This is a genomic window from Paenibacillus sp. Y280, from assembly GCF_056786335.1.
On the sequence record NZ_JBXCIW010000008.1, the window covers coordinates 57,543 to 115,213 of the forward strand.

Annotated in this window: 50 protein-coding genes, 1 pseudogene and 1 other annotated feature (1 of these 52 only partly in view); of the genes and pseudogenes, 15 read left to right on the forward strand and 36 right to left on the reverse strand. The window is 47.5% G+C overall.

What is annotated here, in order from left to right:
• The 5 genes from AC1TPC_RS12765 to AC1TPC_RS12785 all read right to left on the reverse strand — a co-directional run.
• Positions 1 to 1,448, reverse strand: partial view of a type 2 periplasmic-binding domain-containing protein gene (locus AC1TPC_RS12765; RefSeq protein ID WP_482067229.1) — the 5' portion only. 253 nt of this gene lie to the left of the window's left edge; the window shows 1,448 of its 1,701 coding nt (coding positions 1-1,448); its start codon is at positions 1,446 to 1,448; the stop codon falls past the left edge of the window.
• Positions 1,449 to 1,585: 137 nt separating this feature from the next.
• Complete coding sequence (locus AC1TPC_RS12770; RefSeq protein WP_482067394.1) at positions 1,586 to 3,316, reverse strand: sensor histidine kinase; 1,731 nt, start codon at positions 3,314 to 3,316, stop codon at positions 1,586 to 1,588.
• Between the two features lie 94 nt (positions 3,317 to 3,410).
• Complete coding sequence (locus tag AC1TPC_RS12775) at positions 3,411 to 4,991, reverse strand: response regulator (protein WP_482067395.1); 1,581 nt, start codon at positions 4,989 to 4,991, stop codon at positions 3,411 to 3,413.
• 23 nt (positions 4,992 to 5,014) lie between these two features.
• Positions 5,015 to 5,809, reverse strand: a complete 795-nt coding sequence (locus AC1TPC_RS12780; RefSeq protein ID WP_482067230.1) for a Nif3-like dinuclear metal center hexameric protein — start codon at positions 5,807 to 5,809, stop codon at positions 5,015 to 5,017.
• Between the two features lie 201 nt (positions 5,810 to 6,010).
• A complete protein-coding gene (locus tag AC1TPC_RS12785) occupies positions 6,011 to 7,984 on the reverse strand; it encodes a glycoside hydrolase family 127 protein (protein ID WP_482067231.1) in 1,974 nt (657 codons plus the stop codon).
• Between the two features lie 166 nt (positions 7,985 to 8,150).
• On the opposite strand from AC1TPC_RS12785, the gene AC1TPC_RS12790 reads away from it, so the two are divergent.
• Both AC1TPC_RS12790 and AC1TPC_RS12795 read left to right on the forward strand, forming a co-directional pair.
• The gene (locus AC1TPC_RS12790; RefSeq protein ID WP_482067232.1) at positions 8,151 to 9,026 is read left to right on the forward strand and encodes a helix-turn-helix domain-containing protein; all 876 of its coding nucleotides are present in this window, start codon (positions 8,151 to 8,153) and stop codon (positions 9,024 to 9,026) included.
• A gap of 96 nt (positions 9,027 to 9,122) precedes the next feature.
• On the forward strand, positions 9,123 to 9,914 hold the full coding sequence (locus AC1TPC_RS12795) for a copper amine oxidase N-terminal domain-containing protein (protein ID WP_482067233.1): 792 nt from the start codon (positions 9,123 to 9,125) through the stop codon (positions 9,912 to 9,914).
• A gap of 132 nt (positions 9,915 to 10,046) precedes the next feature.
• Here the strand turns inward: AC1TPC_RS12795 and AC1TPC_RS12800 are convergent, their stop codons facing one another.
• The 3 genes and pseudogenes from AC1TPC_RS12800 to AC1TPC_RS12810 form a co-directional block, all read right to left on the reverse strand.
• The gene (locus AC1TPC_RS12800) at positions 10,047 to 11,069 is read right to left on the reverse strand and encodes a dienelactone hydrolase family protein (RefSeq protein ID WP_482067234.1); all 1,023 of its coding nucleotides are present in this window, start codon (positions 11,067 to 11,069) and stop codon (positions 10,047 to 10,049) included.
• 123 nt (positions 11,070 to 11,192) lie between these two features.
• Positions 11,193 to 11,390 (reverse strand): annotated as a pseudogene (locus AC1TPC_RS12805) (transposase); the annotation flags it as partial.
• Positions 11,315 to 11,917, reverse strand: a complete 603-nt coding sequence (locus tag AC1TPC_RS12810) for a hypothetical protein (RefSeq protein ID WP_482067235.1) — start codon at positions 11,915 to 11,917, stop codon at positions 11,315 to 11,317. The gene AC1TPC_RS12810 and the pseudogene AC1TPC_RS12805, both read right to left, overlap by 76 nt.
• Before the next feature lie 256 nt (positions 11,918 to 12,173).
• On the opposite strand from AC1TPC_RS12810, the gene AC1TPC_RS12815 reads away from it, so the two are divergent.
• The 3 genes from AC1TPC_RS12815 (at position 12,174) to AC1TPC_RS12825 (ending at position 14,300) form a co-directional block, all read left to right on the forward strand.
• Positions 12,174 to 12,293 carry a hypothetical protein gene (locus AC1TPC_RS12815; RefSeq protein ID WP_482067396.1) on the forward strand — a complete coding sequence of 40 codons (120 nt, stop codon included), beginning with the start codon at positions 12,174 to 12,176 and terminating at the stop codon, positions 12,291 to 12,293.
• 163 nt (positions 12,294 to 12,456) lie between these two features.
• A complete protein-coding gene (locus AC1TPC_RS12820; protein WP_482067236.1) occupies positions 12,457 to 13,668 on the forward strand; it encodes an aspartate aminotransferase family protein in 1,212 nt (403 codons plus the stop codon).
• A 389-nt stretch (positions 13,669 to 14,057) separates the two neighbouring features.
• Positions 14,058 to 14,300, forward strand: coding sequence for a hypothetical protein (locus AC1TPC_RS12825; RefSeq protein ID WP_482067237.1), 243 nt, complete (start codon positions 14,058 to 14,060; stop codon positions 14,298 to 14,300).
• A gap of 26 nt (positions 14,301 to 14,326) precedes the next feature.
• Here the strand turns inward: AC1TPC_RS12825 and uxaC are convergent, their stop codons facing one another.
• Positions 14,327 to 15,733 (reverse strand): glucuronate isomerase, encoded by a 1,407-nt coding sequence (uxaC, locus tag AC1TPC_RS12830; protein ID WP_482067238.1) that lies wholly within the window; start codon positions 15,731 to 15,733, stop codon positions 14,327 to 14,329.
• A gap of 19 nt (positions 15,734 to 15,752) precedes the next feature.
• Entirely contained in the window at positions 15,753 to 17,048 is a 1,296-nt protein-coding gene (locus AC1TPC_RS12835; RefSeq protein ID WP_482067397.1) for a Gfo/Idh/MocA family protein, read from the reverse strand.
• 127 nt (positions 17,049 to 17,175) lie between these two features.
• Here AC1TPC_RS12835 and AC1TPC_RS12840 point away from each other — a divergent pair, with 127 nt between their 5' ends.
• The 4 genes from AC1TPC_RS12840 to AC1TPC_RS12855 all read left to right on the forward strand — a co-directional run bounded on the left by AC1TPC_RS12840 (position 17,176) and on the right by AC1TPC_RS12855 (position 21,285).
• Positions 17,176 to 18,030, forward strand: coding sequence for a helix-turn-helix domain-containing protein (locus tag AC1TPC_RS12840; protein WP_482067239.1), 855 nt, complete (start codon positions 17,176 to 17,178; stop codon positions 18,028 to 18,030).
• 149 nt (positions 18,031 to 18,179) lie between these two features.
• Entirely contained in the window at positions 18,180 to 19,184 is a 1,005-nt protein-coding gene (locus tag AC1TPC_RS12845) for a Gfo/Idh/MocA family protein (protein ID WP_482067240.1), read from the forward strand.
• Positions 19,185 to 19,224: 40 nt separating this feature from the next.
• On the forward strand, positions 19,225 to 20,172 hold the full coding sequence (locus tag AC1TPC_RS12850) for an AraC family transcriptional regulator (protein WP_482067241.1): 948 nt from the start codon (positions 19,225 to 19,227) through the stop codon (positions 20,170 to 20,172).
• 33 nt (positions 20,173 to 20,205) lie between these two features.
• A complete protein-coding gene (locus AC1TPC_RS12855; RefSeq protein WP_482067242.1) occupies positions 20,206 to 21,285 on the forward strand; it encodes a Gfo/Idh/MocA family protein in 1,080 nt (359 codons plus the stop codon).
• A 200-nt stretch (positions 21,286 to 21,485) separates the two neighbouring features.
• On the opposite strand, the gene AC1TPC_RS12860 is transcribed toward AC1TPC_RS12855, so the two are convergent.
• From AC1TPC_RS12860 to AC1TPC_RS12875, 4 genes are all read right to left on the reverse strand, one after another.
• Positions 21,486 to 22,181 carry an SDR family oxidoreductase gene (locus tag AC1TPC_RS12860; protein ID WP_482067243.1) on the reverse strand — a complete coding sequence of 232 codons (696 nt, stop codon included), beginning with the start codon at positions 22,179 to 22,181 and terminating at the stop codon, positions 21,486 to 21,488.
• 195 nt (positions 22,182 to 22,376) lie between these two features.
• Positions 22,377 to 23,426: a LacI family DNA-binding transcriptional regulator gene (locus AC1TPC_RS12865; RefSeq protein ID WP_482067244.1), complete on the reverse strand. Its 1,050-nt coding sequence runs from the start codon at positions 23,424 to 23,426 to the stop codon at positions 22,377 to 22,379.
• A 161-nt stretch (positions 23,427 to 23,587) separates the two neighbouring features.
• Complete coding sequence (locus AC1TPC_RS12870) at positions 23,588 to 24,661, reverse strand: Gfo/Idh/MocA family protein (RefSeq protein WP_482067245.1); 1,074 nt, start codon at positions 24,659 to 24,661, stop codon at positions 23,588 to 23,590.
• A gap of 5 nt (positions 24,662 to 24,666) precedes the next feature.
• A complete protein-coding gene (locus AC1TPC_RS12875; protein WP_482067246.1) occupies positions 24,667 to 25,794 on the reverse strand; it encodes a Gfo/Idh/MocA family protein in 1,128 nt (375 codons plus the stop codon).
• Positions 25,795 to 25,968: 174 nt separating this feature from the next.
• Here AC1TPC_RS12875 and AC1TPC_RS12880 point away from each other — a divergent pair, with 174 nt between their 5' ends.
• From AC1TPC_RS12880 to AC1TPC_RS12890, 3 genes are all read left to right on the forward strand, one after another.
• Positions 25,969 to 26,826, forward strand: coding sequence for a helix-turn-helix transcriptional regulator (locus AC1TPC_RS12880; protein WP_482067247.1), 858 nt, complete (start codon positions 25,969 to 25,971; stop codon positions 26,824 to 26,826).
• A 97-nt stretch (positions 26,827 to 26,923) separates the two neighbouring features.
• Positions 26,924 to 27,346 carry a MarR family winged helix-turn-helix transcriptional regulator gene (locus tag AC1TPC_RS12885; protein ID WP_482067248.1) on the forward strand — a complete coding sequence of 141 codons (423 nt, stop codon included), beginning with the start codon at positions 26,924 to 26,926 and terminating at the stop codon, positions 27,344 to 27,346.
• A 55-nt stretch (positions 27,347 to 27,401) separates the two neighbouring features.
• Positions 27,402 to 28,625: an MFS transporter gene (locus AC1TPC_RS12890; protein WP_482067249.1), complete on the forward strand. Its 1,224-nt coding sequence runs from the start codon at positions 27,402 to 27,404 to the stop codon at positions 28,623 to 28,625.
• Here the strand turns inward: AC1TPC_RS12890 and AC1TPC_RS12895 are convergent.
• The 15 genes from AC1TPC_RS12895 to ilvB form a co-directional block, all read right to left on the reverse strand.
• Positions 28,617 to 30,458, reverse strand: a complete 1,842-nt coding sequence (locus tag AC1TPC_RS12895; protein ID WP_482067250.1) for a PAS domain-containing protein — start codon at positions 30,456 to 30,458, stop codon at positions 28,617 to 28,619. The genes AC1TPC_RS12890 and AC1TPC_RS12895 overlap by 9 nt on opposite strands.
• A gap of 237 nt (positions 30,459 to 30,695) precedes the next feature.
• A complete protein-coding gene (gene odhB, locus AC1TPC_RS12900) occupies positions 30,696 to 31,910 on the reverse strand; it encodes a 2-oxoglutarate dehydrogenase complex dihydrolipoyllysine-residue succinyltransferase (protein WP_482067251.1) in 1,215 nt (404 codons plus the stop codon).
• A gap of 6 nt (positions 31,911 to 31,916) precedes the next feature.
• Positions 31,917 to 34,832: a 2-oxoglutarate dehydrogenase E1 component gene (locus AC1TPC_RS12905; RefSeq protein ID WP_482067252.1), complete on the reverse strand. Its 2,916-nt coding sequence runs from the start codon at positions 34,830 to 34,832 to the stop codon at positions 31,917 to 31,919.
• Positions 34,833 to 35,152: 320 nt separating this feature from the next.
• Positions 35,153 to 36,115 carry an acetylxylan esterase gene (locus AC1TPC_RS12910; RefSeq protein WP_482067253.1) on the reverse strand — a complete coding sequence of 321 codons (963 nt, stop codon included), beginning with the start codon at positions 36,113 to 36,115 and terminating at the stop codon, positions 35,153 to 35,155.
• Positions 36,116 to 36,265: 150 nt separating this feature from the next.
• On the reverse strand, positions 36,266 to 37,780 hold the full coding sequence (locus AC1TPC_RS12915) for a leucyl aminopeptidase (RefSeq protein ID WP_482067254.1): 1,515 nt from the start codon (positions 37,778 to 37,780) through the stop codon (positions 36,266 to 36,268).
• A gap of 225 nt (positions 37,781 to 38,005) precedes the next feature.
• On the reverse strand, positions 38,006 to 39,379 hold the full coding sequence (locus AC1TPC_RS12920) for an ATP-binding protein (RefSeq protein WP_482067255.1): 1,374 nt from the start codon (positions 39,377 to 39,379) through the stop codon (positions 38,006 to 38,008).
• Between the two features lie 198 nt (positions 39,380 to 39,577).
• Entirely contained in the window at positions 39,578 to 40,963 is a 1,386-nt protein-coding gene (locus AC1TPC_RS12925; protein ID WP_482067256.1) for an anti-sigma factor domain-containing protein, read from the reverse strand.
• A complete protein-coding gene (sigI, locus tag AC1TPC_RS12930; RefSeq protein ID WP_482067257.1) occupies positions 40,960 to 41,775 on the reverse strand; it encodes an RNA polymerase sigma factor SigI in 816 nt (271 codons plus the stop codon). Before sigI ends, AC1TPC_RS12925 begins: the two co-directional genes overlap by 4 nt.
• A gap of 132 nt (positions 41,776 to 41,907) precedes the next feature.
• Positions 41,908 to 42,324 carry a hypothetical protein gene (locus tag AC1TPC_RS12935; protein ID WP_482067258.1) on the reverse strand — a complete coding sequence of 139 codons (417 nt, stop codon included), beginning with the start codon at positions 42,322 to 42,324 and terminating at the stop codon, positions 41,908 to 41,910.
• 283 nt (positions 42,325 to 42,607) lie between these two features.
• Entirely contained in the window at positions 42,608 to 43,156 is a 549-nt protein-coding gene (locus tag AC1TPC_RS12940) for a peroxiredoxin (RefSeq protein ID WP_482067259.1), read from the reverse strand.
• A 145-nt stretch (positions 43,157 to 43,301) separates the two neighbouring features.
• Positions 43,302 to 44,381 carry a 3-isopropylmalate dehydrogenase gene (gene leuB / locus AC1TPC_RS12945; RefSeq protein WP_482067260.1) on the reverse strand — a complete coding sequence of 360 codons (1,080 nt, stop codon included), beginning with the start codon at positions 44,379 to 44,381 and terminating at the stop codon, positions 43,302 to 43,304.
• A 266-nt stretch (positions 44,382 to 44,647) separates the two neighbouring features.
• Entirely contained in the window at positions 44,648 to 46,192 is a 1,545-nt protein-coding gene (locus AC1TPC_RS12950; protein ID WP_482067261.1) for a 2-isopropylmalate synthase, read from the reverse strand.
• 123 nt (positions 46,193 to 46,315) lie between these two features.
• Positions 46,316 to 47,308 (reverse strand): ketol-acid reductoisomerase, encoded by a 993-nt coding sequence (gene ilvC / locus AC1TPC_RS12955; RefSeq protein WP_482067262.1) that lies wholly within the window; start codon positions 47,306 to 47,308, stop codon positions 46,316 to 46,318.
• 124 nt (positions 47,309 to 47,432) lie between these two features.
• Entirely contained in the window at positions 47,433 to 47,918 is a 486-nt protein-coding gene (gene ilvN / locus AC1TPC_RS12960; RefSeq protein WP_482067263.1) for an acetolactate synthase small subunit, read from the reverse strand.
• Positions 47,915 to 49,660, reverse strand: coding sequence for a biosynthetic-type acetolactate synthase large subunit (gene ilvB / locus AC1TPC_RS12965; RefSeq protein WP_482067264.1), 1,746 nt, complete (start codon positions 49,658 to 49,660; stop codon positions 47,915 to 47,917). The genes ilvN and ilvB overlap by 4 nt, the downstream gene beginning before the upstream one ends.
• 568 nt (positions 49,661 to 50,228) lie before the next feature.
• Between ilvB and AC1TPC_RS12970 the strand changes: the two genes are divergently transcribed.
• Positions 50,229 to 50,681, forward strand: a complete 453-nt coding sequence (locus AC1TPC_RS12970; RefSeq protein WP_482067265.1) for a GNAT family N-acetyltransferase — start codon at positions 50,229 to 50,231, stop codon at positions 50,679 to 50,681.
• 14 nt (positions 50,682 to 50,695) lie between these two features.
• On the opposite strand, the gene AC1TPC_RS12975 is transcribed toward AC1TPC_RS12970, so the two are convergent.
• From AC1TPC_RS12975 to AC1TPC_RS12995, 5 genes are all read right to left on the reverse strand, one after another.
• A complete protein-coding gene (locus tag AC1TPC_RS12975) occupies positions 50,696 to 51,097 on the reverse strand; it encodes a hypothetical protein (protein WP_482067266.1) in 402 nt (133 codons plus the stop codon).
• A gap of 220 nt (positions 51,098 to 51,317) precedes the next feature.
• Positions 51,318 to 51,677 carry a 50S ribosomal protein L20 gene (rplT, locus tag AC1TPC_RS12980; RefSeq protein WP_053374532.1) on the reverse strand — a complete coding sequence of 120 codons (360 nt, stop codon included), beginning with the start codon at positions 51,675 to 51,677 and terminating at the stop codon, positions 51,318 to 51,320.
• A 50-nt stretch (positions 51,678 to 51,727) separates the two neighbouring features.
• Positions 51,728 to 51,925 (reverse strand): 50S ribosomal protein L35, encoded by a 198-nt coding sequence (rpmI, locus tag AC1TPC_RS12985; protein ID WP_482067267.1) that lies wholly within the window; start codon positions 51,923 to 51,925, stop codon positions 51,728 to 51,730.
• A gap of 34 nt (positions 51,926 to 51,959) precedes the next feature.
• Complete coding sequence (gene infC / locus AC1TPC_RS12990; RefSeq protein WP_053374530.1) at positions 51,960 to 52,457, reverse strand: translation initiation factor IF-3; 498 nt, start codon at positions 52,455 to 52,457, stop codon at positions 51,960 to 51,962.
• A 57-nt stretch (positions 52,458 to 52,514) separates the two neighbouring features.
• Positions 52,515 to 52,673: a sequence feature (ribosomal protein L20 leader region), on the reverse strand.
• A 107-nt stretch (positions 52,674 to 52,780) separates the two neighbouring features.
• The gene (locus AC1TPC_RS12995) at positions 52,781 to 54,016 is read right to left on the reverse strand and encodes a glycosyltransferase family 2 protein (RefSeq protein WP_482067268.1); all 1,236 of its coding nucleotides are present in this window, start codon (positions 54,014 to 54,016) and stop codon (positions 52,781 to 52,783) included.
• A 627-nt stretch (positions 54,017 to 54,643) separates the two neighbouring features.
• On the opposite strand from AC1TPC_RS12995, the gene AC1TPC_RS13000 reads away from it, so the two are divergent.
• Complete coding sequence (locus tag AC1TPC_RS13000) at positions 54,644 to 55,216, forward strand: phosphatase PAP2 family protein (protein WP_482067269.1); 573 nt, start codon at positions 54,644 to 54,646, stop codon at positions 55,214 to 55,216.
• Here AC1TPC_RS13000 and trmB read toward each other — a convergent pair.
• Together trmB and AC1TPC_RS13010 are read right to left on the reverse strand one after the other, a co-directional pair.
• On the reverse strand, positions 55,213 to 55,980 hold the full coding sequence (gene trmB, locus AC1TPC_RS13005) for a tRNA (guanosine(46)-N7)-methyltransferase TrmB (protein WP_482067270.1): 768 nt from the start codon (positions 55,978 to 55,980) through the stop codon (positions 55,213 to 55,215). The two genes, AC1TPC_RS13000 and trmB, sit on opposite strands and share 4 nt — an antisense overlap.
• A gap of 191 nt (positions 55,981 to 56,171) precedes the next feature.
• Positions 56,172 to 56,381 carry a hypothetical protein gene (locus tag AC1TPC_RS13010; RefSeq protein ID WP_053374526.1) on the reverse strand — a complete coding sequence of 70 codons (210 nt, stop codon included), beginning with the start codon at positions 56,379 to 56,381 and terminating at the stop codon, positions 56,172 to 56,174.
• A gap of 282 nt (positions 56,382 to 56,663) precedes the next feature.
• Here AC1TPC_RS13010 and mnmL point away from each other — a divergent pair, with 282 nt between their 5' ends.
• Positions 56,664 to 57,626: a tRNA modification radical SAM protein MnmL/YtqA gene (gene mnmL / locus AC1TPC_RS13015; protein ID WP_482067398.1), complete on the forward strand. Its 963-nt coding sequence runs from the start codon at positions 56,664 to 56,666 to the stop codon at positions 57,624 to 57,626.
• Positions 57,627 to 57,671: the final 45 nt, after the last annotated feature.

A 57,671-nucleotide genomic window follows, 5' to 3' on the forward strand; every position in this document is an offset into this window, starting at 1 on the left:
AACATTTCGGAATAGGTTTTCACGCCGTATTTGCCCAAAATTTCTTTGTCCGCATCCGTCAGGCTCATTTGGAACACTTCAGGCTGCATACCAGGAGCAACGGAGTTGCCGTCAGGAAGAGATGAACCATTGCCGTATAGCGGCCAGTTCCATGAATAATACTTGAAGCCGAATTTCTCGTTAAACGCTTCATCGATCTTCGCGATTTGCTCAGCCGTACGATACATCCGGCCCTTGTCGTCCACTTCGTACGTTTCGCCCTTAATGCCCCATTTTTGAAGAACTTGGTTCTCGTCCGTCAATAGATTATCCAAATATTGAATAATGCGGGCAGGGTCCTTCGCGCTTACGGTAATGCCCATGCCACGGTTTTTGACGAAGCCCGGAGGGTCCAGGTACTGATCCTTCTGTCCATCAAACGTAACGGGCAGCGGGAAATAAACAAAATCGTCTTGTGTCGGGTCTTGCTTAGCGGCGTCCTTAAGCGCATTTTGCGCATTCGTAAACTGCCAGCCATAATCGAAGAAACCGACTACTTTATGAGAGGTCAATTTCGCCAAATACTGGTCGTAATTATCCACGAAGGACGCTTTATCGAACAAGCCTTCCGCATTGATTTCATTCAATTTTTGCAGCCAGCGCTTTGTATTGTCATCCGCTGCATACGTCTTCGCGTCGAAGGTCGTCATATCGACGATGACATTGCCGTCATTCGGATAGCCAGCCAAATGGTTCGGCGGGTTGGAGGTTGCAAAGAATCTCCAGTCATGCGTCAAGGAAACGATACCCGTAAGCTCTTCATCCTTATGCTTCTCTACGAAATTTTTAATTAATTCCATATACTCATCAAGCGTCTTGATCTTTGGATAGCCCGCTTCCTTGAGCACGCGGCGCTGTACCCAGAAGGCGCCTTGATTGATATTCGGATCCGGAATATACTCGCCAACCGTATTCGAGAACGGTAGGAAGTAAATTTTACCGTCTGCCGCTTTCATTTGATTGAAGTATGGACCGTATACACGCTTAATGTTCGGGCCGTATTGCTCAATGAGCTCATCGAGCGCAATGAAGGCTCCGGCATCAAGAATTTTGTCGATTGCAGCATCCGGAATCATGACATCCGGATAAGCATTGGATGCGATCATCGTTCCGACCTTCGTATTCAAATCGCCTACCAAATGCTCGATTTTAAAGTTAACGCCCGTTTGATCCTCAAGCCGTTTACCGATCGTCGTCTCGTTTGTGTTCGTATCCTTGGCTGCCGCAACGCCGTTGAAATAAGAGAAAGTCACCTTTTCAACCGGCTTCTCTGCTTCGCCCTCCGCCGTAGCGCTTGGACTGCTCGCGCCGTCTGACGGCTTTGCTTCTCCGCCGCTGTTATTATTCGAGCACGCAGCAGTGAAAATCATGAAGGCAGCCAAACAAACAAATAGCAATTTCTTTGTCACTTTTTTTCTAGCCCCTTTCAAGTCCAAATATATTTTGTAAGCACTTTCATTATAGGCAAAATTAAAAACTTTGTTTACCCGATAAACTATAGTTCGTGCTTTAAAAAGCATATACGTTCTTCACTTAACGGAATGCATCAACGTTCAATCGGAACGACAACTTGAATAAACGTCCCTTGTCCAGGCGAGCTCTTAATTAATAGCTGAAAGCGATCACCATAGATCAGCTTCAAGCGGTAGATGACGTTCTGAACGCCAATTCTCTCTCCAAGCTCCTCGTCGCTCTCCAAATAGCCGTAAAATTTCTTCACCATCTCTTCGTCCATTCCAATTCCGTTATCGTTGATCGAAAAGATCAGCATATCCTCCTCGCGCTCAACCTGCACTACAATTCTGCCTCCGTTTCTCAGCGGCTCAATGCCGTGAATGCTCGCATTTTCAACAAAGGGCAAAAACATCATTTTCGGCACCATACAATCTCTTGCAGAAGGCGCAATATGAATGTGATAATTCATGCGATCCTCGAATCGGTACTTCTGAATTTCCAGGAAACACACAATAAACTCCATTTCCTCGCTAACCATGACACGGTCCTTGCCCCAGGTCAGCGACGTCCGGAAGATTTTGGCCATATTATGAATGATCTTAGCCGTCTCCGTCTCGTCCTTGATCAAGCTTCGCATCCGAATCGTCTCAAGCGCATTAAACAGGAAATGAGGGTTGATCTGGCTTTGCAGCGCGTTGAGCTGGGCTTTCCTTCGTTCGAGCTCTAGAGATTTTTTCTGAATATCCGCGATATACACATCGTCGATCAAGCTTTTCACTTGGATCGTCATCCGATTGAATTCACTCGTTAATTGTCCGATTTCATCTAATGATTCGCCCTGCTTGATCGTATCGAAGTGCTGATTTTTCACTTTTTTCATATGCCGCAAAATACGGACAAGCCGCTCATTCAAGGAGCGCGTTATCCATAAAATAATGAACGTCGGGATGAAAATATTTAGGCAAGCCAAAACGAAAACAAATTCCCGTGATTGACGTACGTCCTTCAGTACCTCTTCCTCCGAAATCGTCCCTATAATGCGCCAGTTTTCCAAATAGCTTACATAGGTATTCCCCGTATCAAAGGTGATCGAATCCGCAGGAAACTTAAGCGCTTCATAAGCAACCGCTTCTTTTCTCCAATCTACCGCCGGGTCCGTCGTATATTCAATAAGCCCTTTATCATCCACTAAATAAATGTTGCCCTGCAGGTTTTGATTGCGGAAAATCTGTTCGATGGTGCTCGTCTTCAAATCAATTTTCAAAAACTTTTGCCATTTATTTTTGGATTCAAAATAGTCCATTTCCCGAATGATGCTGAACGTATCCTCAATGACCTCCTCTCCGCTTTTCAAAAATCGGTCCTCTTGCTGTGTTCGGATAAAAACAGGGTAAGCATTGTTTCTTTCATTAAGCATCTTAAACCAATCCGTTTGCTTCACTTCATTCGATAAATAACCGATGCCGCCGGAATGCAGCATGGTCGGATTTTCAACATAAATTTTGATACTTTGAATCGAGGGATATACGGGGGTGTAGCTATTCAAAATCCTTCGAAAATACGTATCATATGCCTCGATATAGGCAGCCGGCTCCTGATAGTCGGTTTCCAATATTTGATTCAGATTATAATCGGTATAAAATACAGATGAAATCGTAACGGCATCCTCAACCTCGGATCGGAATTCTATGTTGATCTGCTCGACTGCTCGCGAAATATCCTTCATTCGTTGATTTTTCACATTATTCGTCGTTACATTATAGAAAATAACATTCGTTAATACGATGGGGAGAAATACGGAAAATAGGTACAGAATGAGCATTTTATTCCGAAGACGAACATTGTTTAAACTCAGGTGCAGCTTCACGCGAATAGTCCCCTTTTCCACTTCAATCGGATCATTTGGATGCTCAAGCTTACAAGAGCTTATTGCGGTATTCGGTTGGCGTCATATGCTCGATCTTCTCGAATTGAGTGACAAAATAGTCGGAGTTGCTGAAGCCCACCTTCTCCGCGATCTCATAGATGCGCATGGTGCTTGATTGACGCAGCAGCTTTTTGGCCTCATTTACCCGAAGCTGCAGCAGAAACTCATTGAAATAGACGCCGTATGTCTTCTTGAACAACTGGCCCAAATAGACGGGATTGACGTAAAATTGGGCGGCAATGCTCTTTAAGCTCATATTTTGCGAATAATTAACCTCGATATAGCTTTTGATTTTTTGAATGCCGCCCTTCTGCTGCTCCCTTCTCAGCTCTGCAATATGCTGCTGGCTCTCCTCGATAAACGCCGTAAACAGCCGCTTCAATTCGCCAAGCGATAAATTGATATCATGCCAGCTGAGCAGCGGCTTGAGCGTCAACAAAGCTTGCTCGTCCCCCTCCATGCTGCGGGTAGTCTTCAGAATCCCCATAATGCATTGCTGGATGTTCATCTTCACAGCCTCTGGAGCGTAACGCTTCTCGCGAAAATCATGAAACCATTTATCGACAATCGCTTTCACAGATTCCAGCTGCAGCTCTTCCATTTGCTCCATAAATCGATTAAACTCAGCCGGATCAAAGCTGATGTAATTCAGCTTCCCCGCTTGTAGCTGATCGGAGATAACGATTCTTCTGTCCTCATTTACGTATTTATATAATAATGCTTCCTTGGCAGCCTTGTAGGATTCACGAATGTCTGACAGACCTTTAACAGGAGATCCAGCATATAGAAACACCCTTTTTCCCAAATGCACATCCAGCGCCGCTCTAAATGCGAGCAGAAACCGCTCAAGCTCCCCATTGTAAGTGGCCAGCAGAAAACTGGGCAGCAGAATGCCGATGCGATTGCGATGTTCATGCAAGCAAATGGACGGATCTGCTTCCGTTATCCCCATTAGCTCCTCCTGCACAAGCTCCTTGAATCGGGCATTCGAAATTTTCTCCTCGCGAGGCAGCCAGCTATGGTTGTCATTCAGCTCAGCGAACAAATAATAGAAGCGATCGGAGTTCCTTAGTCTTAAGCGCTGCTCCCATTCTGCAATGGACGTTTCGCTTGCTTCGCCAAGAATAAGCGATTTAATCATCTCGCCGCCCATCAGACGGTCGCTTCTCACTTGTTCCTCTTGTTCAAGCCTGAGCTTATTATTCAACTGGCCTAGAATGCCGCTAAATTCAATCTCATCAATAGGCTTCACTACGAAATCATGGACGCCGAAACGCATCGCCTGCTGTGCATAGTTGAAGTCGTTATATCCGCTAATAATGATAAAATAAGGCTTAGCCATATTTTCCTCGGTGACGCATCGAATCAGCTCAAGCCCGTCAATGACAGGCATACGTATGTCCGTAATAACAAGATCAGGCTGAACGCGCTTAATCAGCTCTAGCGCATCCTCGCCGTTATCGGCTTCCCCTACGATTTGAAAACCGCAGGCTTCCCAATCAATCAGCTTCATTAGGCCTTTGCGGGTAAATGATTCGTCATCAACTAGAATCGCACTATGCAAATGCATCATTTTTGCCTCCTATTAGCGATTTAATACACGTGAAAAACGGGATCTACGGGTAAATAATGAACGGGAATAGGAGGATACCGCAAGCTGAGCCGATCAGCGAGCAGCTTCATGCCCGGCTGCTCGCTTTCCGAGTGCCCGAGAACGATAAGAGCATTGCGTTTGCCGATAAACACGGCATCTCTCACATATTCCGGCGTTTCCCACTCCGGACCCTCGCCATAAAGAATCACATCTACATGATGCTTGGCGAACAAAGGAATCGCGTTTTGCCCTGCTCCTCTGTAGCCAACAAGCAGACCGATGCGGCTGCAATTCATCGATAAATCGCCTGCTATGCGAACGTATCGCATACCCAGCTTTTTTTTGATATAGAAGGCGATCTGTTCCAGCTTCATTGGAGGAATGGTTGCTAGCGCAGCGCTCGGCAAATATTCCGTTACATGCTCTTGCCAATCCAAGGCATGAATTAGCCCCTCCATAATGCCATCGGGCTGAAAGCGGTGCCAATAATCATGGAAACGATAAATAGCCAAACCATTTTCCTCGATAAAACGTTTCTTAGCCGTATAGACAAGATCATCCTCATCCATCGAATCCACCTGATCATGATGGCAGTAAAACGTCCCCTCATGCGTAATGATGAAGTTTGCCCCAAGCTTGACTGCCTGTTCAAGAACTTGCTGTGTCGCCATAAACGTAACGGCAATGCCTTTGACTTCCGCTTGGGGATTTCCAAACTTTAGCCCATCTATACGAGCTGCAATAGGTTCAACGGGTGCCGTTAACTCATCCACTACATTCTGAATGCTTATCATCGCTTGTGTCCACTCCTAAGTTTAATTATTTAAATTTTAATTTCAATAAAAAATCTGCACAATGCAAAAAGTATAGTGTCAACCCAATAAACTATAGAATATATCCACAAATAAAGCGACCGCCTCCGGTTTAATTCCGGAAAGCGATCGCCGTATATTCTACTTATATTTATTTTTGAGAATAAAAGGAATTCGCATCTCCTATAATCGTTCCTTCACCCAGACAGCCATTTCGCCTTTGCCTCGATTCGCCCAGGCATAGTAAGGAATAAAGGTAAGACTCGCCGGCACAAAGGCGGCATCCGCATTAGAGCGGTATAGCTGCGAGCCCCACTGCTCGAATTGAAGCTTAAGTCCTTCCGCCTTGATCACTTGAATACCTCCAATGAGGTTTTCTACATAGGCAGCTTCAAGCTTAGCATGCTGCGGCAGGTGCAGCTGTCCGAGCTGCGGTCCGTTATCGGCTTCCTCCACGCAATAGACGAGCGGCCCGCGCTGCAGCGCAACTTTACCGGCATTTTGCTTCACCAATGGATGGCTTCTAACGCATTGAATTGGCATTTCGAGCGTAAGCTCCACGACATCGCCGGATGTCCAGTAACGATCGATACGCGCATAACCGTCTACGATTTGATCATTGATAGGATAGATCTCGCCGTTAACGAGCACCGCTGCATTCGCGGACCAATCCGGTATACGCAGCGCCAATGCGAACGAAGATGGCTGCTCTAGCGACACCTCGAAGCGTGCCGAGCCTTCCCATGGCATGCTGGATTGCTGATTAAGCTTGATTTTTGTACCGCCTAACGCGAGCTCCATCTCTCCGCCAATATATAAATGCGAATAAATGGTATTCCCTTTCGTAGAGTACACATACTCGCCCAGCGATGCCAGCAAACGGGCAATATTCGGCGGACAGCAAGCGCAGCCGAACCATTCCTGGCGAACGGGCTTCACGTGATTGTAGTTTTTATTTTTGCCGTCGCAGACGTCCGGCGTTACCTCCAGCGGATTCACGTAGAAGAAATGTCTGCCGTCGCGCGACATGCCCGCGATAACCGTATTGTATAAGGCGCGCTCCATCACATCCGCATACCTGCTGTTAGGCTCAAGCTGCAGCATTCTGTGGGCGAAGAAGATCAGGCCAATCGAGGCGCATGTCTCCGAATATACAGTGTCATTAGGCAAATCATAGTCGAAGGAGAACGCCTCGCCTTGAGCCATCGTACCAATTCCGCCTGTAATATACATCTGCTTCGAGGCAATGTTGTCCCACAGCCTGCGGCATGCTTCAATTAATGACTCGTCACCGGTCTCCCGCGCAACATCGACCATCCCCGCCAGCATGTAGACGACGCGTACGGCGTGTCCGACCGCCGCTTCCTGCTCGCGCACAGGCAAATGGGCTTGAAAATATGCCGGGTCAATTTGGATTTTATTATTGCTCCAATGCGTCGTTCTGCCTCTGCGGTCAGCCTCTGCCTCGAAGAAGCTCGGCTGCTGTCCGCGCTTATCGATAAAGTAGCTGCTGAGCTCCAAATATTTGCGATTGCCAGTCGTTTCATAGAGCTTCACCAGCGCAAGCTCGATCTCCTGATGGCCGTCATAGCCGGCAATTTGATCATGGCCATCGCCAAATACGACAGCGATATCATCCGCTACGCGGCATACGATATCAAGCAGCTTCCGTTTGCCGGTCGCTTTATAGTAAGCAACGCCCGCCTCAATCATATGCCCGGCAGAGTAGAGCTCGTGGCACTCCGTCAGATTGGTCCATTTATTGCCGGGCTCCTTGATTGTATAGAACGTATTCAAATATCCGTCAGGCTGCTGTGCCTTGCCGATAATGTCGATCATCTCGTCAGCAACCTGCTCGAGCGCCTCATCCCGCTTCATCTCAAGCAGATAGCCCACCGCCTCAAGCCACTTTGCCACGTCCGTATCTTGGAATACGAAGCCGTAAAAATCACCTTTTTCAAGTCCTGCCGCGATCTTAAAGTTGCTAACCGCCCCGCTCCGCTCTGCCCCCTCTACACGGTCGTTTATAGCATCCCACTGATAAGGAACGACCACGTCCCTCACTAAATTAATATAATAATTCCAGAAATCATCCTTTATTTTAACTTGCTTAAGTGATACCGGCTTCGCGTTATCCTTGCTCACCATTTGCCCCATCTTATATCGCACCTCTTCCGTATCTATTAAACTTAATACTGTTAAACTTTCTACTGCTAAACTTTCATACTGCTGATTTCTATTGTATGGGTTAAAATAAAACATAAATACGAATGGATATAACTTATTTCTTATAAAATTTCACACAAGCTGGGAGGGAGCAAGGATGATGCTGGAAGCAGCTGATCATGTCTATTTCGCCGCGCCTCCGCTGCCCTATTATTTGGAGAGCGGCGTTACCGTACACAAACCCGGGGATCAGCATCCGAACCGGAAGCAACTGGGCGTATTTGACCTGCTTATCGTCGAATCCGGCTGTTTATTTATCGGCGAAGAGGATCGGAAATGGAGCTTGACCGAAGGACAGACGCTTCTGCTGCTTCCAGACCGTCCCCATTATTCAGTGAAGCCAGCGGAGGAGCGGACTGTTTTCTACTGGGTTCACTTTCTGCCCGTAGGTGAGTGGGAGCAGTCAGCGCTCGACCATGCCAGCATTAGCCATGACGCCCATTACAACCGTTTCCTGACTCCCCCCTATTCGCTCCATCTCCAAAAAGCATGGACGCTCCCCTATCCCGAGCAAGCGTATCGCTTGCTGCGAACGCTTAACAAAGCAGGTGGGGAGCGCCAGTCAAGCGCCTTCTGGACGCAGCAGCAGACGTTCGAAGAGCTGCTGCGCATGATGGATTTGCGGCAAAATGAAAGCTATACAAGCCCATCCGTTACGCTAGCGGAGAAGGCAGAGGCATATATTAAAAACAATTACCGTACCGAAGTGACGAGCAAAACGATGGCGGAAGCGCTCAACTTTCACTACAACTATATTACGAGATGCATGAAGCAGGTTTATGGCATGACACCGATCGACTACTTATCGAAGTATCGGCTTGAGCAGGCTAAACTGCTGCTGCTTAAGACGGAATGGCCTATTGCCGAAATCGCTCAATACGTCGGGTTTGAGAACGTCCCTTACTTCTCGAATTGCTTCACCCATCAAATAGGCCTGCCGCCGACTAAGTTTAGAAAACAATATATGAATTAAGATTTCTATAGACTTTATTTTTAGTACCCACACAAAAAAAATGACCCCCCCGAACATTTAGTAATGAACACAATACATACTAACGGAGGGAACAAAATGAAAAAATTTGTAATTTGGGCGGGTGTCATTTCACTCAGTCTTATGGCTTCGACTGTTTTTGCTGCACCTAACGAGCTTAGCAAGGAAACGAAGAAACAAACGCAAAACCAAGTGGAAAACAAAAAGTCTGACAAAGCGGAGAGTAAAGCAGATACAGTAGGCGATTCTGTTTATGGCAATGGCTCGAACGGTCTTGAAAATGCCTATGAACACGTCAAAGATAAACCAGCAGGCGCCAGAATTGCTGAGTTGCTTAAAACGAAATATAATATTAATGTGAATAGTGACAATAGTTTTACCGCAGTGATCACTTCATTGGAGGAGAACGGAAAACTGAAAGCTGCAGTGGATGTACAAGCCGAGCTAGTTTCACAGGATGCTGCTAACGTGGTGGAGTATAAGAAGCTCAGCAAGCTAAAAGTGAAGCTTGGCGATAAAAAAGTGAAGATTTACGTAAATGGCAAAACGCTAAGTTTCGAAGTATCTCCGCTGATGGAGAGCGGTCGAACGCTTGTCCCGTTCCGCGCAATCTCCGAGTCGTTGAACGCTGTTGTGACCTACGATAGCGTATCGAAAACAGTAACCGTAACACGTGACGGTGTCGAGGTTAAACTGACGCTTGGCAGCAAAACGGCTGCGATTAATGGTAAAGCGATCAGTCTTGATGTTGCAGGCAAGGTAAAAAGCAGCAGAGTTCTAGTACCGCTCCGTTTTCTGAGCGAGGCACTGGACACCAATGTAACATGGGATGCGGAAACTACCAGCGCCATTATCATTGATAAAAAGTAATCATTCACCAAGGTGCAATTGGCACTAATAGAGATCGGTCAGAGCTTCCTATTATATAGGAAGCTCTTTGCATGGTAGAGAAAGCTATGTTTTTTCAAAGAGCCTAAATATTCGTATTAAGCCATCACTATTTTAGATACATAATGTCCGTTTGAGCCAGTCGTAAGCAAGCCGCCCGCTTATTTCATGCCTGCCTGGAAACACGTCGATTTCGAGCTTATCGGCAGCTCCTTCAGCTTCGTAAATCGCCTGAATTTCAGCTGCCGCTTTCCGAAAGCCTGCCACCGGGAAAATCGGGTCCTGCTCGCCTGATTCGAGAAATAACGGACGAGGAGCAATGAGCCCGATCAGCTCCGGCAGCTCCGCATGAACAAGCAGCCCTGGCGTGTAATTATCGATGCAATGAGGGACGGCGAAGATGCTGTCCTTAACGGTATTCGTGAATCCTGTCAGCACCGCTGCATGTATACGGTTTTCCAGAACGGCGGCAACAAAGCCAATCAAGGCGCCGCCGGAGAAGCCCATAAGACCGATTCGATCCGCGTCAACCTCTGGTCGTGAGGACAAGTACTCGAAAGCCTTTAAAGCTTCGGTTACACGCAAGCCGGTTAGTGTCTTGCCAAGCATCATCAGTTGCGTCGAGAGAGTGAAGCAGGAGCTCGGCGCATCCGGATTACGTGCGAGATCCGCTGACAGCCTGCGCTCGCCGAAGCCGATGACATCTGGTGCAATCACGACCATGCCCCGTTTAACAAGCTGCTCCGCAAAATGCTGATGAATGCCTGGCGCTGCCTCATCAGGCGAGCCATCCTTTAACAATCCGACAATCTCACGGCTGCCATAGCCGTGACCATGCAGCGCCAGCACGCTTGACATCGGCCCCTTTGCATCATTTGGGATTAGCACATATGCGGCAAAAGTCAGCTCCGGCGTTGCTGACAGCTCCACCCGCTCGCGAATGTACCCGTCGCACTGAACGCGTTCAAGCACCTTTGGGGTGTGTTTTATATTAGGCTCAAAACGACCAATCAGATCACCTAATGTCGCCTTTAGCTTTATTTTCCGCTCGTTCTGAACCTCCTGCTTAGATAGATTCTGATGTCGGCTAATCGCTTCGTCATAAAGCTTCTTTAAAAAAGAATCCCCATTCCACATCGTAAACTCTCCTCCTTGGCTGCGTTTTACCGCCCTTTTTTTTAACGAAAAGAAATCTATTGGAAGCTTTGTGCGTGACGTTTTTTAAACGGAATGCCGATATAGGCTTTATTTGACGGTTTGTCAAGCTAAGTGCGACAGTTCCTCCATAAATGCTTCGTGAGCAGATTTCCAGCCCAGACATTTACGAGGGCGGTGATTAATGAGGCGTACAGCATTCGCGAGTTCTTCATCCGTCAAGGTGGCTAAATCGTGACCCTTAGGGTAGAACTCCCGTAAGAGTCCATTTGCGTTCTCGTTAGAACCACGTTGCCAGTCATTTCAGTAGCAGCATTAAGAGAAAGATAGGAAGTATCATCTGAAGAATCCTCTGTAAGGGTAGAATAGTCATCTGGGTTGGATAGAAGCATTACATCATCCATGGATTCCACTAACTCAATTTGGTTTTTATTTAGGGACACTTCGTATGTTTGGTATTTTGCTTTTTTGTACGGTAAATTTAGATCTTTAAGCTTTTTCTCAAACTTTTCTTCAGATGCATCGAAATTTAATGAAATCTCAACGTTCATCAGATCGGTTAAAGAAGCCTTATTATGTTTTTCTTTTAGCTTGCCAATTATCTTCGACTTCTGTTTTTTCTGCTTAATTTTATCCAGTGAGGGATCAATCCGTCTTGATTTCAATGGTTCTGTAAAGGTAGTATCAGCAGATACAGCTTTCTTGTAAATAGGATCAATTGGTTTCTGATCCGTTTCCTTTAAGCTCGTTTTTGCTGCCGCAGAAAGTATACTAGTAGATGCTAGAACAATGACAACGAGACTAGAGAATAATGTTTTTTTCAAATTCATAGTATTCACGCTCCTTTTTTAATTTTGTGATGCGGTATTAATTGTCTAGAAATATCAAGACCCTTCGTTAGCTGATGATTCCCTCCCCGTTTTTATCCAATTTCCATTAATGGTTATTTCAACCATAAATTAGAAACATGAAGAGTCGTAATAGTTGCACTAATTTATGTAAATATGAAGTTTTTTTTGGAGTTGAGTAAGCGAGTTTATTCATATTCCTGTATCGATTGTTGCAGGTATTGCAGCTATCGTATTCATATTCGCAGCACGCAGAAGCCCAGCTATTCATACTGGCGCTGTCATCAAAGGAGCACCATGGACGATCCGGACGGAAATACTTGGGAGTTTTTTATACGAAAGAAGATTCGGAATTTGAATCGGCTGGTGATCCGCGCGATCTTTCGTTGTGCTGCGCTCCCCCCCGCCGCGCCAGTGCAAGTGGAGTTTACATCATAAAGAAAGATTCATTTATGGAGTTGAATTTTTATTCTTCATACTGTATATTTATGCAATAGAATGAATTATCGGGAGGCACGTCAATGATTCAGATGGAAAAATCGGCAACAGCAGCTTTATTGGAAACCGCGGAGAAATCGGTACTTTTTACGGCACGCCGTCCTAGCATCGTGATGGAACGCGGCGAGGGTATGCATATATGGGATACAGATGGAAAATGTTACTTGGACTTTGTCGGCGGCTGGGCGGTCACCAGCTTGGGGCATTCCCCTGCTGCATTGCAGGAGGCGTTGTCGCGTCAAGCTTCAACGTTGGTTCATGCGAGCCCCGGTTACTATAATAAACCCATGATTGAATTCGCCGAGCTGCTGACCAGCGTTAGCGGTATGGACAAAGCCTTTTTTGCCAGCAGCGGCGCCGAAGCGAACGAAAGCGCAATAAAGCTGGCAAGAAAGCACGGCGCTGTAAATTTAAATGGAGCCTACGAAATTATAACGTTAAAGAACAGCTTCCACGGACGCTCTCTGGCTATGATGTCTGCGACAGGAAAAGAGCAATGGAAGGAGCTTTTTGCACCCAAGGTAGACGGCTTTAAGCATGTGCCCATTAACGACCTTGATGCATGCTTTGCTGCGGTTACGAACCAGACATGTGCCATTATGGTTGAGCTCGTACAAGGCGAAGGCGGTGTTCATGCTGTAGATGAAGCGTATTTGTATGGTCTTCGCAAAATGTGCGACATGTACGGTATGCTGCTTATTTTTGATGAAGTACAGACGGGGATGGGCAGAACGGGCAAGTTGTTTGCTTATGAGCACTACGGCATTATGCCCGATGTGATAACACTTGGCAAAGGCATTGGCGGCGGCTTCCCACTGTCAGCGATGCTGACAAAGAGCAAATACGATCTATTCGAGCCTGGCGATCAAGGCGGAACCTACACGGGAGCGCCGCTCGCGATGGCCGCAGGCTATGCTGTACTTCGGGAGCTGCTGGAGCTAAATTTAGCAGGCAATGCCAAGAAGCAGGGCCAATATCTAGCAGACAGCTTGCGCAAGCTAACCTGTGAAATTCCAATTTCAAATATTCGCGGCAAAGGGCTGCTGCTGGCGTTCGACGTTCCAGAAGGCACTGCCGCTAATCTAGCCGCAATTTGCTTGCAAGAAGGACTTCTCATTAACGCGCTAAATTCATCAACAATTCGGCTCGTACCGCCACTAATCGTATCCCAGCAGGACATCGATCAAATGGTTAGCATCCTGTTCCGCGCTTTCGGCCAGCTGAAAGCAGTATAAGCTTAGGCAGCAGTTGCGCTGTTGCCTAGCCAAAGACACTTATGCCGATCATCGAACAGCTCGTCCAATTCCGCTTTAGAATGGGCGAGCTTTTCAAGCTTTTCTTATGAGCGGGATGAGACGCAGCTATGTTTGGTTGCTGGCTGCTTTCTTCTACTGCAGAAAGTACAACAGAAACCTTACATCACACCCTCCTAAATAAGCTACATTGCAGAAACTGCAACAGAATCCGCTTAAAACCGATGATTAGTGGCTACAACGTAGAACTCCCTGTTACTCTGCCAGTGCCATACCGCTATACATTCAAAACAAAACGAATGATGGATAAGCCGCTCTGCATACGCTAGATACGGTTGTAATGCTCCCAATCAAGCAGGAGGGCTCCTACTTTGCGAACACGCGCTGCCAAAAACAAAGAATTCAAGATATACATCATTCCCGCATGGAAATGGAAGGAATTCATCGCCTTCGAGCTCATCGGCGGCACTGCCTTCTATTTGCTTTGCCGAAAAACAGCCCATTCCGAGCTGTTTGGCGTCGCCGCCAACATTGCAGGGCCGCAAATGCTCAAATATTTGATGGCCGCTTATCGGCTGGACGCAAAAAACGTTCCGCAGTCCCCGCCGAACTAGCGGAAATGCAGAACGTTTCTTAAGCGCTAGAAGCCGAAGTAGGCTTTCGCGTTGCGATAGGAAATGTTCTGAACCATATCGCCCAGCAGCTCCATATCCCCGGGAGCCTCGCCGGCCTCAACCCATTCACCAAGCAGATTGCAGAGCAGACGTCTAAAATACTCATGCCTGGTGTAGGACAGAAAACTGCGTGAATCAGTCAGCATTCCGACAAAGCGGCTAAGCAAGCCCAGATTAGCAAGCGCATTCATTTGGTCAAGCATACCATTTCTTGTATCGTTGAACCACCATGCTGAGCCAAGTTGAATTTTCCCCGGTATCCCGCCGCCTTGGAAGCTTCCAATAATAGAGCCGAGCACATCATTATCCTTGGCATTAAGCGAATAAACGATTGTTTTCGGAAGCGCATCATCCGTATCCAAAGCATCCAGCAGCTTCGCAAGCGGGTAAGCCACTGCGCTATCGTTGATCGAGTCGAAGCCCGTATCCGGCCCAAGCTTGCCGAACATGCGGGTGCTGTTGTTTCTTGCCGCATTGATATGGAATTGCATCGCCCAGCCGCGCTCGGCGTACAAGCGTCCCAGAAAGAGCAGCGTATACGTTTTGTATTGCTTCTCCTCCTCCAAGCTTACCGTTTCCCCATTCAAGGCTTTGGCAAAAATAGCGGCAGCATCACCCTTCGTCGTCTCGGCATAAGCGACATAATCAAGCGCATGGTCGGAAACCTTGCAGCCCACCTCGTCAAAAAATTTCACTCTCGCCGCAAGCGCGTCGAGCAGCGCATCATAGCTGTCAATCGTGCTCGCAGCCGCAGCTCCAAGCTTGCCGATCCACTCTACAAACGTAGCGCGGTTTATTTCGAGCGCTTTATCCGGCCGGAAGGACGGGAGCACCTGTACGTTAAAATCTTCTAAATCCTTGATTGCAATATGATATTCAAGCGAATCAACCGGATCATCCGTCGTGCAAATGACCTCTACGTTCGACATTTTGATCAAATCACGCGCTCTATACTGCCCAGTTGCGAGCTTCGCATTGACTTTCTCCCATATCGACTTGGCATTCTTCTCATTGATCAGCTCATCTACGCCGAAATAACGGCGAAGCTCCAAATGCGACCATTGGTACAGCGGGTTGCCAATCGTTTGCGGGACCGTTCTCGCCCATGCCTCGAATCGCTCGTAATCGGTAACGCCTTCGCCGCCGGTAACATAACGCTCCTCTACTCCGTTCGCGCGCAGCGCCCGCCATTTGTAGTGATCGCCGTACAGCCATGCCTCCGTCAGGTTCGAAAAGCTCGTATTCTCGAAAATTTGCTGCGGGCTCAGATGGCAGTGATAATCAATAATAGGCATGTCCTTGGCAAACTCATGGTATAACCGGACTGCCGTTTCGTTCGATAACAAAAAATTGTCGTCCATAAATGGCTTCATTCCCGCTTCCCCCTCTACCTTATTTGTGGAATTTCACAAGTTCATCGATCTGTACGGCAAGCCCCGTTTGAATAGAACGGTTTGCTGCGATACCCGTTAGAATCGATCTCGCTCCGTCAATATGATTAGCTGCTCGGTTGAAAGGGTCTGCCACAGGCGTCCCGAACAAATCGTTCAACAGCACGGGATCTCCGCCGCCATGGCCGCCGACGCCTACCTCCACCTCAACCTCGTATGGGGCAGCAAACATCGGGAACACCTTGATCGTTTTCTCCTTCAAAGCACCCTCATCCGATTTCTTCCCGCCAGAATTGACATACGATTGCTCGACGATGTTCATCTCAAGGCGGCCCTTCGTTCCGTTAAATGCGATACGGTAGCCTTCCCATGGCAAGTAAGCGTTTAACGAGTATGTTAGGATTGCATTGTTTTTGTAGCGGACAAGCACGCCCATCGTGTCTTCAATATTAATCCCGTCCCCGAATACGCTTTGATCGCGGCGATAGCCGTCCTCATGCTCCGCATCCAAATACATCGCCTTCAGATGGTCATTTTTGTCCAAGTGCAGCGCAAACGGATCATTCTCAGCATTCGGATTTCCAGTCGCCCGCTCATAAAACTTTGTTTCCCCGCGCAGCTCGGCATTTTCGCGTCCATAGAACAAAAGTTCTCCAAAGGCGAATACCGATTCCGGCTGCGAGCCGATCCAGAAGTTGACGAGATCGAAATGATGCGTCGATTTATGGACGAGCAAGCCGCCGCTGTTTTGCTTATTGCGATGCCATCTGCGGAAATAATCGGCTCCGTGCTGCGTATTTAGAAGCCACTCGAAGTGAACGGACGTTACTTTGCCGATTGTCCCATTTGCGATAAGCTCTCTGGCCTTCGTATGATGCGGGGCATAGCGATAATTGAACGTTACCCGCACGTTGCGGCCCGTCCGCTCCACCGCGTCCAAAATGTCCTGGCATTTTTTCTCATCGACTGTCATCGGCTTCTCTGTCACGACATCGCACCCAAGCTCCAGCGCGCGAATAATGTACGTATGATGCGTACGGTCCATGCTCGTCACGATAACAGCATCGGGCTTCTCAGCCTCAATCATTCGGTCAAATTCATTCGATTTGTAAGTTCTTACCGCTTCATATTTATATTTATCCACTAAAATCCGATTCGCATAGTCCATACGGGTTTGATTAATATCGCAAAAAGCAAGCAGCTCAGACGTCTCTCTGAAATCGGTTGCAAGAGCTCCATAAAAAAATTCAGCCCTGCCGCCGCTGCCTACCAATACATAACGTTTTTTAGTCATTATCCTAATTCCTCCCTAGATTCGTTACTTTCATCTTACTGCATGAGAGTGGTATAATTCTCTGCATATGATGCTTATTTTTCATAAAATACCGCTTATTTTGCGAAAATAATTCAAAAGGAGCGAATCGATGAAAAATATTCCGCTCGATACCTGCAGCTTTGGCGCCATACCTGAGCTGTATGTAGAATATACGAAGCGCGCAGCGCCATTTACGATGGCAGACGACCATTACCATGACTATTATGAAATCTACTATATGCTCGCCGGGCAGCGGATCTATTTTATACGCGATCGTTCTTATTCTATCGAGCAAGGCGACCTGGTGTTCATCCATAAGCATGAGCTGCATAAAACGATGCAAACCGGCGATGCCGCCCATGAACGGCTCATCATTCACTTTGATGATGCGACAATCCACCGCCTTGCAGGCAAGCATGCCGAGCTTCTGCTCATGCCGTTCAGACACGCCACCCATATTATCCGCCTCCCAAGGCAGGAGCAGCTGGCTGCTGACCAATTGATGCGCAGGCTGCTGGCGGAGATCGGGCAGCGCCCCGAAGGCTATGAGCTTTTTCCGACTCACGCACTAACCGAACTGCTGCTGACCGCAGCCAGATACATGCAGCAGCATGAGCCTGTCCCGCTCCACCATGCAACGCCCATGCATGCAAAGATTTCAGAGGTGATCCGCTATATCAACGCTCACTTTGCGGAGCCGCTTAGGCTTGGCGGGCTCGCTGATCAATTTTTTATCAGTCCCTGCTATTTGAGCCGGATGTTCAAGGAAATGACAGGCTTCACCTTCTCCGATTACGTCATTCTCACGCGTATGAAGGAGGCGCAGCGCTTGCTGCGCGAGCCCGAAATGAGCATTACGGATATTGCCGCAGCTGTCGGCTTCGACAACTTTTCCCATTTTGGCAAAACCTTCAAAAAAATCACCCGTCTATCCCCGCGTGAATATCGCAAGCAGCACTTGTAAATGCAGATATATGTGTCGTAATATCGTATATATCAAGTCATTAAATTGCACTAAAAATAAGAAGATAAATATGTTAGATTATATTTGTTGTCATAATTTTATATACGAAATAGCAATTCATTAATAGACGTCCAAGGAGAGATGAACCGATGATTCGAATTGGTAAAATCAGTTATTGGCATGTACACGCATGGGATTATACGAAGCAAGCGCAGGAGCATCCGGGCACGGAAATCGTTGCGGTATGGGATGAAATCGCAGAACGCGGGCAGGCAGCTGCCGAGAAGCTGGGCGTTTCTTTCTATGAGAGTCTAGATGAAATGCTCAAGCGCGACGATATTGACGCGGTTATCGTTGATGCGCCAACCGTAAGACACCAAGAGGTTATGGTTGCGGCAGCTAGAGCCGGCAAACATATTTTCACAGAGAAGGTTGTAGCTGCAACTTTAAAGGAAGTAAACGTTATACTGAATGAAGCAGCTAAAAATAATGTAAAATTGACGGTATCGCTGCCTCGTTTGAATGACGGCTATACGCTCGCGATTCGCGATATTTTGTCACAAGGCGTACTTGGGAAGATCACGCTCGTACGTGCTCGTTTGTCTCATAACGGTGCGACAGCGAACTGGCTTCCTGAGCATTTCTACAGCCTGGAAGAGTGCCGCGGCGGCGCATTGATCGATTTGGGATGCCATCCGATGTACTTGACTAGACTGTTTCTAAATGAAATGCCTGAAGAGGTAACGGCTCATTTCGGCTACTTAACTGGAAAAGAAGTGGAGGATAACGCGGTATCGGTCTTGTCTGCTCCTTCCGGCGCGATCGGAATTGTAGAGGCTGGCTTCGTCAACAATCATTCACCGTTTACGCTTGAAGTACATGGCACGGAAGGAACGCTGCTGTACGGCACGCCAGACAACCAGCTGCTGCTTCGCACAACGAAAGCAGGCGCAGAATCATCCGAGGCTTGGACAGCGCAACCGATTCCGGCGGCTAGAGAGAGCGCTTTTGAACAATGGGTGTCGCATATCGAAAACAATACGTCGGCAGACGAAAATGTAAGCCTTGCCATTGATTTGACCAAGCTGATGGAGGCTGCAAACCTATCCGCCCGCGAACATCGTGCCGTTAGAATCGATGAGCTAAGCGAGTAACCGCACTAGTAAAAACGCAGTACTCCGAGGAGGAATCCGCATGCCTAACTTTCCTTATGAGGTGATGCATGAACGCCAGGATGCGCTAGAGCGTCTGGAGCTTTGCATAAGATGGGGACCCTACGACATTCATGTGCTGCGCTTCCATCTGACGCAATTTCCTCCCGGCAGAATCGTCGGATTTCACAAGCATGCGGAATATGAATTTCATTTTATCCCGCAGGGCAAAGGGAAAGTCATCATTGTTGACCAAGAATACGCACTGAAGCCCGGCATGCTTTATTTAACCGGACCCGAAATTATGCATTACCAGGAAGCGGATGCCCTTGAAGCGATGGATGAGCTCTGCCTGCACGTGGACATCATTGACAGAAGCGCTCAGGATGACGGCGGCGCTTCCCATTCCTACGACGATTGGGAAGCTGCTGAAGCCCGCGATTGCATCGAGAAGCTGAAAAATTTGCCGCTGTTCCCAACGGCCGATCTGCATCAAGCGATGCCGCGCTTTCTTGAAGCCTATCAAGCCTGCAACGACAATTTTGTCGGAAGCTATACGACCATCAAGCAGACGGTTATTCAAATCTTGCTGCGCGCGGTTCGCGCTTACGACAGCGCGAGTGAGCAGAAGCAGTTTCCGACGCGTGATATGAAAGCGTACCGCTACCGACTTGCATTGGAATATATTTACGCAAACTATGACGGCTTCATCACGCTGGAGGACGTAGCAGACAAGCTTAATCTAAGCTCAAGGCATATTCAGCGGCTGTTCAAGGAGCTGCATCACGGGCATACCTTTAGCCGAATTTTGGAAGACATTCGTCTAGCCGTCGTATGCCGTGAGCTGCAGGAGAGCGAGCAATCCGTGGAAAAAATAGCGAAGCTTGCCGGCTTTGCCGGCGGCAACTATCTGCACGCTGTGTTCCGCAAGAAGTTTGGCGTCACGCCATCCGAATACCGGAAGAGCTCACGCCAAGCCGTACCGCAATGATCGATCATACCCAACCATTAGGAGGCTTTTAACATGTCCAAAATATATAAACTTGCTATTATCGGCTGTGGAGGTATTGCAAACGGCAAACATTTGCCAAGCCTTAAGAAGCTAGCCAACGTTGAAATCGTTGCATTTTGCGATATCGTCGAGCATCGCGCAATTGAAGCGGCTGCCCTTTATGGCGCTGAAGGCGCTAAAGTATACACAGATTACAAAGAGCTGCTGACTGACTCCTCCATCGAAATCGTTCACGTATGTACGCCGAACGACTCGCATGCCAACATCGCAATCGATGCGCTTGAAGCAGGCAAGCATGTTATGAGCGAGAAGCCAATGGCCAAAACCGCTCACGATGCACAGCGCATGGTTGACGCAGCTCGCCGTACAGGCAAGAAGCTGACAGTTGGCTACAACAACCGCTTCCGTCCAGACAGCCAGTATTTGAAAAAGATTTGCGAAGCTGGCGAGCTTGGCGACATCTATTATGCGAAAGCGCATGCGATTCGTCGCCGCGCCGTTCCGACTTGGGGCGTTTTCCTTGATGAAGAGAAACAAGGCGGCGGACCGCTTATCGATATCGGTACTCACGCACTTGATTTGACGCTGTGGATGCTTGACAACTATAAGCCAAAAGTCGTGCTTGGCACTTCGTATCATAAGCTTTCGCAGCGCGAAAACGCAGCTAATGCTTGGGGCCCGTGGGATCCAGCGAAGTTCACGGTAGAGGATTCTGCATTCGGTATGATCGTCATGGAGAACGGCGCTACAATCGTGCTTGAGTCCAGCTGGGCGCTTAACACGCTTGAAGTTGACGAAGCGAAGTGTACGCTATCTGGTACAGAAGCCGGCGCTGACATGAAGGATGGCCTTCGCATTAATGGCGAACAGCATAGCCGTCTATATACAACTAAGGTTGATTTGAAGGCAGGCGGAGTTGCTTTCTACGATGGCAAAACGGAAAGCGACGCTGACCTTGAGATGAGAATGTGGCTGAAAGCAATCGACGAGGACACTGATCCAGTTGTAACGCCCGAGCAAGCATTCGTTGTTTCGCAAATTCTTGAAGCGATCTATGAATCATCCAAAACCGGCAAAGCCGTATACCTATAAGCAACTGCAACAATAAAGGAGCTGCCTCGCAAGGTCTGATTAGACCTTGCAGGCGGCTCCTTTATTGTTTCTAGGCATTAGTTCATAATAGCCTCCGTCAATTTAATTTTGATGACAACGATCGTCCATGTATCGCATTACCAGCGCAATCTCTTATTCAAGCTTGAAATAGACCAGCCATTTGACCTGTCCTCTCAGCGTTATAGGTTCATTGAGTAGCCGTTATGATCAATAATAAGTGCATCCGCTTGAATTTTCCGCTCTACAATATCCAAAATACCGGCAGCAGACACGTTCGCGTCGCCCGGTGCCTTCTCGCCGCCCATATCCGTTTTGATCCAGCCCGGGTGAAGCGCATGAACGACAAAGCCTTGAGGCGCCAGCTCGCGGCGAAGCTGCGCGGAGAACATATTAAGAGCCGACTTGGACAGCGCATACGAATAGTCTCCGCCATAAGCGCCAGTATAGCAGCCCGCTTCCGAGCTAATGTTGATAATGCTTTGCCTCTCTCCCCTGCGGAGCAGCGGCAAGAAATGCTTGAGCACGACAATCGGTCCGAATAAATTCGTTTGGAAGGATTGCTCCACCTGCTCCATATCAAGCTGCTCCAGCTTTTGATCTCTGCCCAGCAATATCGCAGCGCTGTTAATAACAGAATCAAGCCGGATATCTCGGCTCTCCACCTGCTCGCAAGCATAGCGAACACAATTCTCATCCACGACATCAAGCGGAAGTATCGTCAAATGACCAGGGAACCTCGCAATGAGCTCCTGCAAGCCTTCTACAGAAGAGCCTGGACTGCGAACGCCAGCCAGCACGTGATGCCCTCGTTTGCATGCTTCGGTGGCAAGCGCTAAGCCGAGGCCTCGATTAGCGCCTGTAATCAGAATGTTCATGTTGCTATTCTCCTCCTATTCAATCAGCCGCGTACTGTGAAGCGTTTTCGTAACTCTCAAAAATGAGTTCTTCGCATCGTAAACACGCGTTTATTTTTGTCCAAAAAAAAACAATAATTACGCTTCTGCTGCTCCATGTCATTTGGAGCAGCAGGAAATGTAAAGGGGGAGATGCGGCATTCCGGTTGCATATGCCTATGACTCGGCGGTTATGCTTTGACAAGAATCACGGACGATAAGCTCCGTGCTTACGGCAAACGTTTGAAAAGCTTCGCTGCCATTCTCAATGCTATTAATTAAAGTTTTAGTCAATTTATCCATCATATCGGCAAAATCAACCCGAATCGTCGTTAACGCCGGACTATAATGAGCACTCAGAATATGATCGTCAAAGCCAATTACTGATATATCCTGTGGTACGCGAATGCCGGACTCCTTAAGCGCCCGTATCGCTCCAAAGGCTACGCTGTCGTTCGCCGCAAATATCGCTGACGGAAGCTCCATCTTCGCCTTCAAAAAATCCTTAATCGCTTGATAGCCGCTTTCCTCGTTAAAATCGCCCGGCAGCATCCACTGCGAGACGAGCGGCAGCTGATGCCTGGACATCGCAGCCTGAAAGCCCCTCCATTTGGAAGGACCGGAGTACCTGTTCATATCCCCGTTAATCATCCCGATTCGCTTATGCCCCAAGCTCACTAAATAATCAATTGCTTGGCCTACGCCAGTCTCGTTGTCGAAGTTGAACACGACGCGATTGGGCTCGGAACGTCCCGGCAAATGCTGATCGACGATCGCGACCATAAATCCTTCTGCGATTAGCTCCTCAATCAGCGGCTCATGATTCGCTGCTCCAATGAATACGCCTCCGTCGATTCTTCGCTGATAGAAGCTTTCCTTGATCGTGCGGGTCTCCTCCTGCTCTTTCATATCTCGAACGATATGCGTAAGCACGTAATAGCCATGAGAAGAAGCGCTGTCAATAATCCGCGCAAGCAGCAAGCTTGAAAGGCTGTCGCCGGATACGCGGCCGGAATCAATCATAAATAAGCCGATCGTGCGCGTACGCTTCCCTGCGAGCACTTGAGCGGATAGGTTCGGATAATAGTTGTATTGCTGAATGACCTTCATCACTTTTTGCTTCGTCTTCTCCGGGACGTTGGCATAATTATTGATTACTCGGCTGACCGTGCTTCTGGAAACACCAGCTAGCTTGGCGATTTCCGTGCTGTTTATTTCCTTGCTCAACCAAAGACCCTCTTTCCATGAACACGTGTTTATGGGCATATGGTTCCAATGATCTGAAGCGCTGTCAATTCATAATTACACGATTCATAAAAACAACGATTACAACTCCTCAGCGATGCTTCATCTAATCGTATAAGATTCAACGTATACACCACATAAGCTTACTCCACCTTCGTTGCATGCTTCTGCGCCAGCAGAGACAATTCCGCCGCTTTGAACGTATGCTCCTGTGTCATAGCAAGCTCCGTTCCATTTAAGCAATCAAGGATAAGCTGTCCAAAATAAGGAAAACCAACTTTACCTCCCAGCTTCAAATGCTGTTCGCCATCGGCATTGACCAGATAGAGCTGATCGCCTTCCTTTTCACGGGCAATATCGATATATTTGCGCATCTCAATATAGCCATCCGTACCAAGGATGATCGTCCGACCATCGCCCCAAGTGCCAAGGCCGCTTGGTGTCAGCCAATCCACGCGGAAATAACCGGTTGCCCCGTTATCCCCTACAAGCGTCATATCGCCAAAATCCTCTAGCTCCGGATAGTCTTTATTCGCATAATTGGCGACCTTGCTGTTCACGACGCTGGCATTGCGATTGCCTGTAAAATAAAGAAACTGCTCGACTTGATGCGATCCGATATCACAAATGATGCCGCCGTATTTTTCCTTCTCAAAAAACCATGCCGGCCTTGACGCTGCGTTCAAACGATGCGGACCAAGCCCAATCACCTGCACCACACGTCCGATTGCCCCTTGCTCGATCAACTGACCGGCATACACAGCGCTCTCCACATGCAGCCGCTCACTGTAATACACGGCATATTTTTTCCCAGTCTCTGTGTAAGCGGCACGCGCATCCGCCAGCTGCTCTAACGTCGTAAACGGCGCTTTGTCCGTAAAATAGTGCTTGCCGCTGCGCATCACGCGTACGCCGAGCGGTCCTCTTTCCGAGGTAATGGCAGCAGCAGCCACAAGCTGCACTTCAGGATCAGCAAGCACCTGCTCTTCCGAATCAGCTGCCTTCACCTGCGGATACTGGCGAATAAATGCCTCTACCTTCGTTGAGTCGGGATCATACACCCATTTCAAAACCGCTCCCGCTTCAATAAGACCGTTGCACATTCCATAAATATGCCCATGATCGAGACGAACGGCGGCAATTACGAATTGTCCGTCCTCCACTACTCGATTCGGTTTTCCTTTCGGTGCATACTTCATCCCATCCGCTTTGCTCATTGTCCTTAATCCTCCTTCTGATAAGCCGAATTCGAGATCCGTTCTTGCAAATACTGATGGAACAGCTCTTCATCAATCGGAAGGTCAACCCAGTTGTCGGTCCAAGTTGATAGCAGCATCGCGTTCGAGAGCATTAGTCCCTTAATGCCTTCTTCGCCGGGAGCAATCAATTTTTCGTCAAACAATATCGCATTTACCCAGTTTTGCGTAATTCCTTTATGTTCGGGATAGCTGCCTTTGACCGGAATTTCGCATTTCCAGCATTCCGGCTCGCCGAAGCCTCCAGTGTAGTTCTTATTAAATTCCGACTCAGACACGCGCAGCCGCCAAAAGGTTAATGTATCATTTTCAATGACGATCTTGCCGCGGTCGCCGCTTATTTCCAATCGGTTTGTTCCGGGCGCTTCGCCTGTTGTCGTAACGAATACGCCAGTTGCGCCGTTTTCGTATTCCACGAATGCCGTCACGTCATCCTCAACCTCAATATTGCGATGCTTGCCAAAATAACAGAACGCACGGACGCGCTTCGGCATCATGTTGATCGTCCACTGCCACAAATCAAGCTGATGCGGATCTTGATTGAGCAGCACGCCGCCGCCTTCACCTGCCCAAGTTGCCCGCCATGTCCCTGAATCATAATAGCTTTGAGAGCGGTACCAGCTCGTAATAATCCAATTGGTCCGTTTTACCTCGCCAAGCTCTCCAGCATCAATCAATTCCTTCAGCTTCACATAAATCGGATTTGTTCGTTGGTTATACATCATGCTGAATTTCACATTCGCCCTGCTGCCCGCCTCATTCATCATGCGAACCTGCTTTGTATAAACACCTGCCGGCTTCTCGCAAAGCACATGCAGTCCTCGCTCGAAGGAAGCGATTGCAAGCTCTGGATGCGAGTAATGAGGCGTAGCGATAAGAACGCCGTCAATCAAGCCGGAATCCATCATCTCATAAGGATCGGCATACAAGCCTACTTGATCTCCCAGCTTCTCCTTGGCCCATTGGAGATTCGACTGCAGGCTGTCGCTGACAGCGGTAACTTCAACGCCGCTTACTTCGCCCCTCAATAAGTAACCAATATGTCCCTTGCCCATATTTCCAAGTCCGATAATACCTAAACGAACGATCTGCATCCGAATGCCGCCCCTTTATTTGAAAGTTTAAATAGCTGATTTGCCAACTCGTTTGAACCTGCCTTTATGGTAGCACTTCAAGATCGCTCAGGCTTCATTCGCATTATCCTGTTTACGCTTTTATTTGACTGTGGTTGGTGTATAATGAGGGTATTTACAAGGGGAGGCAAAATGATGAGCACGCAGCAACGAATTAGCTTGCCTTACACAATGGGGACAAGCTCCGATTTTAACGCTCAAATTCCTTACCATACCCACTTTCATTATGAAATTTATTATTTTCATGGCGGCAAGGTCAATTACCTTATCAATGATCGTATTTATGTACTTGAGCCTGGCGATCTTCTGCTCATGCATGGAATGACGCTGCACCGTGCACATGTAGACCCAAGTGAAAAATATGTCCGCTCCATCCTTCATTTCGACCCGTTTTATTTCAAGCAATTTATTCAGCCTCTGTATACGCCTGACCTGCTCGAGCCGTTCCAGAAGCTTCAAAATGTTAGATTGCAGCTGCGCGGCGACCAGAAAGCGGAGGTTGAGGATACCCTTCTCAAGCTGGATCAGCTATACATGCAGCAGGATCCATTTTCACAGCAGCGTTTTCAGGCACGGATGCTCGACTTTTTAATATTAATCAATCAGCTATGCCAGAAGCCGCTTCATGATAAACCTACCTTCCCATCGTCCAAAGAGCAGCATGTACAGGCCATCATCTCATACGTTGAGCGCCATTACGAAGAAGATATTACGCTTGCGGGCATTCAAACGGAGCTTCATTTAAGCAAATTTTATTTAGCTAAAACGTTTAAAGAAGTTACCGGCAGCACGATCTTCCAGTTTCTAATGCTGCGCAGAATTTATCAGGCCAAAATTGATCTTATCGATACGGTTAAGCCGATAACCGAGGTCGGATACGAGGTCGGCTTTAAACATCCGTCACACTTTAGCCGCGCTTTTAAGCTCCATACCCAGTTCACTCCCGAGCAATACCGCAAGCAGCATCAACTCCTTTCCGCTGGCCAGGAATAGACTCCAATCCGCAATAATAGATTGGAGTAGTTGACCTATTTAGTTGATAAGCGTATTATTGTTATATCAACTAAGTGAATGGAGCAGGTGAACACAAGTGGAATTCCAACAATCCGTAGGTTATGTCATAAGCAATACAGGACGCAAATTAAATCAAAGGCTGCAGCAGCTTTTTCAAGAGCATGATGTTACGCCGGAGCAATGGTCGCTGCTCATGTGCCTTGATGAGCATGACGGCATTACACATAAGGATATAGCTCAGCGCACCGATAAAGACCCCGCCAACATCACACGATTAGTTGATCAGCTTGAGCGCAAGGAGCTCGTCCGGCGCGTAGCGAATCCTGGGGACCGAAGATCACAGCTTCTCTATTTAACCGAAAATGGCAGAACGAATGCCCGTACGCTGGCGCCGATCGAGGCGAATTTTGTGATGCAAATGCTTACGAATATTTCGGAAGAAGAGATTCAAGCATTCATGAGCTTCATGGCCATAATTAAAAAAAACGTGGAGCAGTAAAGATAGCTGCCCGCTAGATAAGCAATTGCCGCTGTCATCTGAGAGGGGAACATACATGAATACCAATAAATTATGGAGCTCAGACTTCATAAAAATATGCTTAAGCAGTTTTTTTCTATTTTTCTCTTTTTATACGCTAGCAACCGCGCTGTCGGTTTATGTGACGAACGGGCTCGGCGGCACCGATACGCAAGCCGGCTTGTCCATGACCGTATTCGTTATCGCCTCCGTACTCCTTCGTCCCTTTGCCGGGCAGCTTATGACCAAGTATGGCGAGCATAAAATCGTCGTTATTTCCTTATTGCTATTTTTATTATTTTCGATGGCATACTTAGGCGTTTTCGGCTATGCCATGCTTTTGCTCGTTCGTTTTTTTCACGGGGGCACCTTCGCGATTGCGACTACCTCCACAAATACGACCGCAATCGGCATTATTCCCGAGCATCGCAAAGGAGAAGGCATCAGCTATTTCAGCTTGTTTATGAGCCTGGCAATGGTTATCGGACCGTTTGTTGGCTTAACGATCACAACGCATGGCGGCTTTACCGCTATGTTCGCCTTATGCGCAGCATGCTCCCTGATTGCCTTCGTGCTAGGCGCTTCAACGAGACGCAAAGCTGATAGGCCGATACCTGCTGCTGTAGATGGCGATCAAAAAAAATCCAAAAGCAAGCTGCAATGGCGCGACCTTGTAGAGAAAAAGGCTGTACCTATAGCGCTTAGCGGTTTTGTTGTCGCTTTCGCTTACAGCGGCTTAGTCACCTTTATGTCCGTATTTGCTCACGAGCAAGCCATTGATCAATATGCCAGCTATTTCTTCGTTTGCTTCGGCATTATGATTGTTTTGCCGCGCCCGCTAGTAGGCAAATTGCTCGACCGTGCAGGCGAGCATGTTATCGTCTACCCTAGCATAGCCATATTCACAATCGGCATGTTTCTGCTCAGCCAAGCGAGCTCGCCAGCAATGCTGCTCGTTTCCGGAGCCGTCATTGGGCTTGGCTATGGGGCATTGCTTCCCTGCTTCCAGACGATTGCGATACTCGCAGCCCCTGCTCATCGCAGAGGTCTCGCTACAGCAACCTTCTACCTGCTGTTCGATCTTGGTTACGGCATCGGCTCCTATACGCTTGGCTCGTTAGCGTCAAGCTACGGCTACAGCGTTATGTATATCCTTTGCGCCATCATTATCGCCTTTTCATCCGTCATTTATTTTACGCTTCATCATAAACGCAAACGATTGACGAACGCTGCCGCAGACGAGGTCTATGTATCACCGTAAGCTCAGTGACAAATGCTTGGCCTGTACGGGCAATGTAATTTCAACCATCGTCCCTTCATTGGGAACGCTGCTAAGTTGAAGCGTACCCTTGTGCGCTTCAATAATGCGCGTGCTGATCATAATGCCGAGACCTGTCCCTTTTTCCTTGGTCGTCAAAAAAGGCTCGCCGATTCTTTTGATTAATTCCTCTGGTATGCCTGAACCCTCATCCTTAATCTGAATATGAACGTAGCCGTCTTCCATCGTCGTAACCGACAAAGTTACCTCGCCGCCCTTCGGCATCGCTTCGAACGCATTTTTAATAATATTCAAAAAAACCTGCTTCAGCTGATCTACGTTTCCATATACCGACGGATTCGTTTGATCATAACTAACCTTCAGCTCCACATTTAGCAATATAGCCTGCGTCTCCAATATCGAAATAACGCTTTGCAGAATAGGCTCAAGAGGCTCGTAGTTAAATTGAGTGAAATGAGGCTTTGCTAACGTCATAAATTCATTCACGATAAGTGTAATACGGTCAATTTCATTAGCCATAATGTTAAAATAATGCGGCGTCTCCGGATATTTTGCACTAAGAAGCTGCGTGAAGCCTTTTAGCGCAGTCAACGGATTGCGTATTTCATGCGCCACTCCTGCAGCGAGCTGTCCTATAGCCGATAGCTTCTCTGATCGAATGAGCATCTCCTCCGAACGTTTGCGGTCGGTCAAATCACGAATGACAGTAAGCATAACATCCTTGCCCACATAATTGTTGATCCGAATGCTCGACAATTCCACATCAATATGCTGCCCATCTCGACGAATAATGACTCGTTCTTCAAAGGGCGTTGGTTCATCTGAGAGCGTAATATTTTCCACCGTTTGCATATGCGTTTCATGATCGCTTGGATGAATAAATTCAAGTATGCTTAGACCAATGACTTCGGCTGCACTGGTTATTCCAATCACCTGCAGCGCCAATCTATTCACATAAATAATAATCCCTTGATCGCTCAGTACGATTGGTTCAGGAACGAATTTAATGATTTTCTGATAGAGCTTAGCACTGTCTCTCAGCGTCTTTTCCTTATCGCGCTTAAAGGTAACGTCCTGCAGCGTGCCAAGCAAGGATGGATGCCCGTTAAACATAATGATCGAGCTGTTTCCTTCCAAATAGATAATGCTGCCATCTTTCTTTATTCCTTTTAGCTTAAGTGGAAATTGATCTATTCCTTCGTTCATGCCTTTCAAAACATCAATTGTGATCCTAAGGATATCTTCCTCCGGGACCAAATGAGTTGGCGAGAGCGATTGCAACTCTTCCTCTGAATACCCATACAGCTCAGCCAAATAAGGATTTGCATAAACGACTTTATGCTTTTGTCCCACAAATACGCCTGCTACTACGCTCTCCATCAAGCTTTTGTACAAATAATCCTTCTCGTGGAGCGATGCTTTCATCCGTATTTGGTCGGAAATATCATGAACGATGAGCTGTATGGCAGGCTTTCCGTCAAATTTCACTGCTACCGCTCTCAATTCTACCTCTATAATCGCTAGGTCCAGACGAATCAGCTTGTAATATATACAATGAGAAGGGTTCGCTTCTCGTATCAAAAAATTAATATTGGCAGAAAACTGCTCTAAATATTCTGGATGAACAAAATTGCTCATAGGATGCGCGATGATTTCATCCAATCTGGTTACGCCTATCATATTCAGATAAGCTCGGTTAGCAAAAACAACATCACCTTCCAACAACACAACAAGACCATCTGGAAGCATATGAACCAGATGCTGATATCTCTCTTCACTTTCCTTTAATTGCTCCCCTACTCCTACTATCTTCATTTAGGTTACCCACCTCATTCAAGCAATTAGCTTTGTCTGATTGTTTACTTTCAACATCGCTAGCCCGCTTCCTGCTGCATCGTATAATTTAATGGGCTAGAAATTCGTATTCAAGTGCAAATTCTGCGATATGATCCTATCCATATGAAGAGGACGGGATTAAATTATCGAAACGAAAAAACCGCCCTTAAAGCAGATTCCTCTGCTTCAAGAGCGGTTCTAATTGATCTATCTATGTTAGCCTTCAAGAAGAAGTGCTTCTGGATCTTCTAGAAGCGCTTTGACCATCACGAGGAAGCGAACAGCTTCACTGCCGTCTACGATACGGTGATCGTATGACAATGCGATGTACATCATCGGACGGTTTTCCATACGAGTCTCGTCGATTGCTACTGGACGGATTTGAATTTTGTGCATGCCGAGAATACCAACTTGCGGTGCGTTAAGAATTGGCGTTGAAAGCAACGAGCCAAATACGCCTCCATTCGTAATCGTGAAGCTGCCGCCTTGCAGATCAGAGATCGCAAGTGTGTTCGATCTTGCTTTGCCAGCAAGCTCAACGATGTTTTTCTCGATTTCAGCAAAGCTTAGACGATCTGCATCACGAACGACCGGTACAACAAGGCCTTCTTTTGCAGATACAGCAATACCGATATCAAAGAATTTTTTTGTAATAATGTCTTCGCCGTCGATTTCCGCATTAAGCAGCGGGAAGGCTTTCAGCGCGCCAACTACCGCTTTCGTGAAGAACGACATAAAGCCTAGGTTCACGTCATTTTTCTCGAAGAACGCTTGTTTGCGGCGTTTGCGCAAATCAAGAATCGCCGTCATATCCACTTCGTTGAAAGTCGTCAGCATCGCTGCTGTACGCTGTGCTTCAACTAGGCGATTAGCAATCGTAACCCGGCGACGGGACATCCGTTTGCGTTCTGTCGGTTTCGCATCTTTGCTTGCGCTAGCTGGCTCTGCTTGTGTAAGCGGAGCGGATTTAACTGGCGTTGCTACCGCTGGTGCAGGAGCTTGTCCAGACGCCGAAAGATCGATTCCTTGCTCACGAGCACGTTTGCGAGCAGCAGGAGAAGCATTGATCGCTGCTGTGCTTTCGCTTGCAGGAGCTGATGGCTTAGCAGCAGGCGCTGCTGGAGCAGCCACAGGAGCGGCTGGTGCCGATGGTGCAGCAACGGCTGCCGGAGCAGCAGGTGCGGACGCACCGCCCGCTGCTTCTCCGATCGAACCGATTGCTTCGCCTACGAGAACGACATCGCCGTCTTGCTTCGCAATGCGAGATACAACGCCGCTGTTGTCAGCGCTAATTTCAATGTTAACTTTATCCGTTTCAAGCTCTAGTAGGACATCTCCTTGACTAACGGAGTCGCCTTCCTTCACGAACCATTTCGTAATTGTTCCTTCAGATATGGACTCGCCTAATTCTGGTACTATAATTTCAGCCATTAGTCATTACCCCCTAATCAAACTTGTTTCAACTGGTTTGCCGTTCAAAGCTGTCGAAATGATCCATTTTTGTTCAGCAGCATGTACCTCTTGGTGTCCGCTTGCTGTACTTGAGCGATCAGGTCTGCCTACATAGCGAACGGCTGCCTTCTTAGGTGCCAGCGCACGCAAACGCGGCTCCATGAAGCTCCATGAGCCCATGTTTTGCGGCTCTTCTTGTACCCATATGATTTCTTCCAGCTTGTCGAATTGCTTCACGATGCGCTCGATCTCTGCATGAGGGAACGGATAAAGCTGTTCCACTCTCGCAACGCGCAGCCACTCGTAATCCTCTGCGTTTGTTGAAGAGAGCGCCTCTTCGATATCAATAGCAACCTTACCTGTGCAAAGCAGAAGCCGTTTCACTTTATCCTTCTGATCCTTCGGCTCCGTTAGGCTGAATTGCGGCAGCACCGGCTTGAATGAGCCTTCGCTGAATTCGACGCCATGCGAAGCGACGCGCGGATTACGGATCAAGCTCTTAGGCGCCATAAGAACGAGCGGACGTACATGCTCTGTGCCTAACAGCGATGCTTGCTTACGCAGCAAGTGGAAATATTGTGCGGACGACGTCAAGTTAGCAACCGTCCAGTTGTTGTCAGCCGAAAGCTGTAGGAAACGCTCCAGCCTTGCGCTGGAATGCTCCGGTCCTTGACCTTCATAACCATGCGGCAGCAAAATTGCAATGCCGGATTTTTGCGACCATTTTGCACGGCCAGCCGAGATGAATTGGTCGAAAATAACTTGTGCAACGTTTGCGAAGTCACCGTATTGCGCTTCCCAAATAACAAATGTCTCAGGAGCAAATACGTTATAGCCATATTCAAAGCCAAGTACTGCCGTTTCCGACAACGGGCTGTTATGAACGGCAAAGGATGCTTTCGCTTGCGGCAAGATATGCAGCGGTGAGAACTTGGCAGCATTTGAATTATCGTTAAGCATGATGTGACGATGCGCGAACGTTCCGCGCTCTGAATCCTGACCGCTTAGACGAATTGGCGTACCGTCTGCGAGAATCGTTGCGAACGCAAGCGTCTCCGCGTGTGCCCAATCTACTTTTTCGCCATCGTTCAAGGCAGAAGCTCTGCGCTGCAAAATCCGTTGAAGCTTCGTATATTCCGTGAAGCCTTCCGGACGGTTGAGCAGCTCCAGGTTAATGTCGCGAAGCGTCTCAAGCGGTACTGCTGTGCGAGCTTCTTCACCGGCAGGAAGCACCGACTTCTGCTGCTCGCCGCGAATTTGCGGCTGGCCTTCATTTGCTTTCATTGCATCGTAGGCTGCTTGCAGCTTGCTGTTCGTACGTGTACGAAGCTCCTCAATCTGCGCATCCGTGATCGCTTTCTCGCCTTTCAACTGCTCGCTGTAAAGCACGCTTACGGTTGGGTGATTGCGCACTTTCGAGTACATAAGCGGCTGCGTCACATCCGGATCATCCATTTCATTATGACCGAAACGGCGGTAGCCAATCAAATCGATAACAAATCCTTTATTGTAGCGGAGACGGTATTCACATGCGAGGCGTACTGCCGCCAAACATGCTTCCGGCTCATCCGCATTTACGTGTACGATTGGAATATCGAACCCCTTCGCCAAATCACTTGCGTAATGAGTCGAACGTGAATCGATGCTGTTCGTTGTAAAGCCAAGTCGGTTATTCGCAATAATGTGCAGCGTACCGCCATTGTGGTAGCCTTGCAGCTTATTGAAGTTCAGCGTCTCGGCAACAATCCCTTCGCCGATGAAAGCAGCGTCGCCGTGAACGCAGATCGTAACCGCTTTTGACGGATCCTGCTCAGGGAAGCCTCGCTTGCTGCGATCCTCTTGCGCGGCGCGGGTAAAGCCCTCGACAACCGGGTTTACGAACTCAAGGTGACTTGGGTTGTTGGCAAGCGTAAGATTCGCACGAATCGTTTCGCCTTCCTTCACTGCACGGTCTGCCCCCAAGTGGTATTTCACGTCGCCAGTCCAGCCGTAGTTAAGGCCCATAGACCCTTCAGACGGGATAAGCTCCTTGTTTGGCGCATGGTGGAACTCTGAGAAAATCTTCTCGTATGGCTTGCCGAGCACATGCGTCAGTACGTTAAGACGACCGCGATGAGCCATACCCATGAGAATGTTATTGGCTCCGTCATGTGCGACTGCACGGACAATCTCGTCTAATACAGGTACGAGCATATCAACGCCTTCAATTGAGAAGCGCTTCTGACCAACGAATGTACGGTGCAGGAAGTTCTCGAAATACTCAACTTCCATAAGACGCTCAAGAAGTGCCGAACGCTCTCTAGCCGACAGCGGTGCTGGGAAGCTTCCCGATTCCGCTTGCTTGTTAAGCCAGTTCCGTTCGTTCTCATCATGAATATGTGTAAATTCATACGCCGCGGAACGGGTATAAATTTCTCTCAAGCGGCTAATTGCCTCCCAGCCATTTGAGATCGATGCTGGCGCATTATCCCAAATAAGCGAAGCCGGAATAGCGGCCAAATCTTCTTTAGTAAGCCCAAAGGTTTCTGGCTCGAGGAGCTTCGTATCTGCTGCAGGGCTAAAACCGAGCGGGTCTATATCCGCAGCTAAATGGCCGTATCTACGTATGTTCAGCATAAGCTGATGCGCAGCCACAACCTTTTTCAACATATTTGAATCAATCGGACCAGTTGCTACTGCAGTTGATGCAGCCTTTTGCTCGCTTGGCTTAGCCGAAGTGCTTGGAGTTGCTCCCAATGATACGGCCGGCGGTGCTCCAAAACGTTCAAATAGCTCACGAACTGTTGATTCAACGGAATCAGGATCGGTTAAGAACCGTTCGTATTGCTCCTGCACATACCCAAGATTGGGGCCATAGTAGCTTTGCCAAGGCGAATAATTACGCTCATCATGGTTGCTCATTGCAGAAAATTCCACCCTCTCTATTCATTGCCATTCTATTATTTTCTAAGGCGAAGCTCGCCATACATGCCCGCCAACTTGCACTTGCTCAAATCGTCTCCAAATTGCTCTTTTCTGTATGGTCATTACGAAAAACCATCAATTCATGCTGTCTTTTGGACACCTCTTAATAGCTCCCTTATATCTTAGTACATAGTACGCTCACCTTCCATGATCATATTAGCATCAATATCATCCATTTCAAGCATTGATTGTCGTTCTCGGACAATCAAGCGAGCATCAATTGGATGCCGTATCCAGAAATTGGTGGAATCTGAAGGCTAATGCCTTGCGAGCGCTTCCTGCAAAAATAAAATAGCTGCGCGAGTCTGATACTCGTTCACTTCATGACCGGAAAAAGGGTAGTCATTCAGCTGTTTTTGCGAACGAATCCGATTATATACAGCGTAAACCGTCTCTGGCAGGCAAACAGTGTCCTTCCAGCCGACCGACATCAGAACAGGCGCTTTAATGCGCTCCGCCAAGTTCAATAAATCAAAATGGGCTAGCGTAGTCAGCACCATGCTTAATCGTTCCGGATACCGCTTGATATACTGTGCAATTTCGGTCAGCGACCCCGTTGAATGCATGATGCCGTAATCCATATGGCACATATTCGGAATATCAGACACGACCGCGCTTACCTTAGGATTTAGTGCAGCAGCAAGCAGCGCCAGTCCGCCGCCCTGACTTGCGCCGAAAACGGCTATTCGGTTGTCATCCACCTCTAGCTGAAGCGCCGCCACCTCAACCGCCCTTACTGCGTCCATCGTTATCGCTTGATAGTAGCTATGCTCAATACTCGCGATCCCCTGTGAAACCCAGCCTTTAACCGCGCCTTCGCTGGATGTTAGCAAGTTTCCGGTTTCTCCTCCTTGTCCGCGCGCATCGACTGCAAATACAGCATAGCCAAGCAGCAGCCATGCTGCATATCGCTCAGGCAATCCTTTATCGTTTGCGTAGCCCTGATAGATGACGATACAAGGGAGCTTATTGCCTTCCAAGCCATGCTGCGGAACAATATACAAGCCATGAATCAGCGTATCATCGCTCCCCTTGTACGTTATACGTTCTGTCCTTACAGCCGCAAGAGGAGTATCCAGCGATTCTCTCGCTATATCTAGAGGCTTCTGCTTATAACGGAGCAATATGTCCTGCCAGTACGTGTCAAGCTCGTCCGCACCAATGGTCGCCGGCGGGTTATACGCTAACCAATCATTTTTACGTCGATTAATTGCATTCATCTCAGTATACCCCTATTCCGATTCGCATTTTCGTTCCTGCACCTCAATTTCGCCAAAAAAAAGCCCTTCTTTTCGCAAGCTTTATGCAAAAGAAAGAGCTTTTTTCATTCATATCCGATTCCGCAGCATCTGCTATTTCCTTATTTCTGCCTACTCTTGGTGTACGATCAACTCGATTAAGGTTCTAACCATAACGCCGGTAGCGCCTTTAGTCTCCCAGCCTCTGCTCGATTCTAGCCATGCCGTGCCGCCGATATCAAGATGAACCCAAGGCAGTCCTTCAGCAAAATGTCCGATGAACAATCCTCCGGTAATCGTCCCGGCATCTCTGCCCCCGCTATTTTTCAAATCAGCAGCATCGCTCTTAATCTGCTTCTTATATTCCGGGTAAGATGGCAGCTGCCATATTCTCTCGCCCGCACGCTCAGAAGCCGACTGCACTTGCTTAAAGAGCTGGTCATTATTTGTAACCGCGCCCGTTGCTTGGGTGCCAAGCGCAACAGAGACTGCACCTGTCAGCGTGGCCACGTCTACCAAGCGAGTCGCGCCCCTTGTAATGGCGGTCGTCAGGCCGTCGGCCAGCACCAATCTTCCCTCTGCGTCGGTATTTACAACTTCTACGGTATGGCCGCTCATCATACGAAGCACGTCGCCAGGCTTAATCGCACGATCAGAAGGCATATTCTCAGCGGTTGGAATGACCGCAATGACATTGATTGCAGGCTTCAGCTCGCCAATAACGCGCATCGCTCCAAGCACAGCAGCAGCCCCGCCCATATCCGAGATCATTTCCTGCATGCCTTCTGCTCTCTTCAAGGAGATGCCGCCTGTATCAAACGTAATGCCTTTACCGATCAGTCCCCAAGCTTCTTCGGAGCTTGGATCGCCTTTATAATGGATAACGATCATACGAGGCGGATTTATACTGCCTTGGCCTACACCAAGCAAGCCGCCCATTCGCTGCTCTGCCGCACTCCACTCATCGATGACTTCAATTTCCAAATCAAGCTCACGAGCGAGCTCTTCCGCATGATGAGCCAGACGCTCAGGCGTAAGATCATTGCCCGGCAAATTAGTCAGATCGCGGGCTAAGTTAACGCCTTCAGCAAACAGCTTGCCCTTAGCAATGCCTTGCTTCCATGACGCAGCTTCCTCTTCCGTTATAGCTGCACCTTGAGGTACAAAAGCAACCTCCTTCAACGTAAATCGCTCACTCTGCTCACGGTTGAGCGGCTGACGCACGTGAAGCGCGAGCAGCAACCCTTCTGTCAGCGCTTGTGCCGAACGATCGGCACCAAGCTTTGCTTTCGAGCACTCCAGCAATTGTTCCGAAAGCAGCAATTGTACGGACTCGGCACGCAGTTTTTTGAGCGCTTTGGCAGCCGCTGCTGCCGCTAGGCGCAGGCTCGTTGCCTCACCATCCATCTCAAGTCCAACAAAAACAATATACGCTGCGGGATAGAGGCCTAAAGTCGCAACAACCTCGGTTTGCTCCGATTCTGCTTTAAACAAACCTCTGGCGTACTGTCCTCTCAGCGCATCATCGATTTGCGGCTGCACAATCGCACCAGCCCCGTTAAGCTCATTTTTGCTTACGAATCGAACGACCGCATCTTTAGCCGCCTGTTCTGCACCACGAACCCCATATGTGAATTGAGCACTCATTTGTATTTCCTCGCTTTCTTAAAATAAAACCATATATGTATCCTGCATGAATTGCATACAATCAACACGTTTTTCAAACTCATTATACCGAACGTCCTTCGACTTTTCCATGTTTAAAATTCAAGGCTAAAACAAAAAAGCCCCTCCCTATTGGGGGAGGTGGGCTTTTAGTTGTTCCATTCTTAATTTAAATAGCCTGATGAAATTTAATCTCTCTTGAAGCCTTCATTCGGCTAACGGCAGTGTAATGATAAACTCTGTTCCAACCCCGGCTTGGCTGTCTACGCGAATGGTACCATTGTGATTGCGTACGATACGGTAGCTCACCGATAAACCAAGCCCTGTGCCCGTCTGCTTCGTCGTAAAGAAAGGATCGAACAGCCGACTCATCGTCGCCTTGTCCATTCCTTTGCCATTATCCTTTATAACAATTTCGGCAAATTGACCGCTGCTGCGCGTGATGATATCGATCAAGCCTCTTCGTTCGCCTTGTATCTCCTCGATGGCATCAAGTGAATTTTTGACGATATTCAATATGACCTGCTTCACCTGCTTCACATCAATCGAAACGTAATGCTCTGAGCAATAGCACTCCGCCTTAATTTCACAATTCCGCATAAGCGCTTCACTTTCCGTTAGAAGCACCACTTCTTTAATCAAATGATCGATAGACACCAACTGCTTCATTGGTGCTGATGGCTTGGACGAATTAAGAAATTCATAAATAATATCGTTAGCCCTGTCAATTTCCGTCAAAATAATACGCGCATACTCTTCTTTGCCTACTTCCATTAAATAAGGCCGAAGCAATTGGATAAAACCTCTAATACTCGTTAAGGGATTGCGAATTTCATGGGCGATAGCAGCAGCAATTTTTCCTAGCATGGCAAGCTTGTCATTCTGTAATGCCGTCTGTTCAATTTGCTTATACTCTGAGACATCCTTCACACTAATTAGAAAATCACCGTCTAATTGATCACCGTATGTAACCGTTACCAATAGATGTTTGCCATCTTTGTGTTGGAATTCATAGTACCGACTATGCAAAAGAAACATTTCCTTGTAAAGTCTCAAAATCGTTCTCTTCGTCGAATTGGTAAGCTGCCGGTGTCTTAATATTTCTTTTATTGAACAACCTATTAACGTCTTTCGAGGAATGTCCAGCAGCTTAGCCATCTGTACATTGATAAACGATAATATGCCATCGTTGTCAAATAATGCAATACCGCTGTCCATATGCTGCAATACGTTTTCGTATTTATTTTTAACCATTTCGAAAGATCGATTGGATCGAAAAAGCATTTCACGCATTTCGCTGAATTTCTGCTCGTTCGATCGCTCAGGCTGTAATCGAAAACGACAGGCTACCATAATTTCCATTAAGAAAACGAAAGAACGATTGTATAGTCTTATCGCTTCCTCCGAATCAACATTGGCAGCTAAAGACTGAATGCACTCCTCATGAACGGCAATAATTTCCTCCGGGTTTATTCCGTAAAGCTCCTTGCCCAGCTCGTTGGCATGGAATAGTGATACTTCCTTACCACTTCGTATATACTCGGCAAGCGCCGGGAAATAGCGCTTTCGAATGGCCTGCATCTTGTACTCCTCCCGGGCAATATCTATAGATAGCGGTTACAGTTACTACTAATCATAGGACGAGTTTACAATCGCTGTCAATCGGAAATACTGTCGAATTTTAGGAAGGAAATAGGCGCAGGGTCATACCCTACGCCAATTAGGACTCGGGTCCCCTACTGCTTTTTATTTATTTTTTGCATTTGTGAGCCTGTAAAACTAACGATCATTGTCATTGCTAGCTTTGTCATTTCGATCGTTTCTGTTATTATCTTCCTCATTCATTTCTTCCCTTTTTTTATCTTCCCGTTTGCCTTCCCTGCCGCTATTTTCTCTTTCCCTTCGATCCTTGTTATCTTTGCTGATGTCTTCATCTTCATGACCGTGTTGCCATTTATTGTTATTTTCGTTCCAGTTATCGTTTCGATCTTTATCATCGTCATTGGAGCGGTCCCAGTTGCGGTACCACTCCTTGTCCTTGTCCTTGCCATTATCTTTATCTTTATCTTTATTCTTGTCTTCCTTATTCTTGTTTTCCTTTTTATCGGCATTAGGTCTATTGGGCGAGCTTGGCTTATTCGATTTCCCTGGTGTTATAGTAGGTTTACCGTTCCATGCCCCGTTCTTGCCTGGTTTCGTCGTAACCGCCGCATTATTCACATCACTGCTGAAGGGCTTCTCCGGCTTTGTTGCTTTCACCGGTTTATTGGATTTAGGGGTAGCTGCAGGCTTAGTTGTATTCGTCTTTTCGTCAGCCTTTTGCTGCTTGGCCTTCTCCTTTTTTTCTCGTGCAACTAGATCCTTCAGCTTTTGCTTGCTTAAGTCTTCCGCATTATCTACGATCGTCTTCAAGCCGCCAAGCGGCTCCGTAGCTTTATCGATGGAGTTATGCTTGAGCTGCTCCATTTCGAGCGTATAACCCTCGTCCTTCGCCATCAAATACACGGCCATTTTACCTGAAGAAATGCCATTCGCGGCCGCTTCCTCACGCACTTCATTTGGTACCGACAGCGTTGTAATATTCGCGCTAGCCGCCTCTGCTGCCAGCTGTGTTAATAAATTCCGAAGCGTCCGATCGACTTTTCCCGTCAAAATTTGCTCATAATCGAGTTTAAGTGCAGAATTGTCGTCTAACAGCATGCTCGTTATAAAAATATTTTTGTTTGGCGTATCGAGATAATGTGAGCCTTTAGCCCTCTCTAGAATAGAAGCGGCTACCGTTTCAACGTTAACTCCTTTATATACTAGCCCTTTAATAATAAGCTCGCCGTCCTCATTTAACGCATTCAGCTCCCGAACCTTATCGTTCTTGTCCACGCCTAGCTCAACGCTTGGATTAATATCCATGCTTACATAGGCGACAACAGGATTTTTATCCTGCTGCATAACGAGCAAAATAGGAAGGAAAACCAGCAGCATTACCGCCGCAGCACTCGTATACCAATAAGCTGGTTTAAACGTACGCGGCTTCTTAAATTCCTCTTCAAATGTTATTTCTTCACCTATTTCCGGCTTCCCTTGAATAGGGGCTTGCAAAAATTGGCCGTCTGCCGTCATTACAACGGCGTGCTGCTTATGAATGCTCATAACGACTCCACGTTTCATTTGCTTGCCTCCTTATTCAGATCCATTCGGTCATCGGTTATATGTAAGTAATCGTGCATGTATGGGTATGTGCCAGAAATAATAAGTGCGATCGCAATAATATATTTTCGGTTGCGCTCAACCGTTTTGCGGGAAACGCCGCACATTTCGGTAAGCTCTTTTACCGCTAGCTTTTTCGTTAATCTTAACGATTCGAATAAATCAGCCTCACTCACAAGTGTTTGCGCAATTCCGATCAACAGCCTTCTGGAGTCTGCATGCTTGGGGGAGACTTCAACCAGCTCTGCAAAAGAAATCCCGAACCTTAGAAGCTCTTGATTAAGCTCACTGATCTCCTGCCTTCTCTCGTCTTCGGTCCGCTTAACTTCAAATGCATTCAACGCTTGCCTGGTTTCAACGGAATTGTATTGCGGCTGCTCCTCATCCTCGGAATCGTACATGCTATAAGGTACAACCTGAGAATGCCTTTGTTCTTTTCGGACATGGTCAATAAGCCGACGGCGAATGACGGTTTCAGAAAATCCGATAAATGATTTGCCCGCATGGCTGTCGAACTGATTGATCGCTTCATTAAAAGCGAGCAGCGCCACGCTGAATTCATCATCTTGATTCGGATCTATGTACCGTTTGCAAAATCGACTTGTTACTTTCATTATATAAGGCTTGTAATCTGCTATGAACTGCTCTCGAAGCAGCTCATCGCCTTGACGAATTCGAGCAACCCATTGTTCGGGAGTAAGCTTCTGCTCATCCTCCGCAGCATCTGTGGAAGCAGACTTCCGCAGAAAGCGTTTGAACAATACAAGTAACAACCGCTCCACCTCACTACTAGTATGATTCGTTTCTGTCTGACCGGTTTCAGGGGGTACATTATGAGAAGATCTTCACTTATTTTAAAAAAGAAAAGCCCCCGAAAAGGAGGCTCACCATTCATGTTTAAAAATCTAAACGGATGTACGGCGTTTACGGAGCTTATTCCTTCTGTTATTCAGCATCCCAAGACGCTTCTTAAGTACAAGCTGCCACTCCGTGTCTTCAATCTGCTTAGCGAAGCTAAGCAAATCAAGTGCCATATCAATTTGACTATGGACAACGTCCATAGGATCCTCATTCTCATGATTAACGCAGTTTTCAAGCAGCGCCTTGCCTTCTTGCTCCACATAGTCTTGAAAATCAACTTCGGCGGCGCCGTCGCCATGTGCATATTCGGCTAATATCTCGTATTCATTTTCGATTAAATAATGGATGTCCACTCGATGGCATACCGGACAAAACATAATAGGTACATTATGAATATGCGTTCGGAAATGCTTTAGCGTTCCCTTTGTTCCAATCATACTAGCTCCACAGCAAAAACTCATTGACGACTCCTCCTAAAGGTTTGCGGGTGCAAACCAGCTTCGTAAGCATCAACTTAAGGTTTGCGGGTGCAAACCTACTTCGTAAGCATCAACTTAAGGTTTGCGAATGCAAACCACTTCGAAAGCAAACCTAGCAATTTTTTGAGCTCTGTGACTAAGTATACATTATTCGCTCAGTATGGTTGAATTCCTGCTTTTGCATCATAATATCCGCCTCCAGGGCCTAAAAAAAAAACCCGCGCCATCTTATGGCGCGGGTTTTGAATAACGGTCTCGAAATCTATTATTTCGATACCAAAGTTTGTTGACCTGGTTTCCAGTTGATTGGGCAAAGACCGCCGGATTGCAAAGCTTGCAATACGCGAAGTGTCTCGTCAACACTGCGGCCAACGTTGTTGTGGTTAACAACTTGGTATTGTACTTCGCCTTCTGGGTTGATGATGAATAGGCCGCGAAGCGCTATGCCTTCTTCTTCGATCAATACGCCGTAGTCACGAGCAACGCTCTTCGTGATGTCTGCAGCAAGTGGGAATTCTAGTTGGCCTAGGCCATTATCATTAACCGGCGTGTTGATCCATGCACGGTGGCTATGTTTGCTATCAATGCTGACACCAAGAATTTCAGTGTTCAATTTTTTGAATTCAGCTGCAGCCAAGCTCAAAGCAGTGATTTCAGTTGGGCAAACGAATGTGAAATCTAGTGGGTAGAAGAACAATACCAACCATTTGCCTTTGTAATCTGCAAGAGATGCTGTACCGAAATCTTTACCGTCACCTGTTGCTGTTTCCATCGAAAAATCTGGGGCCTGACGGCCTACCAAACGCTCTGCCATTATTGAAAACCTCCTTGACCTATCCATAAATTTTTATTGTTTATGTCACTTCGTCTGTGTGACTTACCTAGTAAATAGTATCACTAGTCTAGAATGAAGTCAATATTATAATTAGTATTTAATTATAATTATTATAATCTACCAATTATTTTTTAAGAGCAGCTACGATCAAATCGCCCATTTCAGTCGTTCCGATTGCTTTGCTTTTATCAACAGCAATATCGCCAGTACGGTGTCCTGCGTCAAGCACTTCTTTCACGGCAGCTTCGATTGCAGCAGCAGCTTCGTGATAGCCAAACGTTAGTCGGAACATAAGAGCAACCGAGAGAATAGTTGCAATTGGGTTCGAGATACCTTGACCAGCGATATCAGGTGCTGAACCATGTACCGGCTCGTACAAGCCAAAGCTTCCTTCGCCTAGCGAAGCAGATGAGAGCATGCCGATCGATCCAGTCAGCATCGCAGCTTCATCGCTAAGAATATCGCCGAACATGTTTTCCGTAACGATGACATCAAAGCTCGAAGGGCGGCGCAGCAATTGCATCGCGCAGTTATCGACAAGCACATGCTCAAGCTCAACTTCAGGATATTCAGGAGCGATCCGGTTAACAACCTCACGCCATAGACGTGATGTTTCTAGCACGTTCGCTTTATCTACCGATGCAAGACGTTTGCCGCGAGTCATTGCGATATCGAATGCTTGGCGTACGATACGCTCGATTTCCTGTACATTATAAACGCAAGTATCAACCGCTTCTTCGCCGCCAGCGCCTTCACGGCGGAACTTCTCACCAAAGTAAATGCCGCCAGTCAACTCGCGAACAACGACAAGATCAGTGCCTTCAAGAACTTCCGGCTTCAATGTGGAAGCCTCTTTCAAGCAATCAAACACCGTAGCTGGGCGGATGTTGGAGAACAAGCCAAGCGCTTTGCGAATGCCGAGAAGGCCAGTCTCTGGACGAAGCTCCTTCGAGTTGTTGTCCCATTTCGGGCCGCCAACAGCGCCAAGCAATACTGCGTCCGCGCCTTTGCAAAGCTCAAGCGTCTCTTGTGGAAGCGGAGTACCCTTCTCATCAATCGCAATACCGCCGAACAAGCCGTGCGATGTTTCGAATTTGTAGCCATAAAGCTCTTCTGTTTTTTTGAGCACTTTCAGCGCTTCGCCAACAACCTCAGGTCCGATACCGTCGCCGGCAATAACTGCAATTTTTTTTACGTCTGACATAGTTAAAGTAACACTCCTCGTTTTCGATTAAACTTATCCATCCAAAGCAGCACCGCTTGGATTCGACAAGTTATACACTCATTCTCATTCTATTATCATTTGTACCATAAAAGCGGTGTGATTACAAAGATATAAAAACTATTGACTCTATAGACTATGACTATAGAGCCAGTATAAATTCCATACAAATATGAAACAAATGCCTGTAAACAAAGAAAGACAGTAAGCCGCAAGTTTCCTTGGCTTACTGTCCTTTTTTGCAAAAATTAGATCAAACTCATCTTATCGCGACGGCCTGGTGACTTCCGCTTCTCGATCAGGCGGTTAAGCGCATCGATATAGGCGCGTGCGCTTGCCTCTAGAATATCCGTGCTTAGTCCACGGCCTTGAGCAGAAACTTCATCCTGCTTTAAAACAACATGTACCTCGCCCTGTGCATCCTTGCCTTGTGAGACCGACTTAATCGAATAGTCTTCAAGCTCAACATTTTCCTGCGTAACTTTATCGATAGCATTGTAGATCGCATCAACGGAACCGTTGCCGATTGCCACTTCTTCGACGATCTCGCCATCGACTTTGCGAATCCGGACGGAAGCGCTTGGCGTAGATTGATTGCCGTAGCTCACTTGGATCGCCTCCAAGCTGAATACTTCCGGCGTATCAATAAGCTTCTCCTCAAGAAGGGCAAGAATATCTTCATCGCTTACCGTTTTCTTGCGGTCAGCCAAATCCTTAAATCTGGCGAAAGCCGTGTTGACCGCTTCATCCTCAAGCTCATAGCCAAGATCGATCAGCTTCTCGCGGAACGCATGGCGTCCGGAGTGCTTGCCAAGAACAAGCTTCGATTCCTTAAGGCCGATCGTATCAGGCGAGATAATCTCGTAAGTTGTCTTTTCCTTCAGCATGCCGTCCTGATGAATGCCGGACTCATGCGCGAATGCATTGGCGCCGACAATCGCTTTGTTGCCTGGAACGACCATGCCTGTCAGCTTGCTGACAAGGCGGCTCGTCTTCGCAATTTCCTTCAGGTTAAGCGTCGTTTGAGCACCGAAGAAATCGGGACGCGTCGCAAGTGCCATGGCAATCTCTTCGATTGCCGTATTGCCGGCACGCTCTCCAATTCCGTTGATCGTACCCTCAACTTGGTCAGCGCCATTTAGAATCGCGGCAAGCGAATTGGCTGTCGCCATACCAAGATCATCATGACAATGCGCGCTTAGCTGGATCGTTTCGATATTCGGCACGTTTTCCTTAAGCGTCTTGAAAATATTGCCGAATTCCTGCGGGTTCATATAACCGACCGTATCCGGAATATTAACGACCGAAGCCCCTGCTTTGATCGCCATCTCCGTTACCTGGCATAGAAAATCCAGCTCCGTACGTCCGGCATCCTCTGCGGAAAACTCGACTTTGTCAAAGTATTTACGCGCATAACGAATCGCACGCTCTGCGGTTTCCAGAACCTGATCCTTCTCCATCCGCAGCTTATGCTTGCGGTGAATCGGGCTTGTAGCTAGAAATACGTGAATGCACGGATCCTGTGCGCCGATAAGCGCTTCACGAACCGCATCAATATCTTGCTCGCGGGAGCGTGAGAGGCCGATGACCGTTGCGTTCTTAACTGCGCGCGCAACCGCATTAACCGCTGCAAGATCGCCAGGGGATGCTGCAGGGAATCCAGCCTCCATACGATCCACGCCAAGCTTCTCAAGCTGAAGGGCAATCTCTACCTTTTCCTTCGTGTTCAGGTTTACACCCGGAGATTGCTCTCCGTCACGAAGCGTTGTATCGAAAACATAAATTTTCCGCATTTGTGCCATGCACCTCCGTGAACAGAATGATCCCGGCACGCGGATGAAGCTGCAAGGCGAAACGTAAGCCGCTTCGCCTTGCACTCCGGCGTACCGGGATATGGTCGTTCATTCTATCTGTTATTACTTCTTGATCCAGTGCATCAATTCACGAAGCTGTGCGCCTGTTTGCTCGATTGGATGAGCTGCTTCGTTACGGCGTGTAGCTGTAAGCATAGCACGGTTCGATTGGTTTTCCAAGATGAAGTCACGAGCGAAACGGCCGGATTGGATATCTTCCAATACACGTTTCATTTCTTTCTTCGTCTCTTCCGTAACAATGCGAGGACCAGTTACATAGTCGCCGTATTCTGCAGTGTTGGAGATGGAATCGCGCATCGACGAAATTCCGCCCTCATACATCATGTCAACGATCAGTTTAAGCTCGTGCAAGCACTCGAAGTAAGCCATTTCTGGAGCGTAGCCAGCTTCAACAAGCGTTTCGAAGCCTGCTTTAACTAGTGCGGAAGCGCCGCCGCAAAGAACAGCTTGCTCACCGAACAAATCTGTTTCTGTTTCTTCTTTGAAAGAAGTTTCGATAACGCCTGCACGTGTACAGCCGATACCTTTAGCATATGCAAGACCGATAGCTTTAGCATTGCCTGTAGCATCTTGCTCGATTGCGATAAGTCCAGGAACGCCAAAGCCCTCTTGGTACGTACGACGAACCATGTGACCTGGAGATTTTGGAGCAACTAGGAATACGTCAGTATCTGCGTTAGGAACGATTTGACCGTAGTGAATGTTGAAGCCGTGTGAGAACATAAGAGCCGCGCCTTTTTTGAGGTTAGGAGCGATTTCGTCTGTGTATACTTTCGCTTGCGTTTCGTCAGGAAGCAAAATTTGAACAACGTCAGCTACTTTAGTTGCTTCAGCAACTGTAAGTACTTCAAAGCCGTCTTTCTTAGCAACGTCTGCAGATTTACCAGGGCGAAGTCCGATAATTACTTTCAAGCCGCTGTCGCGAAGGTTTTGCGCTTGCGCGTGACCTTGGCTGCCGTAACCGATAACTGCGATTGTTTTACCTTGTAGTACGCCTTGATCCGCGTCTTTTTCATAGTACATTGTAACTGCCATTTTAATAATTGCCTCCTTTAATTTAACCCTTTTGAGCGGGTGTTTAAGCAGAGAATGACCCATACGCAGCGGTTCTCCCCTTAAACTCCCGCTCAAAGCGGGGATGTTGAATGAATGGTAATAATTACTTGACGTTGCCTCTGTTTAGCGAAGTTACTCCCGTACGCGACAGCTCGCGAATGCCATAAGGCTTAAGCAGCTCGACCATTGCATCGATTTTCTCCGTGTCACCTACTACTTGTACAATAAGCGAATGAGTGCCGATGTCAACAACCGCTGCTCGAAACGTTTCTACTACGCCAAGAATTTCAGGACGTGATGCCGGCTCCGCGTTTACCTTAATTAAGGCAAGCTCGCGTGCGACCATCGGGTTGGAGCTGAGATCAATAACTTTAATAACGTCGATCAGCTTGTACAATTGCTTCGTAACCTGCTCGAGGGTATGGTCATCACCTGTAGTGACGATGACCATACGCGACAAGCCTGCCTCTTCGCTGGAACCAACTGTAATGCTCTCAATATTGAAGCCGCGGCGTCCGAACAAGCCGGATACGCGCTGCAGAACGCCGGGCTGATCGTTGACGATTACTGCGATCGTGTGTTTTTTCATTCCGCATCCCCCATGATCATTTCGTCGATGGTGCTTCCTTGTGCAACCATTGGATACACGTTCTCTTCTTTGCGAACGACGAACTCAACGACTGCTGGACCTGGATGGCGGAGCGCTTCTTCCCATGCGGTGCGCGCTTCCTCTTTGTTCGTAGCGCGGAAGCCTTTCACGCCGTAAGCCTCGGAAAGCTTAACGAAGTCTGGACTGCCGGAAAGATCGATATGGCTGTAGCGATTATCGTAGATAAGCTCCTGCCACTGGCGAACCATCCCGAGCACCTGGTTATTAATAATAACAACCTTGACTGGAATATTATTGATTGCGCAAATAGCCAGCTCCTGCGCGCACATTTGAAAGCCTCCGTCACCGTTGATGGAAACGACTACGCGGTCCGGATTCGCCATTTGGGCGCCGATAGCGGAAGGGAAGCCGAAGCCCATTGTACCCAAACCGCCGGAGGTTACCCATGACCGCGGCTTGTTGAATTTGTAATACTGTGCAGCCCACATTTGATGCTGGCCAACGTCAGTCGTTACAATCGCGTCTCCGCCAGTCGTTTCGTGAATAAGCTCAACGACCCATTGCGGCTTAAGCTCAACCTCGGAATCCGAGTAGCTGAACGGGTATTCCGCACATGAAGCTTTAAGCTTCGCACGCCAGTCATCCGCTTTATCCGCGCGTTTAGCTTGCTTGTTAACAAGCTGGAGAACCGTCTTCACGTCACCTACGATCGGAACGTCAGTTGGTACGTTTTTGCCGATTTCCGCTGGATCGATATCGATATGAACGATTTTCGCAAGCGGAGCGAAGCCGGACAGCTTACCGGTTACACGGTCATCGAACCGGGCGCCGATGTTGATAAGCAAATCCGCACTTTGAATCGATTTGTTAGCCGTATAAGTGCCATGCATACCTGGCATGCCCAAGAACAGCTCATTCCCGCTTGGGAAAGCTCCGAGTCCAAGCAATGTCGTCGTAATCGGAATTTGCGTTTTCGTTACGAACTCGAACAGCTCTTCGTGACCGCCGGAATATACAACTCCGCCGCCAGCGAGAATGATGGGACGCTCTGCCTGCTCAATGGCTTTAATGAGCTTGTCGACTTGATTCTTGTTTGGCGAAACCGTCGGGTTGTAGCCGCGGATGCTTACATCCGTTACGGGCTTGAACAACGTTGTTGCCGCCGAGATGTCCTTTGGTATATCAATCAATACTGGACCTTTGCGGCCAGTGTTGGCAATGTGGAATGCTTCATGTATAATGCGCGGCAAATCTTCTACATCGCGCACCAAGTAGCTGTGCTTCGTGATTGGCATCGTAATGCCTGTAATATCCGCTTCTTGGAACGCATCGCTTCCGATAAGGCTGGAAATGACGTTGCCCGTAATGACAACTAACGGTACAGAATCCATATATGCTGTCGCGATACCCGTAACCAGGTTCGTTGCCCCAGGACCTGAGGTTGCGATACAAACGCCTACTTTACCGCTTGCGCGGGCGTAGCCGTCAGCCGCGTGAATCGCGCCTTGCTCGTGACGAGTGAGTAAATGATTGAAATCGGGGTTTCCGTGCATCGCGTCGTAAATGTACAACACTGCTCCACCAGGATAGCCGAATACACAATCTACACCCTCAAGCAGCAGACTGCGCAGCAATATTTCTGAACCACTAATGACCTCGGGCTTCGAGAGCCTTTCCTTCAATTCCTCTTTTGACTTCAGTGTTGCACCTTGCGTTACCATCAGTCATCCTCCTCTCTGAAAAAACAAAAAAACCTTTCGCTCCTCATGCTTCAAAAACAAAGCAACGAGGGACGAAAGGTATATCTTCCGTGGTACCACCCAAATTCGTTACACATCTCCCGATGTATAACCTCCACAAGTAAGAACGTCGTGCATATACGTCCATACTATTGGCACTGTAACGCTTGCCCTGCGATTTCCCCTATTAGGCAACAGCATACCGTTGTTGCTTTTCAAGGAAACAGCTCCGAGGTGAGCTCGTAGAAAAGGGGTTTTGGCGATGGTTGCAGCTGATCCATCCGCTCTCTGTTCAAAAGAGCCCTTAGCACTTCGTCCTCATCATTGCTGATTGTATATGTACCACATGGTGCGCACACCAGTACGTGGTAGATAAGACTTTCTTTATTATATGCCGCGAATCCTCGTTCGTCAAGAACCATGAGCAACTCTTCGCATAATTTGCAATTGGCGCATTTTGCGGCCCTGACACATATATTATTTTAGCCTCTAATCGGCAAACTCATGCAGCGTTCCAATCCTTCGGCGCCGCAGAAATGGAATGATGTTGATGATAAGACTTTATGATCCTCGACTGGATCAAGCAGAGGTTGTCCGCCTCATTAGGAGCGAGCTGATCCCTTTGTCGCATACGGTTCACCAGCATGATGCCCAGACAATTCGCGAGCTGCCGAAGCGATTCCGACGCGGCGTTACTTATGTAGCCTCTTTATCCAAAAAAAGCCCACCGGTCTCCTTCATACATTTTGAAGTCATGGGTGAGGTTTTATATTTAGATATGATGGTCACGCATCCCGAGCATCGAAATAGGCAATGGGGCAGAACGTTAATAGCACATAGCGAGGCTTACGGCAGGAAGCAGCACTGCAAGGTAGCCAGGCTGTTTGTCGATCAGGTAAATGATAAAGCCCATCAATTATACAATAAGCTTGGTTACAATACCGTTCACTACTATCCTGAGCTTCGCTGCTACGAGCTGCTTAAGCCGCTTGCCCCATTATGATTGCCTAACCGCCATTAAAACCCGTTATAGTTTTGGTTGCCATAACCGTAGCTTTGATTGCCGTAACCGTAGCCTTGGTTGTCATAGCTGTTGTAGCCTTGACTGCCGTAACCTCCGCATTGGTTAAAGTTGTTGTTGCAGCAATTGCCTCCCTTACCGCCCTTTCCTCCGAAGCCTCCCCCAAAGCCGCCGCCCCAAAGTGGAAGCGTGCCGATTGCTAGAAGATCAAATAATACGAGAGGTATAATAGCTTTGGTTTGCACAACCTTGCCCTTATCTCTTTTTAGGGGAGCTACAACCAATTTGTTTTGGCTAACACGAACGAGCTTGCCCGTGACGACTGAGCCGTCAGGACGTACTGCATAAATGGATTTGCCGACCAGTTTCCGTACTTCTTGTTTGGAAACGTTACGCATGCGAAATCCCTCCTTTCCCGTTGTCCTTTAGCTTATTCCGGGAAAGCGGATTCCGTCTGTTTGTTTGTCCTCTATTCTAATAAATGTACGCATTGCCTGCTAAAAATGCTAGAGTTAGAGCCGCTTGCCGCTTCCTCATTGTTTTCGATCGAATATATTAAAAAAAGGCTGTCCAATAGTCGTCGAAGCGACAACCTGGACAGCCTTTATACGTTAACGTCTATGCGTTAATTTTCTCTTTTGCGATGCCTGCAAGCGAGTTGAACGAAGTGATATCGTTAACTGCCAGGTCAGCAAGGATTTTGCGGTTAACTTCTACGCCCGCAAGTTTCAAGCCGTGCATGAATTTGTTGTACGAAAGTCCGTTGATGCGAGCTGCCGCGTTGATACGAACGATCCACAGTCTGCGGATGTCGCGTTTTTTGTTGCGACGGTCACGGTAAGCGTACATAAGGGACTTACCAACTTGCTCCTTCGCTGTTTTAAACAGACGATGTTTCGAACCGAAATAACCTTTAGCTAGCTTTAGAATTCTTTTGCGACGACGAGTGCGGACAAATCCGCCTTTGACTCTTGCCATGAATGGAAACCTCCTGTAGGTTGAATTAGCTTATTTGTTGTTGCTTTATATTACAAGTTGGAAAGGCCTTGCTTCAAACGACGAACGTCGCCAGCAGCCATAATCGGTTGGCCAGCAAGTACGCGTTTTTGACGACCGGATTTGTGTGAAAGCAAGTGGTTACGGTAAGCTTTGTAACGTTTTACTTTACCAGTTCCAGTAATTTTAAAGCGGTCTTTCAGACTGCTGTGAGTTTTCATCTTAGGCATATCAGTTATCCTCCTTAAAGTTCTTCATCAGTTGTTAGCTGTTGGTTTTGGGTGCCAAAATCATAATCATGCTCCGGCCTTCCAGCTTAGGAGCGCGCTCAACGCTGCATAATTCGGCAACTTCTTTTGAAAGACGATCCAAAATCTTTTGTCCTAGAGATGCATGCGCAATCTCACGGCCGCGGAATCTAACGGATGCTTTCACTTTATCGCCTTCACCCAGAAACTTAACGACGTTGCGATATTTCGTTTGGTAGTCATTTTCATCAATGTTGGCGCGGAACCAAACTTCCTTAAGATCAACGATCTTTTGGTTTTTGCGAGCTTCTTTTTCTTTCTTTTGCTGCTCATAACGGAACTTACCGTAGTCCATGATGCGGCATACCGGCGGCTTTGCCGTCGGAGCGACGTTCACCAAGTCCAAATTAAGTTCAATAGCCATCTGCAAGGCATCGCGAATCGATTTGATACCGATTTGCTCACCTTCAGCGCCTACTAAACGTACTTCTCTGGCCCGGATTTCATCATTGATTTGATGTTCTCTGCTAATAACGTGCCACCTCCAAAAATGGTTTGTTTCATGTTTTTACGCAATAAAAAAATGCGGGTTCGCTCGAACCCGCATCTCATAACCGTACATGTATGTCAGTGCATCATTTCAATTCGAAACAATGGAGTGACCAATCGATTATCGCGAACCAGTCAGCTTAAGCCGAAAGGTGAGAAGCGGGTGCTTCTGCTTGTGCGTCATTTAGTTAGTTGAAAATGTTACCGTGTTACTATACCATGGCCTACGAAGCTATGTCAACCGCTTATGCAAAAGATTTTTCAAGCTACTGTAAAGTCCGCTTTTCTCTATTTGCTCTGTACTTCCTCAATGCGAACGACGCGCGTATGCTGCGTGTGGCTCCATGTTTTGTTGTTCTGAGTAAAGAAAGCATAGAATGTAATCGGCCACCAAGAGATTAGGAAGAACGGCAATGTCAGCAGATGCGCATACATCTTCCACGACTTCACGCCTTCAAGCATCAGCGCAAGCGGGAATTGAATGATTGATGCGACAGCAGCGATACCGACTACCCACCACGGCACGTAGTTGTACAGCGAATCCAAGTAATTCGTAGACGGCAGCGCGATATCGATCCAAATAATCAACGTCAAAAGAAAGCCGAGCAACGTGTTGTAAACGGAGATCGAGTAGATCGCCGAATCAAACTTTACAAAGTTGCGCTCCTTGATACTCGCCCAAAGGAGCGGAAAAAAATAATTGCGCGCCACGTTAAAATGTCCTTGCATCCAGCGCAGACGCTGCCTTGCGGAAGCTTTAAACGTAACTGGCTTCTCGTCGTATACTTTGGCATCGTAGTTCAGCACGGGATAGATGTCGCGCTTCACGCAGCGCATTGAGAACTCCAAATCCTCAACGAGGCTTGTAGCTCCCCAGCCCATATCCTTCAGCAGCAACGAATCAAAGCACATGCCGGTACCGCCGAGAAAGTTGGCCATTTTCAAATTCGTTCTGGACAGCTGCCACAATCTGTTGCAGTACCAATAGGTAATGCCATATGCTGCAGTAACCCATGAGTCATCCGGATTTTTTGTATCCAAATAACCTTGAATAACCTTATGGCCCTCGCACAAATCATTGTTCATCAGCTGCAAGAAATCAGGATTTACTAAATTATCGGCGTCGAACATGACAATTGCATCGTACTGGCGGGGCAAAGCCCACAGCTCTTTGAGCATCCATTCAATAGCATAGCCTTTACCGCGCAGAAGCTGATTCGTTCTCTCGCAGGCGTTGACGCCATGGCTCCGGCTTATATCGGCCGTACCGTCTGTACAGTTATCGCAAATAACAAATATATCGTATAGTTCTTCTGGATAGTCCATTTTTTTCAAATTCTCGATTAGCGCTCCGACTACTTTTTCTTCGTTGTGAGCTGCGACTAGCACGGCAAATGATTTTTGCGGTGCGTGATGCTTCCGGCTTATGTTTTTGGCCAAGCCGAAGATGGAAATGCTGAATTGATAAACCGCGATTAACGCCATTACTACTTGAAATGCAATAAAAATAACACTCAGAACCATGCGGTACTGCCCCCTTGAGACCCCATTTTTTTTGCTCTTTTCAGCATTCGTTCACGGCTGCTGCAAGCTTTTATTATATATTTTCTCTCTGTTATGAGTGTTTCTCTGCAAACACTCGCGGATCTTTATTGATTCTCCACAGAAACAACTTCTTTGTCAAAAGTTGAATTAGTCTCGATTATGCTTAATCTCGTCAGAAAAACGCTTGCATGGCATATCAATGAACGCATTACCTCCTTTTACGACGGCTCAGTCTTATTTTCAACCATTTGCTGACTTTTTAGCACTAACGTCCTTATTTACGATAAAATGTGTGAAAATGTTTCTGGGATTGAGAAGCGACTATGTGACGAACAGGTGAACATGAGGAATCAAAATGACACCTTTCGCTATTTCGACATTATTTGCCTTAACGCGTGGAAATATGTCCATTACAGTTTTACCATCAACTGCACATTATTAAACAGCAATTTGAAAATCATTATTTATACCAAGCTATGCTAAACTTTAATATTGGGACAAGAAATAGTTTACGCTCAGCGAACAAAAACATGCTAAAATTGATTTTATTACAATACTAAGAAGAAATAAGTTACAATTTTAGCCACCGTTAGGAGGACAACAGCGATGGAACGAATGATAGGCTGGCTGAAGACAAGTGAGCAAAAAGTGCTGATTTGGGCAAATCGGAGACCTGCAGGGGGGAAAAGACATCGACTCCTAGGCAAATGGTTAAGTACGGTCACACATATGGGCGGCGCCACTTTTACGCTTGCAACCGCCCTTATATATGCAATTCTAGCACCGACTCCTTGGAGCATAACTGGCTGGCAATGCTTGGCTGCCGTCATCATTAGCCACTTGCCAGTTGCAATCGTCAAACGCAAATTCAAACGGCTTCGACCTTATCAGGCCTTGCAGGGAGTAAATACCGGTCATAAGCCGCTGATGGATTCTTCCTTCCCATCCGGTCATACAACAGCTATTTTTGCTTGGCTTGTACCTATTTTGCTCACGAGCGGCATTTGGCTCACTCTGATGGTGCCATTAGCCTTAATAATCGGAGTTTCGGTTGGATGGTCGAGGATGTATCTTGGGTTGCATTATCCGTCCGACGTTGCGGCAGGCGCACTCATCGGAACGGTAACTGCTCTCGCGGTCAATTATTCCTGGGTTGGACCAGCTATTGGACTGAACTAGTTGTCTTCCTCATCGAAATCGTTCGAATCTGCTTCGATCGCTTCCGCCTCTTCCTTAATCGACTTCTCATGCCTCGCCTCGCGGTGCTTCCTCAGCGCTTCAGCGCCGATTACCGCTTCTACACGATAAATATTTTGCCCTTTTTCCATAAATTTCATCTCATACTCGGTAAACACAAGGTCCTCTCTAGGACCTTCTTTGTGTAGATGGAGCGAAATATTACGCATGATAAGCTCCATTTCCGCGAAGCTGTTCAATGAAAACTCAAACAACGATTGCGAATCTGTCTTAAAATGAATCTCGCCGCGCTCGTTCAGCAGCTCGATATATTTCGCAACGAGCCTAGGATGCGTTAATCTCCGGCGCGCATGCTTGCTCTTTGGCCATGGGTCGCTAAAGTTAAGATGAACGCGTTCGATTTCGCCTGGCGCGAACATCGTCTCAATGCCTTCGATATTGGCACGCAGCAGCGCCAGGTTCGGCGGATGCGACTCCCCTTTTTGCTCCCAAACGATTCGTGCTTTCTCGCTCGCGCGGCGAAGCAGCTCGTCGTACATATCAACGCCAATAAAGTTGATGTGCGGATAACGTGCGCTCATCTGGCTGATAAAACGGCCCTTGCCCATACCCAGCTCTACATAAATAGGCTGATCGTTGCCGAAAAACTCATTCCACTTTCCTTTGTGTGGCGCAGCATCGAGCACTACTAGCTCCGGCTGTCCCTCTAGACTCTCGCGAATACCTTTTCTTCCTCTTAAACGCATATGCAGTGATTCCTCCATTTATCGTAGACGATGCAACGAATAGACTAGTCCTTATTGTGCCGAAGAATGAGTGCAAAGTAAAGAGGAATGGTTAAGCAACTCGGACAAACCTTCTTATTATAGAAAAAAGCCGCGGCCATATTACGGCACTGCGGCTTGCATGTTGTGTATTTTGCTGCACGGCTTATGTTTTAAAGCAGCAGCTGGTAGGGAATCGGACCGTTCTCTTGCTGATCGCGCTCATAAGTTTCGACCAACACTTCGTTCAATTTCTTCCGTGCAGAAATTTCTACTCCATGGTTATTGTGAAAACGGACACCCGTAAGCGCCATCAGTTCTTTAACAGTCAGCTCGACAGTAACCGTGTCGTCGCCGCGTAAAATTTTGGATACGTTATTCATCTCTAATCACCTCATCGATTTATTTAAAAAAGTATTTCCATTTAATCGACGTTTCATGAATGCAGGTGCAATTGGGATATGTTAGGTTTTTTTGTTGTTTTGTCGCACTTTTAATATAACACTTCATGTAAGGTTATGCAAGCCCAAAATGACCATTTTCAAAAATAATTTCCAAATAAAGCGGTTTCCGAACGTTCTTCGGTCCGACTTACAACAAACGTGGCTTTTCCACTCGCTTTTCGCTAAAATATAGGATGTACGTCTTGAAAGAAGGGGAAAATGATGATTGAACTACGCACATCGTCGCAAGAGACAATGCTGTGGGGCGATAAACGATTTCATACATGGAATTACGAAATGCGGGAGCAGTTTGGCGGCAAAGTTTTTAAGGTGATGCTCGATGCCGGCTTTACTTGCCCAAACCGCGACGGGTCAATTGCTAAGGGCGGCTGTACGTTTTGCAGCGCTCGCGGCTCAGGCGATTTTGCCGGCAGCAGACGGGATGACCTCGTTACGCAGTTCAATAACATACGCGATCGCCAGCATCAGAAGTGGCCCGATGCCCAGTACATCGGCTACTTCCAAGCTTATACGAATACATATGCGCCCGTAGAAGAGCTTCGCGAATATTATGAAGTGATTTTGCAGCAGCCCGGCGTAGTCGGCCTTTCGATTGCTACACGCCCCGACTGCTTGCCTGATGATGTCGTCGATTATTTGGCGGAGCTGAATGAGCGTACCTACCTTTGGGTGGAGATGGGGCTTCAGACGGTGCATGAATCCACTTCCGAGCTGATCAACAGGGCGCATGATACAGCCTGCTATCTCGATGCCGTGAGGCGTCTGCGCGAGCGCGGCATACGCGTATGCGCGCATATTATTTATGGTCTTCCTCAGGAAACCCATGAAATGATGCTCGACACCGGTCGCGCCGTCGCCAAAATGGATGTGCAGGGAATCAAGATCCATTTGCTTCACCTTATGCGTAAGACGCCTATGGTCCGTCAGTACGAGGCTGGGCTGCTGCAATTCCTTGAGCAGGATGAATATGTGAATTTGATCGTTGACACGCTGGAGTTTTTGCCGCCCGAATTGATCGTTCACCGACTAACAGGCGATGCGCCGCGCGATCTGCTCATCGGTCCTATGTGGAGCCTTAAGAAATGGGTAGTGCTGAACGCCTTCGACGACGAGCTGAAGCGACGCAACACCTGGCAGGGCAAGCTATGGCAGCAGGAGGTCTAATTGGAATGTACGATAGTAAATTTAGCTGCTCTTGGTGCATAAGCA

Bases quoted from the DNA above. Each gene is read 5' to 3' on its own strand.
- AC1TPC_RS12770 (WP_482067394.1), bottom strand. From the start codon at position 3,316: ATGCTCATTCTGTACCTATTTTCCGTATTTCTCCCCATCGTATTAACG.
- AC1TPC_RS12775 (WP_482067395.1), bottom strand. From the start codon at position 4,991: ATGCATTTGCATAGTGCGATTCTAGTTGATGACGAATCATTTACCCGC.
- AC1TPC_RS12780 (WP_482067230.1), bottom strand. From the start codon at position 5,809: ATGATAAGCATTCAGAATGTAGTGGATGAGTTAACGGCACCCGTTGAA.
- AC1TPC_RS12785 (WP_482067231.1), bottom strand. From the start codon at position 7,984: ATGGGGCAAATGGTGAGCAAGGATAACGCGAAGCCGGTATCACTTAAG.
- AC1TPC_RS12790 (WP_482067232.1), top strand. From the start codon at position 8,151: ATGATGCTGGAAGCAGCTGATCATGTCTATTTCGCCGCGCCTCCGCTG.
- AC1TPC_RS12795 (WP_482067233.1), top strand. From the start codon at position 9,123: ATGAAAAAATTTGTAATTTGGGCGGGTGTCATTTCACTCAGTCTTATG.
- AC1TPC_RS12800 (WP_482067234.1), bottom strand. From the start codon at position 11,069: ATGTGGAATGGGGATTCTTTTTTAAAGAAGCTTTATGACGAAGCGATT.
- AC1TPC_RS12810 (WP_482067235.1), bottom strand. From the start codon at position 11,917: ATGAATTTGAAAAAAACATTATTCTCTAGTCTCGTTGTCATTGTTCTA.
- AC1TPC_RS12820 (WP_482067236.1), top strand. From the start codon at position 12,457: ATGATTCAGATGGAAAAATCGGCAACAGCAGCTTTATTGGAAACCGCG.
- uxaC (WP_482067238.1), bottom strand. From the start codon at position 15,733: ATGAAGCCATTTATGGACGACAATTTTTTGTTATCGAACGAAACGGCA.
- AC1TPC_RS12840 (WP_482067239.1), top strand. From the start codon at position 17,176: ATGAAAAATATTCCGCTCGATACCTGCAGCTTTGGCGCCATACCTGAG.
- AC1TPC_RS12845 (WP_482067240.1), top strand. From the start codon at position 18,180: ATGATTCGAATTGGTAAAATCAGTTATTGGCATGTACACGCATGGGAT.
- AC1TPC_RS12850 (WP_482067241.1), top strand. From the start codon at position 19,225: ATGCCTAACTTTCCTTATGAGGTGATGCATGAACGCCAGGATGCGCTA.
- AC1TPC_RS12855 (WP_482067242.1), top strand. From the start codon at position 20,206: ATGTCCAAAATATATAAACTTGCTATTATCGGCTGTGGAGGTATTGCA.
- AC1TPC_RS12860 (WP_482067243.1), bottom strand. From the start codon at position 22,181: ATGAACATTCTGATTACAGGCGCTAATCGAGGCCTCGGCTTAGCGCTT.
- AC1TPC_RS12870 (WP_482067245.1), bottom strand. From the start codon at position 24,661: ATGAGCAAAGCGGATGGGATGAAGTATGCACCGAAAGGAAAACCGAAT.
- AC1TPC_RS12875 (WP_482067246.1), bottom strand. From the start codon at position 25,794: ATGCAGATCGTTCGTTTAGGTATTATCGGACTTGGAAATATGGGCAAG.
- AC1TPC_RS12880 (WP_482067247.1), top strand. From the start codon at position 25,969: ATGAGCACGCAGCAACGAATTAGCTTGCCTTACACAATGGGGACAAGC.
- AC1TPC_RS12890 (WP_482067249.1), top strand. From the start codon at position 27,402: ATGAATACCAATAAATTATGGAGCTCAGACTTCATAAAAATATGCTTA.
- AC1TPC_RS12895 (WP_482067250.1), bottom strand. From the start codon at position 30,458: ATGAAGATAGTAGGAGTAGGGGAGCAATTAAAGGAAAGTGAAGAGAGA.
- odhB (WP_482067251.1), bottom strand. From the start codon at position 31,910: ATGGCTGAAATTATAGTACCAGAATTAGGCGAGTCCATATCTGAAGGA.
- AC1TPC_RS12905 (WP_482067252.1), bottom strand. From the start codon at position 34,832: ATGAGCAACCATGATGAGCGTAATTATTCGCCTTGGCAAAGCTACTAT.
- AC1TPC_RS12910 (WP_482067253.1), bottom strand. From the start codon at position 36,115: ATGAATGCAATTAATCGACGTAAAAATGATTGGTTAGCGTATAACCCG.
- AC1TPC_RS12915 (WP_482067254.1), bottom strand. From the start codon at position 37,780: ATGAGTGCTCAATTCACATATGGGGTTCGTGGTGCAGAACAGGCGGCT.
- AC1TPC_RS12920 (WP_482067255.1), bottom strand. From the start codon at position 39,379: ATGCAGGCCATTCGAAAGCGCTATTTCCCGGCGCTTGCCGAGTATATA.
- AC1TPC_RS12925 (WP_482067256.1), bottom strand. From the start codon at position 40,963: ATGAAACGTGGAGTCGTTATGAGCATTCATAAGCAGCACGCCGTTGTA.
- AC1TPC_RS12935 (WP_482067258.1), bottom strand. From the start codon at position 42,324: ATGAGTTTTTGCTGTGGAGCTAGTATGATTGGAACAAAGGGAACGCTA.
- AC1TPC_RS12940 (WP_482067259.1), bottom strand. From the start codon at position 43,156: ATGGCAGAGCGTTTGGTAGGCCGTCAGGCCCCAGATTTTTCGATGGAA.
- leuB (WP_482067260.1), bottom strand. From the start codon at position 44,381: ATGTCAGACGTAAAAAAAATTGCAGTTATTGCCGGCGACGGTATCGGA.
- AC1TPC_RS12950 (WP_482067261.1), bottom strand. From the start codon at position 46,192: ATGCGGAAAATTTATGTTTTCGATACAACGCTTCGTGACGGAGAGCAA.
- ilvC (WP_482067262.1), bottom strand. From the start codon at position 47,308: ATGGCAGTTACAATGTACTATGAAAAAGACGCGGATCAAGGCGTACTA.
- ilvN (WP_482067263.1), bottom strand. From the start codon at position 47,918: ATGAAAAAACACACGATCGCAGTAATCGTCAACGATCAGCCCGGCGTT.
- ilvB (WP_482067264.1), bottom strand. From the start codon at position 49,660: ATGGTAACGCAAGGTGCAACACTGAAGTCAAAAGAGGAATTGAAGGAA.
- AC1TPC_RS12970 (WP_482067265.1), top strand. From the start codon at position 50,229: ATGATAAGACTTTATGATCCTCGACTGGATCAAGCAGAGGTTGTCCGC.
- AC1TPC_RS12975 (WP_482067266.1), bottom strand. From the start codon at position 51,097: ATGCGTAACGTTTCCAAACAAGAAGTACGGAAACTGGTCGGCAAATCC.
- rplT (WP_053374532.1), bottom strand. From the start codon at position 51,677: ATGGCAAGAGTCAAAGGCGGATTTGTCCGCACTCGTCGTCGCAAAAGA.
- rpmI (WP_482067267.1), bottom strand. From the start codon at position 51,925: ATGCCTAAGATGAAAACTCACAGCAGTCTGAAAGACCGCTTTAAAATT.
- AC1TPC_RS12995 (WP_482067268.1), bottom strand. From the start codon at position 54,016: ATGGTTCTGAGTGTTATTTTTATTGCATTTCAAGTAGTAATGGCGTTA.
- AC1TPC_RS13000 (WP_482067269.1), top strand. From the start codon at position 54,644: ATGGAACGAATGATAGGCTGGCTGAAGACAAGTGAGCAAAAAGTGCTG.
- trmB (WP_482067270.1), bottom strand. From the start codon at position 55,980: ATGCGTTTAAGAGGAAGAAAAGGTATTCGCGAGAGTCTAGAGGGACAG.
- AC1TPC_RS13010 (WP_053374526.1), bottom strand. From the start codon at position 56,381: ATGAATAACGTATCCAAAATTTTACGCGGCGACGACACGGTTACTGTC.
- mnmL (WP_482067398.1), top strand. From the start codon at position 56,664: ATGATTGAACTACGCACATCGTCGCAAGAGACAATGCTGTGGGGCGAT.